53 protein-coding genes and 2 pseudogenes are annotated in these 52,921 nt (G+C 62.4%); 33 read left to right on the top strand and 22 right to left on the bottom strand.

The window, feature by feature from the left end; all coding sequences use genetic code 11:
• From PMI34_RS15360 to PMI34_RS15375, 4 genes are all read left to right on the top strand, one after another.
• Nucleotides 1-413: hypothetical protein (locus tag PMI34_RS15360; protein WP_008049670.1), on the top strand; the 413-nt coding region annotated here is incomplete at its 5' end.
• A complete protein-coding gene (locus tag PMI34_RS15365) occupies nucleotides 410-1,024 on the top strand; it encodes a hypothetical protein (protein ID WP_008049669.1) in 615 nt (204 codons plus the stop codon). The genes PMI34_RS15360 and PMI34_RS15365, both read left to right, overlap by 4 nt.
• Nucleotides 1,021-1,638, top strand: a complete 618-nt coding sequence (locus PMI34_RS15370) for a hypothetical protein (protein ID WP_008049668.1) — start codon at nucleotides 1,021-1,023, stop codon at nucleotides 1,636-1,638. Before PMI34_RS15365 ends, PMI34_RS15370 begins: the two co-directional genes overlap by 4 nt.
• Nucleotides 1,635-2,249, top strand: coding sequence for a hypothetical protein (locus PMI34_RS15375; protein ID WP_008049667.1), 615 nt, complete (start codon nucleotides 1,635-1,637; stop codon nucleotides 2,247-2,249). The genes PMI34_RS15370 and PMI34_RS15375 overlap by 4 nt, the downstream gene beginning before the upstream one ends.
• A 253-nt stretch (nucleotides 2,250-2,502) precedes the next feature.
• Here PMI34_RS15375 and PMI34_RS15380 read toward each other — a convergent pair whose 3' ends face one another.
• Entirely contained in the window at nucleotides 2,503-3,681 is a 1,179-nt protein-coding gene (locus PMI34_RS15380; RefSeq protein ID WP_008049666.1) for a trans-sulfuration enzyme family protein, read from the bottom strand.
• The gene (locus tag PMI34_RS15385) at nucleotides 3,678-5,054 is read right to left on the bottom strand and encodes a pyridoxal-phosphate dependent enzyme (protein ID WP_008049664.1); all 1,377 of its coding nucleotides are present in this window, start codon (nucleotides 5,052-5,054) and stop codon (nucleotides 3,678-3,680) included. The genes PMI34_RS15380 and PMI34_RS15385 overlap by 4 nt, the downstream gene beginning before the upstream one ends.
• Before the next feature lie 274 nt (nucleotides 5,055-5,328).
• Between PMI34_RS15385 and PMI34_RS15390 the strand changes: the two genes are divergently transcribed.
• From PMI34_RS15390 to PMI34_RS15420, 8 genes and pseudogenes are all read left to right on the top strand, one after another.
• Nucleotides 5,329-6,690: a flavin-containing monooxygenase gene (locus tag PMI34_RS15390; protein ID WP_008049663.1), complete on the top strand. Its 1,362-nt coding sequence runs from the start codon at nucleotides 5,329-5,331 to the stop codon at nucleotides 6,688-6,690.
• Complete coding sequence (locus PMI34_RS15395) at nucleotides 6,690-7,100, top strand: RidA family protein (RefSeq protein ID WP_003201555.1); 411 nt, start codon at nucleotides 6,690-6,692, stop codon at nucleotides 7,098-7,100. Before PMI34_RS15390 ends, PMI34_RS15395 begins: the two co-directional genes overlap by 1 nt.
• A gap of 10 nt (nucleotides 7,101-7,110) precedes the next feature.
• Nucleotides 7,111-7,785 (top strand): DUF1028 domain-containing protein, encoded by a 675-nt coding sequence (locus PMI34_RS15400; RefSeq protein ID WP_008049660.1) that lies wholly within the window; start codon nucleotides 7,111-7,113, stop codon nucleotides 7,783-7,785.
• The gene (argE, locus tag PMI34_RS15405; RefSeq protein ID WP_008049659.1) at nucleotides 7,778-8,947 is read left to right on the top strand and encodes an acetylornithine deacetylase; all 1,170 of its coding nucleotides are present in this window, start codon (nucleotides 7,778-7,780) and stop codon (nucleotides 8,945-8,947) included. The genes PMI34_RS15400 and argE overlap by 8 nt, the downstream gene beginning before the upstream one ends.
• A 35-nt stretch (nucleotides 8,948-8,982) precedes the next feature.
• A complete protein-coding gene (locus tag PMI34_RS15410; RefSeq protein WP_008049655.1) occupies nucleotides 8,983-10,023 on the top strand; it encodes an ABC transporter substrate-binding protein in 1,041 nt (346 codons plus the stop codon).
• A 222-nt stretch (nucleotides 10,024-10,245) separates the two neighbouring features.
• A pseudogene (locus tag PMI34_RS29720) lies at nucleotides 10,246-10,329 on the top strand (hypothetical protein); the annotation flags it as partial.
• Nucleotides 10,330-10,653: 324 nt separating this feature from the next.
• Entirely contained in the window at nucleotides 10,654-12,069 is a 1,416-nt protein-coding gene (locus tag PMI34_RS15415; RefSeq protein ID WP_008049652.1) for a purine-cytosine permease family protein, read from the top strand.
• Between the two features lie 122 nt (nucleotides 12,070-12,191).
• Nucleotides 12,192-13,259, top strand: a complete 1,068-nt coding sequence (locus tag PMI34_RS15420) for a GGDEF domain-containing protein (RefSeq protein ID WP_008049651.1) — start codon at nucleotides 12,192-12,194, stop codon at nucleotides 13,257-13,259.
• Here the strand turns inward: PMI34_RS15420 and PMI34_RS15425 are convergent.
• From PMI34_RS15425 to PMI34_RS15440, 4 genes are all read right to left on the bottom strand, one after another.
• A complete protein-coding gene (locus PMI34_RS15425; RefSeq protein WP_008049650.1) occupies nucleotides 13,256-13,615 on the bottom strand; it encodes a cupin domain-containing protein in 360 nt (119 codons plus the stop codon). The genes PMI34_RS15420 and PMI34_RS15425 overlap by 4 nt on opposite strands.
• A 13-nt stretch (nucleotides 13,616-13,628) precedes the next feature.
• Nucleotides 13,629-15,026, bottom strand: coding sequence for an NAD(P)/FAD-dependent oxidoreductase (locus PMI34_RS15430; protein WP_008049649.1), 1,398 nt, complete (start codon nucleotides 15,024-15,026; stop codon nucleotides 13,629-13,631).
• A gap of 69 nt (nucleotides 15,027-15,095) precedes the next feature.
• Nucleotides 15,096-16,370 (bottom strand): nucleotide disphospho-sugar-binding domain-containing protein, encoded by a 1,275-nt coding sequence (locus tag PMI34_RS15435; protein ID WP_008049648.1) that lies wholly within the window; start codon nucleotides 16,368-16,370, stop codon nucleotides 15,096-15,098.
• 100 nt (nucleotides 16,371-16,470) lie between these two features.
• Complete coding sequence (locus PMI34_RS15440; protein WP_008049647.1) at nucleotides 16,471-17,403, bottom strand: GntR family transcriptional regulator; 933 nt, start codon at nucleotides 17,401-17,403, stop codon at nucleotides 16,471-16,473.
• Between the two features lie 199 nt (nucleotides 17,404-17,602).
• Between PMI34_RS15440 and PMI34_RS15445 the strand changes: the two genes are divergently transcribed.
• From PMI34_RS15445 to PMI34_RS0127255, 11 genes and pseudogenes are all read left to right on the top strand, one after another.
• Nucleotides 17,603-18,658, top strand: a complete 1,056-nt coding sequence (locus PMI34_RS15445; RefSeq protein ID WP_008049640.1) for a polyamine ABC transporter substrate-binding protein — start codon at nucleotides 17,603-17,605, stop codon at nucleotides 18,656-18,658.
• A gap of 82 nt (nucleotides 18,659-18,740) precedes the next feature.
• Nucleotides 18,741-19,601, top strand: coding sequence for an ABC transporter permease (locus tag PMI34_RS15450; protein WP_007987087.1), 861 nt, complete (start codon nucleotides 18,741-18,743; stop codon nucleotides 19,599-19,601).
• A complete protein-coding gene (locus PMI34_RS15455) occupies nucleotides 19,598-20,404 on the top strand; it encodes an ABC transporter permease (RefSeq protein WP_008049639.1) in 807 nt (268 codons plus the stop codon). The genes PMI34_RS15450 and PMI34_RS15455 overlap by 4 nt, the downstream gene beginning before the upstream one ends.
• Nucleotides 20,397-21,476: an ABC transporter ATP-binding protein gene (locus tag PMI34_RS15460; protein WP_008049638.1), complete on the top strand. Its 1,080-nt coding sequence runs from the start codon at nucleotides 20,397-20,399 to the stop codon at nucleotides 21,474-21,476. The genes PMI34_RS15455 and PMI34_RS15460 overlap by 8 nt, the downstream gene beginning before the upstream one ends.
• 32 nt (nucleotides 21,477-21,508) lie before the next feature.
• Nucleotides 21,509-22,792 carry a nucleotide disphospho-sugar-binding domain-containing protein gene (locus PMI34_RS15465; RefSeq protein WP_008049637.1) on the top strand — a complete coding sequence of 428 codons (1,284 nt, stop codon included), beginning with the start codon at nucleotides 21,509-21,511 and terminating at the stop codon, nucleotides 22,790-22,792.
• Nucleotides 22,785-23,153: a cupin domain-containing protein gene (locus PMI34_RS15470; RefSeq protein WP_008049636.1), complete on the top strand. Its 369-nt coding sequence runs from the start codon at nucleotides 22,785-22,787 to the stop codon at nucleotides 23,151-23,153. The genes PMI34_RS15465 and PMI34_RS15470 overlap by 8 nt, the downstream gene beginning before the upstream one ends.
• Before the next feature lie 127 nt (nucleotides 23,154-23,280).
• Nucleotides 23,281-23,634, top strand: coding sequence for a cupin domain-containing protein (locus PMI34_RS15475; RefSeq protein ID WP_008049635.1), 354 nt, complete (start codon nucleotides 23,281-23,283; stop codon nucleotides 23,632-23,634).
• A 5-nt stretch (nucleotides 23,635-23,639) separates the two neighbouring features.
• Nucleotides 23,640-24,713 carry an aminoglycoside phosphotransferase family protein gene (locus tag PMI34_RS15480; RefSeq protein WP_008049630.1) on the top strand — a complete coding sequence of 358 codons (1,074 nt, stop codon included), beginning with the start codon at nucleotides 23,640-23,642 and terminating at the stop codon, nucleotides 24,711-24,713.
• Entirely contained in the window at nucleotides 24,694-26,202 is a 1,509-nt protein-coding gene (locus PMI34_RS15485) for an aldehyde dehydrogenase family protein (protein WP_008049628.1), read from the top strand. The genes PMI34_RS15480 and PMI34_RS15485 overlap by 20 nt, the downstream gene beginning before the upstream one ends.
• Nucleotides 26,203-26,229: 27 nt before the next feature.
• Nucleotides 26,230-26,712: pseudogene (locus PMI34_RS29300) on the top strand (NTP transferase domain-containing protein); the annotation flags it as partial.
• Between the two features lie 297 nt (nucleotides 26,713-27,009).
• Nucleotides 27,010-28,488 carry an aldehyde dehydrogenase family protein gene (locus PMI34_RS0127255; protein ID WP_032829622.1) on the top strand — a complete coding sequence of 493 codons (1,479 nt, stop codon included), beginning with the start codon at nucleotides 27,010-27,012 and terminating at the stop codon, nucleotides 28,486-28,488.
• A 63-nt stretch (nucleotides 28,489-28,551) separates the two neighbouring features.
• Here the strand turns inward: PMI34_RS0127255 and PMI34_RS15490 are convergent, their stop codons facing one another.
• Entirely contained in the window at nucleotides 28,552-29,511 is a 960-nt protein-coding gene (locus PMI34_RS15490; protein ID WP_008049625.1) for an efflux RND transporter periplasmic adaptor subunit, read from the bottom strand.
• A gap of 3 nt (nucleotides 29,512-29,514) precedes the next feature.
• Complete coding sequence (locus PMI34_RS15495) at nucleotides 29,515-29,886, bottom strand: DUF3302 domain-containing protein (protein ID WP_008049619.1); 372 nt, start codon at nucleotides 29,884-29,886, stop codon at nucleotides 29,515-29,517.
• 151 nt (nucleotides 29,887-30,037) lie between these two features.
• Here PMI34_RS15495 and PMI34_RS15500 point away from each other — a divergent pair, with 151 nt between their 5' ends.
• Both PMI34_RS15500 and PMI34_RS15505 read left to right on the top strand, forming a co-directional pair.
• The gene (locus tag PMI34_RS15500; protein ID WP_008049618.1) at nucleotides 30,038-30,700 is read left to right on the top strand and encodes a hypothetical protein; all 663 of its coding nucleotides are present in this window, start codon (nucleotides 30,038-30,040) and stop codon (nucleotides 30,698-30,700) included.
• Nucleotides 30,701-30,777: 77 nt separating this feature from the next.
• Nucleotides 30,778-31,860 (top strand): sterol desaturase family protein, encoded by a 1,083-nt coding sequence (locus tag PMI34_RS15505; RefSeq protein ID WP_008049617.1) that lies wholly within the window; start codon nucleotides 30,778-30,780, stop codon nucleotides 31,858-31,860.
• Nucleotides 31,861-32,108: 248 nt separating this feature from the next.
• Here the strand turns inward: PMI34_RS15505 and PMI34_RS15510 are convergent, their stop codons facing one another.
• On the bottom strand, nucleotides 32,109-32,867 hold the full coding sequence (locus PMI34_RS15510) for a DUF899 domain-containing protein (protein WP_008049616.1): 759 nt from the start codon (nucleotides 32,865-32,867) through the stop codon (nucleotides 32,109-32,111).
• 84 nt (nucleotides 32,868-32,951) lie between these two features.
• On the opposite strand from PMI34_RS15510, the gene PMI34_RS15515 reads away from it, so the two are divergent.
• Both PMI34_RS15515 and PMI34_RS15520 read left to right on the top strand, forming a co-directional pair.
• Nucleotides 32,952-34,172 carry a hypothetical protein gene (locus tag PMI34_RS15515; RefSeq protein ID WP_008049615.1) on the top strand — a complete coding sequence of 407 codons (1,221 nt, stop codon included), beginning with the start codon at nucleotides 32,952-32,954 and terminating at the stop codon, nucleotides 34,170-34,172.
• A gap of 35 nt (nucleotides 34,173-34,207) precedes the next feature.
• Nucleotides 34,208-34,840, top strand: coding sequence for a Vgb family protein (locus tag PMI34_RS15520; RefSeq protein WP_008049611.1), 633 nt, complete (start codon nucleotides 34,208-34,210; stop codon nucleotides 34,838-34,840).
• Between the two features lie 701 nt (nucleotides 34,841-35,541).
• Here PMI34_RS15520 and PMI34_RS15525 read toward each other — a convergent pair.
• The 4 genes from PMI34_RS15525 to PMI34_RS15540 form a co-directional block, all read right to left on the bottom strand.
• A complete protein-coding gene (locus PMI34_RS15525; protein ID WP_008049609.1) occupies nucleotides 35,542-36,402 on the bottom strand; it encodes a CAP domain-containing protein in 861 nt (286 codons plus the stop codon).
• Between the two features lie 256 nt (nucleotides 36,403-36,658).
• A complete protein-coding gene (locus PMI34_RS15530) occupies nucleotides 36,659-37,324 on the bottom strand; it encodes a helix-turn-helix transcriptional regulator (RefSeq protein ID WP_008049608.1) in 666 nt (221 codons plus the stop codon).
• Nucleotides 37,325-37,343: 19 nt separating this feature from the next.
• Nucleotides 37,344-37,973, bottom strand: a complete 630-nt coding sequence (locus PMI34_RS15535) for a hypothetical protein (protein ID WP_008049607.1) — start codon at nucleotides 37,971-37,973, stop codon at nucleotides 37,344-37,346.
• Nucleotides 37,974-38,137: 164 nt separating this feature from the next.
• The gene (locus PMI34_RS15540; RefSeq protein WP_008049606.1) at nucleotides 38,138-38,926 is read right to left on the bottom strand and encodes an alpha/beta hydrolase; all 789 of its coding nucleotides are present in this window, start codon (nucleotides 38,924-38,926) and stop codon (nucleotides 38,138-38,140) included.
• Nucleotides 38,927-39,056: 130 nt separating this feature from the next.
• Here PMI34_RS15540 and PMI34_RS15545 point away from each other — a divergent pair, with 130 nt between their 5' ends.
• Nucleotides 39,057-40,001: an aldo/keto reductase gene (locus PMI34_RS15545; protein WP_177318807.1), complete on the top strand. Its 945-nt coding sequence runs from the start codon at nucleotides 39,057-39,059 to the stop codon at nucleotides 39,999-40,001.
• Nucleotides 40,002-40,124: 123 nt separating this feature from the next.
• Nucleotides 40,125-40,778: a peroxiredoxin gene (locus tag PMI34_RS15550; protein ID WP_008049604.1), complete on the top strand. Its 654-nt coding sequence runs from the start codon at nucleotides 40,125-40,127 to the stop codon at nucleotides 40,776-40,778.
• Between the two features lie 139 nt (nucleotides 40,779-40,917).
• On the opposite strand, the gene yghX is transcribed toward PMI34_RS15550, so the two are convergent.
• From yghX to PMI34_RS15580, 6 genes are all read right to left on the bottom strand, one after another.
• Nucleotides 40,918-41,805: a YghX family hydrolase gene (yghX, locus tag PMI34_RS15555; RefSeq protein ID WP_008049603.1), complete on the bottom strand. Its 888-nt coding sequence runs from the start codon at nucleotides 41,803-41,805 to the stop codon at nucleotides 40,918-40,920.
• Between the two features lie 150 nt (nucleotides 41,806-41,955).
• A complete protein-coding gene (locus tag PMI34_RS15560; protein ID WP_008049601.1) occupies nucleotides 41,956-42,357 on the bottom strand; it encodes a heme-binding protein in 402 nt (133 codons plus the stop codon).
• A 19-nt stretch (nucleotides 42,358-42,376) separates the two neighbouring features.
• Nucleotides 42,377-43,594, bottom strand: a complete 1,218-nt coding sequence (glcF, locus tag PMI34_RS15565) for a glycolate oxidase subunit GlcF (RefSeq protein ID WP_008049600.1) — start codon at nucleotides 43,592-43,594, stop codon at nucleotides 42,377-42,379.
• Nucleotides 43,595-43,597: 3 nt separating this feature from the next.
• Nucleotides 43,598-44,662, bottom strand: a complete 1,065-nt coding sequence (gene glcE / locus PMI34_RS15570; RefSeq protein ID WP_008049599.1) for a glycolate oxidase subunit GlcE — start codon at nucleotides 44,660-44,662, stop codon at nucleotides 43,598-43,600.
• Nucleotides 44,662-46,161 carry a glycolate oxidase subunit GlcD gene (gene glcD / locus PMI34_RS15575; RefSeq protein ID WP_008049598.1) on the bottom strand — a complete coding sequence of 500 codons (1,500 nt, stop codon included), beginning with the start codon at nucleotides 46,159-46,161 and terminating at the stop codon, nucleotides 44,662-44,664. The genes glcE and glcD overlap by 1 nt, the downstream gene beginning before the upstream one ends.
• Nucleotides 46,162-46,394: 233 nt before the next feature.
• Nucleotides 46,395-48,158, bottom strand: a complete 1,764-nt coding sequence (locus tag PMI34_RS15580) for an L-lactate permease (RefSeq protein WP_008049597.1) — start codon at nucleotides 48,156-48,158, stop codon at nucleotides 46,395-46,397.
• Between the two features lie 180 nt (nucleotides 48,159-48,338).
• Here PMI34_RS15580 and PMI34_RS15585 point away from each other — a divergent pair, with 180 nt between their 5' ends.
• Entirely contained in the window at nucleotides 48,339-48,575 is a 237-nt protein-coding gene (locus PMI34_RS15585) for a hypothetical protein (RefSeq protein ID WP_008049596.1), read from the top strand.
• Between the two features lie 38 nt (nucleotides 48,576-48,613).
• Here PMI34_RS15585 and PMI34_RS15590 read toward each other — a convergent pair whose 3' ends face one another.
• Nucleotides 48,614-48,874: a hypothetical protein gene (locus PMI34_RS15590; protein WP_008049595.1), complete on the bottom strand. Its 261-nt coding sequence runs from the start codon at nucleotides 48,872-48,874 to the stop codon at nucleotides 48,614-48,616.
• 427 nt (nucleotides 48,875-49,301) lie between these two features.
• Between PMI34_RS15590 and PMI34_RS15595 the strand changes: the two genes are divergently transcribed.
• Both PMI34_RS15595 and PMI34_RS15600 read left to right on the top strand, forming a co-directional pair.
• Entirely contained in the window at nucleotides 49,302-50,366 is a 1,065-nt protein-coding gene (locus PMI34_RS15595; protein ID WP_008049593.1) for a hypothetical protein, read from the top strand.
• A 17-nt stretch (nucleotides 50,367-50,383) separates the two neighbouring features.
• Nucleotides 50,384-50,737, top strand: a complete 354-nt coding sequence (locus PMI34_RS15600) for a DUF1428 domain-containing protein (RefSeq protein ID WP_008049592.1) — start codon at nucleotides 50,384-50,386, stop codon at nucleotides 50,735-50,737.
• A 14-nt stretch (nucleotides 50,738-50,751) separates the two neighbouring features.
• Here PMI34_RS15600 and PMI34_RS15605 read toward each other — a convergent pair whose 3' ends face one another.
• A complete protein-coding gene (locus PMI34_RS15605) occupies nucleotides 50,752-50,946 on the bottom strand; it encodes a hypothetical protein (RefSeq protein WP_008049591.1) in 195 nt (64 codons plus the stop codon).
• Nucleotides 50,947-51,068: 122 nt separating this feature from the next.
• Between PMI34_RS15605 and thpR the strand changes: the two genes are divergently transcribed.
• The gene (gene thpR / locus PMI34_RS15610) at nucleotides 51,069-51,611 is read left to right on the top strand and encodes an RNA 2',3'-cyclic phosphodiesterase (RefSeq protein WP_008049590.1); all 543 of its coding nucleotides are present in this window, start codon (nucleotides 51,069-51,071) and stop codon (nucleotides 51,609-51,611) included.
• 141 nt (nucleotides 51,612-51,752) lie between these two features.
• Here the strand turns inward: thpR and PMI34_RS15615 are convergent, their stop codons facing one another.
• Nucleotides 51,753-52,850 (bottom strand): polyamine ABC transporter substrate-binding protein, encoded by a 1,098-nt coding sequence (locus PMI34_RS15615; protein WP_008049585.1) that lies wholly within the window; start codon nucleotides 52,848-52,850, stop codon nucleotides 51,753-51,755.
• Nucleotides 52,851-52,921: the final 71 nt, after the last annotated feature.

Genomic DNA, 52,921 nt, shown 5'->3' with positions numbered 1-52,921 from the left:
CCAAGTCTGATGCCCGCCTTCGTTTCATGGACCCTCAGTACGGCTTTGTAACCCCGCTGGCCCGCTTCTTTACCGTTGGTTTTACTGACGAGAAAGTAAGGGGTGTCCGCATGTCCCCACAAGTCGAGCCACTGTTGCTCGACGACACCCTTAAGGTCGTGCTGGATCTGCAAGACCAATGGCGTAACGCCGGTTGGGTACCCATCAGGGTCAAGGATTTCCCATCGTTAGCCGACACCCCGCAATGGCGAGCCCAACTACGCGATGTCAACAAAGGCGGTACAGTCTACTGGCGGGCAGGTGACAAGTACCAACTGATGCTGGTGGTCAGTCGCTTCAGGGACAACAAGCGTCCCACCGAGGAGCGCTACCTGATCACATTGGGAATCCACCGATCACGGGGCGTGCAATGAGTCTGTTGCAGTGCATTGGCTGGCGACGCGGCGTGCAGGCACTGGCGGTGGCGGCCCTCCTGACATTTGCAGCGACTCAAGTGCTATCGGATGAAGCGGAAATAGCGCTGGTGATTGGCGAGCCGTACGAGGCCATGCGTCAACGCTCCAGCGCAAGCATCGACCCCGCCATACCGGGCCACTCATGGTTCAACGTCCCCAAGTCTGATGCCCGCCTTCGCTTCGTAGACCCTCAGTACGGCTTTGTAACCCCACTGGCCCGCTTCTTTACCGTTGGTTTTACTGACGAGAAAGTGAGGGGTGTTCGCATGTCCCCTCAAGTCGAGCCGCTATTGCTCGACGACACCCTCAAGGTTGTGCTGGATCTGCAAGACCAATGGCGTAACGCTGGCTGGGTGCCCATCCGGGTCAAGGAATTCCCATCGTTCGCCGACACACCGCAATGGCGTGACCGATTGCGAGAGGCAAACAATGTTGAAAAAGCCTACTGGCGAGCAGGTGAAAAGTACCAACTGATGCTGGTGGTCAGTCGCTTCAGGGACAATAAGCGTCCCACCGAGGAGCGCTACCTCATCACATTGGGAATCCACCGATCAAGGGGCGTGCAATGAGTCTATTGCAGGGCATTGGCTGGCGACGCGGCGTGCAGGCACTGGCGGTGGCGGCCCCCCTGACATATGCAGCGACTCAAGTGCTATCGGATGAAGCGGAAATCGCGCTGGTGATTGGCGAGCCTTGGGAAACCATGAGAGAACGCTCCAGTGCGGCCATTGATCCAGCCATCCCTGGGCATTTCTGGGGTAGATTGCCAAAGGCGGATGCTCGCCTTCGTCTTGCTGACCCTCAATATGGCTTTATAACTCCACTAGCGCGCTACTTCACCATTAGCTTCAAAGGTGATGAGTCAGTCAATGTTGTCCATATGTCTCCGCAAGTCGAGCCCCTGCTGCTAGACGATACGCTCAAGGTCGTGCTGGACCTGCAGGAGCAATGGCGCAAGGGTGGCTGGACGCCGAATCGGGTCAGGGAGTTTCCATCGTTCGCCGATACGCCCCAATGGCGCGCCCAACTGCGGGACGTTAACAAAGGCGGCACTGCCTACTGGCTTGCAAGCGACAAGTACCAAGTGATGCTGGTGGTTAATCGCTTTAAGGATAAAAATCGCCCCACAGAAGAGCGTTATCTCATCACGCTGGAGCTTGGTAAGTCACGGGGCATGCGATGAGTTTGATGCATCGCGTGGGGTGGCGACGTGGTGTCGTGGTGCTTGCCGTCACGGTTCTCCTGACAGTGGTGGTGATTCAACTCCTGTCGGATGAACCGGAAATCGCCTTGGTGATTGGCGAACCGTACGAAGCCATGCGCCAGCGCTCCAGCGCAAGCATTGGCCCGGCTATTCCTGGTCACGCATGGTTCAGTATTCCAGAATCCGATGCTCGTCTGCGCTTCATTGATCCCAAGTACGGCTTTGTAACCCCACTGGCCCGCTTTTTCACGATTGGTTTCGATGATGAGTTGATCGATGGTGTCCGCATGTCCCCGCAAATCGAGCCACTACTGCTCGACGACACCCTCAAGGTCGTACTGAATTTGCAGGAACAATGGCGCAAAGCCGGCTGGACCCCCATCCGGGTCAATGAAGATCCTCCATTCGCCGACACGCCAGAATGGCGAGCCCGATTGCGTGACGTGAGCAAAGGCGGCACCTCCTATTGGCATGCGGAAGACAAGTATCAAGTGATGCTGGTGGTTCATCGCTTCAAGGACAACAAGCGCCCCACGGAAGAGCGCTACCTCATCACGCTGGCACTGGCCACGCCGTGGACGAACCCTTGACCCTGCGTCATGAATACGGACGCAGCAATCGCCGCGGGTGGAGGCGTGCGATGAGTCTGATGTATCGCCTGGGCTGGCGATGGCACTGACGGTGGTGGCCCTCCTGAAACACCACCACCCCTGCAAGCAAGCGTGCTTCGGGCGATGTTCCGACGATAGCGGAGTGTCAGTCTGCATCCTTACCGACTGACACACCGCTTTCGCGAGCAAGCCCGCTCCCACAGGTTTTGCGGTGTCCCACCATTCAGGTTGCTTACATCCTTGCCAACGACTGCGCCAGATCCGCGCGCAAGTCCTCGACGTCCTCAACCCCTACCGACAACCGCACCAACCCATCACCAATCCCCAACTCTGCCCGGGTATCGGGCGGGATGGTGGCGTGGGTCATGATCGCCGGGTGTTCGATCAGGCTTTCCACGCCGCCAAGGCTCTCGGCCAGGGCGAAGATCTGTACGTTCTCGAGGAAGCGTTTGGCGCCGGCCAGGTCGCTGTTTAGGTCGAGGGAGATCATCCCGCCGAATCCGCGCATTTGCCGCTGGGCCAGTTCGTGCTGTGGGTGCGAGGGCAGGCCGGGGTAGTAGACCCGGGAGACTTGCGGCTGACGCTCCAGCCACTGCGCCAGTTCCAGTGCGTTGCTGCAATGCCGCTCCATGCGCAGGGCCAGGGTCTTCACCCCGCGCAGGGTGAGGAAGGCGTCGAACGGGCCGGCGATGGCGCCGACGGCGTTTTGCAGGAAGCCCAAACGCTCGGCCAGTTCGGCGTTCTGCCCGACCACGGCGATGCCGCCGATCACGTCGGAGTGGCCGTTGAGGTATTTGGTGGTCGAGTGCAGCACGATGTCGAAACCCAGTTCCAGCGGGCGCTGGATCCACGGGCTGGCGAAGGTGTTGTCGGCCACGCAGATGATGCCGCGTGCGCGGCAGGTGCGGGCGATGGCGGCGAGGTCGGTGAGGCGCAGCAGTGGATTGCTCGGGGTCTCGACCATGACCATGCGGGTGTCGTCCTGCAGGGAGGCCTCGAACGCCGCCAGGTCGGTCAGGTCGACGAAGCTGAAGCGGTGCCCGGCGCTGCGCTGGCGCACCTTGTCGAACAGGCGGAAGGTGCCGCCGTACAGATCGTTGCCCGAGACGATGTGCGAGCCGGCGTCGAGCAGTTCCAGCACCGTGGAAATGGTCGCCAGGCCCGAGGCAAAGGCAAAGCCCCGGGTGCCGCCTTCGAGGTCGGCCACGCAACGCTCCAGGGCCCAGCGCGTCGGGTTGTGGGAACGTCCGTAGTCCAGGCCCTTGTGCACCCCGGGGCTCTGTTGCAGATAGGTGGAGTTGGCGTAGATCGGCGGCATCAAGGCCCCGGTCGATGGGTCCGGCGTTTGCCCGGCATGGATCACCCGGGTGGCGAAGCCCTGAGGCGGGGCGTTTTTGTCCTGTTGACTCATGGCAGGGATCTCCGCAAATGGTTGAGCATGTCGGTTCGGGTAATCAGGCCGTGGAAACCCGAAGCATCCTGGATGATCGCCACCAGCCCACGGCCCAGCTCTGCCTCCAGTTCCGCCAGGGTGGCAGCGGGGGACAGGGTCTGCAGTTTGTCGGTCATGGCGCTGGCCACGGTTTTACGGAAGTGCGCAACGTCCTCATGCACCCCCAGCAGGATGTCAGACTCGTCGATCACGCCGACCAGTTGTTTACCGTTCACCAGCACCGGCAATTGCGACACGTCCGCCAGGCGCATGCGCTGGAACGCGGTGAGCAGGGTGTCGTCGGGGCCGACGCTGATCACCCGGCCATCCTCGAAACGCCGCGCGATCAGGTCGCGCAGGTCGCCGTAGTGCTTGCGTTGCAGCAGGCCCTGATCGTTCATCCACTGGTCGTTGTAGACCTTCGACAGGTAACGCGTACCGGTATCGCAGACGAAGCTCACCACCCGTTTCGGCTGGGTCTGTTCGCGGCAGTAACGCAACGCCGCCGCCAGCAAGGTACCGGTCGACGAGCCGCCGAGAATGCCTTCGGCGCGCAGCAACTGGCGGGCGTGATCAAAGCTTTCTTCGTCGCTGATCGAATAGGCGTGGCGCACGCTGGACAGGTCGGCAATCGACGGGATGAAGTCTTCGCCGATGCCTTCCACCGCCCAGGAACCGGGGGTGGGGAGGGGGGCACCTCGGCTGTATTCAGCCATCACCGAACCGACCGGGTCGGCCAGGACCATTTCCAGGTCCGGCTGTACGCGTTTGAAGAAACGGGTCAGGCCGGTGAGGGTGCCGGCCGATCCGACGCCGACGACGATGGCATCCACATCATGCTGGGTTTGTGCCCAGATCTCCGGCGCGGTGCTGCATTCGTGGGCCAGAGGGTTGGCCGGGTTGTTGAACTGGTCGGCGAAGAACGCATCGGGAATTTCCGCCGCCAGCCGCGCGGCGACGTCCTGGTAGTACTCGGGATGGCCCTTGCCGACGTCGGAGCGGGTGATGTGCACCTCGGCGCCCATGGCCTTGAGGTGCAAGACCTTCTCGGTGGACATCTTGTCCGGCACCACCAGCACCACCCGGTAGCCCTTGGCGCGGCCGACCAGGGCCAGGCCCAGGCCAGTGTTGCCGGCGGTGGCTTCGACGATGGTGCCGCCGGGCCTGAGGCGGCCATCGCGTTCGGCGGTGTCGATCATGGCCAGACCGATGCGGTCCTTGATCGAACCACCGGGGTTCTGTGATTCGAGTTTGAGAAACAGCGTGCAGGGACCGGTATCGAACCGGCTGACGCGTACCAGCGGGGTATTGCCAATCAGTTCGAGTACGGCAGGACGGGAATTGTCGGGCATGTCATCACTCCTTGCGTGAATCCGCACTGGATGGACAGCAATCCGCGCCGGGTCTTCGCGCCGGTCGCGGGCAATGCATCGCTTGGACCATAGGCCGGGATCGGGTCGACCGCAACCTTGCGCGGCCAGCCGGTCACCTCGACGCTTTTTCCTCGCCAGCAACCACAAAAAACATAATTTCGCTATTTCCCGGCTCCGAACAGAATGCGGCCAACACCCTGATACCGATAGCCGCAGCAGAAGAACAACAGTGATCAGAATCGAGGCGGCAGCCATGACCGACCTGAATCAAACCACCTTTCAGAAGTGCACAGCCATGACAGTTGATAAAACCGAAATTGATACGCTTGTTGTTGGCGCCGGCCAGGCCGGCGTGGCCATGAGTGAACACCTGAGCAAACTCGGTGTGCCTCACCTCGTTGTGGAGCGCAATCGTATCGCCGAAGCCTGGCGCACCGGTCGCTGGGATTCGCTGGTGGCCAACGGTCCTGCCTGGCACGACCGCTTCCCGGGCCTGGAATTCGACGGCCTGGACCCGGACGCCTTCGCCGGCAAAGAGCAGGTGGCCGAGTACTTCGAAGCCTACGCCCGCAAGTTCAACGCGCCGATCCGCACCGGCGTGGACGTGAAGAAAGTCGAACGCAATTCCGACCGTCCCGGTTTCACCGTTGAAACCTCCGATGGCGTGATCGAGGCTCGGCATGTGGTGGTCGCCACCGGTCCGTTCCAGCGTCCGGCCATTCCACCGATTGCCCCCGAAATCGCCGGCATCACCCAGATTCACTCCGCCCAGTACTACAACCCGCAGCAACTGGCCGAAGGCGCGGTGCTGGTGGTGGGCGCCGGGTCGTCGGGCGTGCAGATCGCCGATGAACTGCAACGTTCCGGCAAGCAGGTCTACCTCTCGGTCGGCGCCCACGATCGTCCACCCCGTGCCTATCGCAACCGCGATTTCTGCTGGTGGCTGGGGGTGCTGGGCGAGTGGGATGCCGAGGCCATGCAACCGGGCAAGGAACACGTGACCATCGCCGTGAGCGGTGCCCGTGGCGGCCACACCGTGGACTTCCGTCGCCTGGCGCATCAGGGCATGACCCTGGTCGGCCTGACTCAATCGTTCAATGGCACCGTGGTCAGTTTTGAAGACAACCTCGCCGACAACATCCGCCGTGGCGATGAAAACTACCTCGCGCTGCTCGACAAGGCCGACGCCTATATCGAGCGCAACGGCCTGGACCTGCCGCTGGAACCCGAAGCCCGGGCCATGCTGGCGGACCCGGATTGCGTGACAAATCCAATCCTGGAACTGGACCTGCTCAAGGCCGGCGTCACCACGATCATCTGGGCCACCGGTTACTCCACCGACTACAGCTGGCTGAAGGTCGATGCCTTCAAGGAAAACGGCAAACCACAGCACCAGCGCGGCGTGTCGGCCGAGCCCGGTGTGTATTTCGTCGGGTTGCCGTGGCAGTCCCGTCGTGGCTCCGCGTTCATCTGGGGCGTTTGGCACGACGCCAAGCACATCGCCGATCACATCGTTAAACAGCACACCTATTTCAACTATCGGGATGCGACCCAGCGTCAAGCCGACGCCGTCCGCGCACCTGTTCAGAAAGCCAGCCTCATGGGAGTTCGTTAATGCCTACTCATACCCGCATCCGCATGTTCAATACCAAAGACACCTACCCGAACCAGACGCTGGACAACGATCTGTGCCAGGCCGTGCGCGCCGGCAATACCGTGTATGTCCGTGGCCAGGTCGGCACCGATTTCAACGGCCAACTGGTGGGCCTCGGTGATCCGCGCGCCCAGGCCGAACAGGCCATGCGCAACGTCAAGCAATTGCTTGAAGAGGCGGGCAGCGACCTGAGCCACATCGTCAAGACCACCACCTACCTGATCGACCCGCGCTATCGCGAGCCGGTGTACCAGGAAGTCGGCAAGTGGCTCAAGGGTGTGTTCCCGATTTCCACCGGGCTGGTGGTCAGTGCCCTCGGCCAGCCGCAGTGGCTGATGGAAATCGACGTGATCGCTGTCATCCCTGAATAAGGAATTCGCCATGACTTTTTCCATCGTGGGTCGCTGCGCCGAGACTGGCCAGTTGGGCATTGCCATCAGTTCTTCGAGCATCGCCGTCGGTGCGCGCTGCCCCTGGCTGCGTGCCGGGGTCGGCGCGGTGTCGAGCCAGAACATCACGCTGCCGGCCCTCGGCCCGCAGATCCTCGATGAACTGGCAGGCGGCTCGGCGCCGCCCCAGGCGCTGGACCACTCATTGACCCGCAATGGCTACAGCCAGTATCGGCAGGTGGCGGTCGTCGATGCCCACGGGCGTACGGCGGTGTTCAGCGGCAACCATGCCCTGGGCATCAATAACTCTGTGGCCGGTGACCAATGCGTGGCGGCCGGCAACCTGCTGGCCAACAGTGGGGTGATCGAGGCGATGGTCGCGGCCTTCGAAAACAGCGAAGGCTGCCTCGCCACCCGCCTGATGAACGCCTTGCAGGCCGGGCAGGACGCCGGCGGCGAAGCGGGCGCGGTGCACTCGGCTGCGTTGTCGGTGGTCGGTGACCTGACCTGGCCGATTGTCGACCTGCGGGTGGATTGGGCCGATGAAAACCCGATTGGCGAGCTGGGCAAACTGTGGACGGCCTACGAGCCGCAATTGCAGGACTACCTGACCCGCGCCCTCAATCCGACCCTGGCCCCCGCCTATGGAGTGCCCGGTGATGAGTGAGTTGCGCAGCCGCGCCATGCTCGCGCGGTTGATCGGGTTCGCCACGGTCAGCCGCGATTCGAACCTTGAGCTGATCGAGTTCGTGCGTGACTACCTGCACGGACTGGGCGTGGCGTGCGAACTGATCTACAACGCCGAGCGGACCAAGGCCAATCTGTTGGCCACGGTCGGCCCGAGCGTGGCCGGCGGCATCGTGCTGTCCGGTCACACCGACGTGGTGCCGGTGGACGGCCAGGCCTGGACGGTCGAACCGTTCAGCCTGAGCGAGGCGGGCGGCAAGCTTTACGGTCGCGGCACCGCGGACATGAAAGGCTATCTGGCCTCGGTGCTGGCGGCCGTGCCGGTGTTTCTCGCCAGCCCTTTGAAGCGCCCGGTGCATTTGGCGTTTTCCTATGACGAAGAGGTCGGCTGCCTTGGCGTGCGCGGCTTGCTGGAAGTACTGCCCCAACGCATCCCGGCACCGGTGTTGTGCCTGATCGGCGAGCCGACCGAACTCAAGCCGGTGCTCGGCCACAAGGGCAAACTGGCGATGCGTTGCCATGTACGTGGCGCCGCCTGTCATTCGGCCTACGCGCCTTATGGGGTCAATGCCATCGAGCAGGCCGCGCGCCTGATCGGTCGGCTGGGCGACATCGGCGCCACCCTGGCCCGGCCGCCATTGCACGACAAACGCTTCGATCCGGCGTTCTCGACCGTGCAGGTCGGCGTAATCCAGGGCGGTACGGCGCTGAACATCGTGCCAGCGGACTGCCGTTTCGATTTCGAGATCCGCGCCTTGCCCGACTTCGCCCCGCAAGTGGTCGTCGACGAACTGCAGGATTACGCCGAGCAGACGTTGCTGCCGGCCATGCAGGCCGTGGACACCGATACCGCCATCCGCTTTGAAAAAATCTCGGCCTATCCGGGCCTGGCGACACCCGCCGACAGCGCCGCAGCCCGGCTGATTGCCGAGCTGTGCGGCAGCGATGATTTCGGCACCGTGGCCTTTGGCACCGAAGGCGGGCTGTTCAATCAGGCCGGGATTGCGACCGTGGTCTGCGGTCCCGGCAGCATGGACCAGGGGCACAAGCCCGATGAATTTGTCAGCGTCGATCAGATGGCGGCCTGTGACCGCCTGATGGATCGCCTGGCGGCTTACTTGAGTGAATCCGAACACCCATAACAACAACGGGCCGACCAGCCCCGAGGAAGTGATCCATGTCCAGATCCTTGCGTTGCAGTGTTCCGTTTGCCCTGGCGTTGTTGAGTGCCAGTGTGTGGGCGGCCCCCCAGGACCTCACCGTGATTTCCTTCGGTGGTGCTACCAAACAGGCCCAGGATAAGGCCTATTTTCAGCCGTTCAACGCCAGCGGCGCGGGCAACATCATCGCCGGTGAGTACAACGGCGAGTTGTCGAAGATCAAGGCCATGGTCTCGGCCGGTCACACCAGCTGGGACGTGGTGGAAGTCGAAAGCCCCGAGTTGTTGCGCGGCTGCGAGGAGGGTCTGTTCGAGAAGCTCGACGCCGGGCGCTTCGGTGACTCGGCAAACTTTGTGCCCGGTGCGTTGACCGAGTGCGGGGTGGCCACTTACGTCTGGTCGATGGTCATGGCCTACGACCAGAGCAAACAGACCAAGGCGCCGCAGTCCTGGGCGGACTTCTGGAACGTCGCGGACTTCCCGGGCAAGCGCGGCCTGCGCAAGAGTGCCAAGTACACCCTGGAAATCGCGTTGCTCGCCGACGGTGTCAAGGCGGACGACGTGTACAAGGTCTTGAAAACCCCGCAAGGCGTGACGCGGGCCTTTGCCAAGCTCGACCAGATCAAGCCGAACATCCAGTGGTGGGAGGCGGGCGCGCAACCGGCGCAATGGCTGGTGGCCGGGGATGTGGTGATGAGCGCCGCCTACAACGGCCGGATTGCCTCGGCGCAGAAGGAAGGCATGAAGCTGAGCATCGTCTGGCCGCAAAGCCTGTACGACCCGGAATACTGGGCAGTGGTCAAAGGCACACCGAACAAGGCACTGGCGGAAAACTTCATCGCGTTTGCCAGCCAGCCGCAGACGCAAAAAGTCTTCTCGGAAAACATCCCCTACGGGCCGGTGCATCGCCAGACCTTGCCACTGCTGCCCAAGGACGTGCAGGAGCAACTCCCGACCGCCGAGGCCAACCTGGCCGGCGCACGGGCCGTGGACGCAGAGTTCTGGGTCGACCATGGCGAAGAGCTTGAACAGCGCTTCAACGCCTGGGCTGCGCGGTAATACAGAAACCGTGTGAAGACGCAAATCCCTGTGGGAGCGGCGGTGCGGCGATCCGACTTGCCCGCGAAGGCGGTGGGCCAGTCAACATTAATGTTGCTTGTGCCGGCCTCTTCGCGGGCAAGCCCGCTCCCACAGGAATCTTCATTGGCTAAAAATTTGCCGTTTACCCTTTCGAATGTCGGGAAAGGGTGGTGGTGTGTTGTGCTTTGTTTTTGTTTTTACGGTGCCCGGGCGGTTGATGCGGAGTTCTGGGTCGACCATGGCGAAGAGCTGGATCAGCGCTTCAATGCCTGGGCTGTGCGGTAATACAGAAACCGTGTGAAGACGCAAATCCATGTGGGAGCGGGCTTGCCCGCGATGAGGCCGGCACATGCGACATCAATGTTGCCTGATCCACCGCCATCGCGGGCAAGCCCGCTCCCACAGGGATTTCGTTGTTCGGATTTTTATTGGTTTTTCCTGCTGATAAATGGCCATTACTGCGCAATATTTTTTAAGGTTTAAAGGCACAAATTAACTAATTTTCCTCCCCGCGCTCTTTGTCCATGATCGCCTCCAACAAGAAATGCGCCGTCCCGTTTGCGCACACCGAAGTACGAACACGTACTCATCCTTGCCTTGGAGTTCGTCATGTCCACCACCGCTTCATCCGCCCCGCTCATCGAGAAACACACGATCGGGTACGTCCCTCCTGAGGATCGCCACGGAAAGGTCAAAGATCTGTTCACCCTGTGGTTCGGCGGCAATATCGCGCCGTTGCCCATCGTCACCGGCGCGCTCGGCGTGCAGTTGTTCCACCTGAACCTGGTCTGGGGCATTGTCGCGATCATCGTCGGCCACCTGGTTGGTGGTGTGCTGATGGCGCTGCACTCGGCGCAAGGCCCGCAGATGGGCATTCCGCAGATGATCCAGAGTCGCGCGCAGTTCGGTTCCCTGGGGGCGTTGCTGGTGGTGGTGATTGCCGGCGTGATGTACATCGGCTTCTTCGCCTCCAACATCGTCCTGGCCGGCAAGTCGCTGCATGGCGTGGTCGAGAGTGTGCCGGTTTCAGTCGGTATCGTCCTCGGCGGCCTCGGTTCGGGGATCATCGGCATCATTGGCTACCGTTTCATCCACGTGCTCAATCGCATCGGCACCTGGGTGCTGGGACTGGGCATCGTGCTGGGCTTCGGCTACATCCTGACCCACGTGCAGACCGATGACTTCCTCACCCGCGGCAGTTTCAACATTTCCGGCTGGCTGGCCACGGTGTCGCTGGCAGCGCTGTGGCAGATCGCGTTCGCGCCGTACGTGTCCGATTACTCGCGTTACCTGCCCAAGGACGTCAAGGTCAGCTCGACCTTCTGGGCGACCTACCTGGGTTCGTCGCTGGGCTCGATCCTGTCTTTCGTGTTCGGCGCGGTCGCCGTGCTGGCCACGCCCGTCGGCATGGACACCATGGACGCGGTGAAACTCGCCACCGGTGCCATCGGCCCGTTGATGCTGGTGCTGTTCCTGCTCAGCGTGATCAGCCATAACGCCCTGAACCTGTATGGCGCGGTGCTCTCGGTGATCACCTTGCTGCAAACCTTCGCCCACCGCTGGATTCCGACCGCGCAAAGCAGGGCGGTGCTGTCGCTGATCATCCTCGCCGGTTGCTGCGTGGCGGCCATCGGCGCCTCGGCGGATTTCATCGGGCACTTCGTCGACCTGGTGCTGGCGTTGTTGGTGGTGCTGGTGCCGTGGACCGCGATCAACCTCATCGACTTCTACGCGATCCACAAGGGTGACTACGACATCGCCTCGATCTTCCGCGTCGACGGCGGCATCTATGGCCGCTTCAATCCGCAGGCGCTGCTGGCCTACGCCATCGGCATTGTGGTGCAGATTCCGTTCATGAACACGCCGATCTACACCGGCCCCGTGGCGGTGCATATCGATGGCGCGGATCTGTCGTGGCTGGTGGGCTTGATCGTCACGACACCGCTGTACTACTGGCTGGCGAACCGCGATACCGCTTATCGTCGCCGGCAGAACGTGGCGGGCCTGATGTCGGGCAACCTATAAAGGATGCTGGAACCGGCGTGGCGGGTTGAAATGATTGTGTAATTCGGGATGGTCGTTTGCCGGGCGTATCGCTATGCTCAGCGAGTTTGCCAAACGCCAATGATAACAATCACAGTGAAACCATGAGCCAATCAGACACGCGAGCGACTGTTCTAGCGCTGTATCCGGAAGACTCCCGCGAGGCCGCGGCATTGCTCAAGCAGGCAGTGCCGCTGATGGTTCGTCACAACATTCCGCCCAACCCGGTGCACTACGCGCTCTGGTACACCTACAGCAAGGGCCAGGAGCCGGAGCTCAACCGGCACCTGGACCGGGTGGTCAACGACTTCGACTGTTTCCCGCCGGAGTCCGCCGCCAAACTGTTTCGCGAGTACATCATCCGCGATGAACTGGCGGATGCCCGCTCCGGGCAGCAGGACGCAATCAACCTGGTCGACGACATGGAGCGCGATGTGTCGCGCAGCGTGAAGGGCAACCAGAACTTCCAGGCCAGCCTCGGCCAATACCTGCAAATGCTCGAAGAGCCCACCGACGAGCGCTTGCCGAGCATCCTGGTCCAGCTGCAACAGAGTACCCGGCTGATGCAGGGGCAGCAGGAGCACTTCCTCGCCCAGTTGCAGTCGGCGCAGCATGAAATCAAAAGCCTGCGGGACAAACTCGAACGCGCCCAACTGGCCGCGACCCTCGATGGCCTGACCGAATTGCTCAACCGCAGCACCTTCAACCGCCAGCTTGAACAGGCCATGGGCAACGTGGCGACGGGCGTGGCGCTGGTGATGCTGGATATCGATCACTTCAAGCAATTCAACGATCAGTACGGCCATCCCTTGGGCGACCGCGTGCTTCAGCATGTCGCCCGGGTGTTGCGCGATTCGCTGTCCGGCGAAGCGTTCGCGGCGCGTTACGGCGGCGAGGAGTTCTGCGTGGTGCTCAAGGACTGCCAGGACCTGGCCACCGCGGCCGCTTTTGCCGAGCGCCTGCGCCTGAAAATCCAGTCGCTGCGGGTCAAGGCCCGGGGCACCGACACGGTGCTGGACACCATTACCGCGTCGTTCGGCGTGGCCCATGCACAACCTGGCGACACACCGGAAAGCCTGTTGACCCGCGCTGATGACGCGCTGTACCAGGCCAAGCGCAACGGGCGCAATCAGGTGCGTCAGCAGCCTGATGTAGCGGTCGGGGCCGTTTAGCCGAGGATGAAGTAAACCTTGCGCACCGTCGTGAGGTTTTCCCAAGTGCCGTTGAATCCGCTGGCGACCACGAAGCAATCACCGGGGCCGAACGTGCGCGCGACGCCTTCGGCATCGGTCAGGCGCACGGTGCCTTCAAGGATGTGACACAGCTCGTCGTAATCGCACTGGCAACGCTCCCGGTGCGGTCCCGCCTCCCAGATGCCGGCCACGGCGTTTTTCCCGGGCGCTACAAAGTGCCGCCAACTCTTGCTGCGATAAGGCGCGTCGACCACGGCCGGGTCGTTGATTTCGGTTTCACGGGGTGCAAGGTCGCTGGCGAAGTCGATGACGTGCCGGGGCAGGGCTGTGGACATGGTGGTCTCCGGATCAGGAATCGAAACCGATGCCAAAGGCATCGAAGGTCTTGAGCAGCAGGTCGCGGTGACCGTCGCGGTCTTCGCGCGCCAGTGAACGCTGGGCCAGTTTCACGCCGACATAACGCAAGGGTTCGGGCGGAAAGCGGAACGGCGCCTTGGAGGTCATCAGCAGTTCGGTGCGTTCGGTGCGCTCGCCGGCCAGCAGGTCGAGCATGTTCAATGCAGCGAAACGGCTGGCGGACACCCCTTGCCCGGTGAAGCCCAAGGCATAGGCGACGCGGCCCTGGTGCTCGCAACCGGTGAACATCGTGGTGCGCGCGGAGGTGTCGATGATGCCGCCCCAGGCATGGCTGAAACGCACACCGCACAGGGCCGGGAAGGTCTGCCGAAACTGTTCGGCCAGACGCTGAAAGCTCTGCGGGCGCTGGGTCAGGGCTTCGTCGCGGCGTGCGCCGAAATGGTAAACGGCATCGTAACCGGCCCATAGAATCCGGTTGTCGGCGGTCTTGCGCAGGTAGTGGAACTGGTTGCCGGAATCGGCGATGCCATAGCGTTCGATCCAGCCGATGGCTTGCAGCTGCGCATCTCTCAAGGGTTCGCTGACCAGGCTGTAGTCGTAGACCGGGATCACGCTCGATGCCAGATGGCCGAGCAGCGGCGGGGCGATGTTGGTGGCGAGGGCGATTTTGCCAGCGGTCACTTCGCCGCTTTCTGTGCGCAGGCGCAGGTTGTCTTTGTCCGCGCTCAGTTGCAGGACCGGGCTGTTTTCGAACAGTTGAATGCCTTGCTCAAGGCAAACACGGCGCAATTCAGCGGCCATTTTTGCCGGGTTGAGCAGGGCGTAGTTGGGTTCGAACAGGCCGGCCACATACGCCGGGGAGTCGAGTTTTTGTGCCAGCGCACTGTCTTCCAGCCATTCGCAGTCGATACCGAACTGCGCATAGTTACGCTGCATCGAGCGCAGCCCGTCGACCTGCCACGGCTGGCTGGCGACGTTGAGTTTGCCCTGGCGTTCGAACTCGACCTGCATGCCGAAACGATCCAGGTCGGCGGCCAGCTCATCGAGGTTCTGCCGGCCCAGGCGGATCAGTTGCTGCGCTTCATCCGGCCAGCGCTTGAGCGCGTTGGAGACGCCATGGGAGATGCTCGGCGCGCAGAAACCGCCGTTGCGCCCGCTGGCCTCACCGCCGCAGTGTCGCGCCTCGATGATCGCGATGCTCAGCCCGGGGTTGCGCTGGCGTGCCAGTAGCGCCGTCCACAATCCGGTAAAGCCGCCGCCGACCACCGCCAGGTCGCACTGCACTGTGCCGCTGACGGAAGGTGCGGCGGGCGGTGGGGTGACGGTGTCCTGCCAGAAGGGATGGGGCATGACGTGGTCGAGGGAATCGAGACGCGGTGGGGCATTCATGCTGAAACTCCGGCGTGTGTCGGGCAGCGACGATTGCGTTCGGTTGCCCGACGGTTTTTGTTGTTATGGCTAGAGGTCTAGGATCGCGCGTGCAGCAATGTCGGTGCCGCGGGTCGCCTGCATGCGCTCGCTGAATGATTTGAGGCGTTGTTTCATCGCTTGGTCGGCCAGCAACTGTTCGAGGGCGGCGGGCAGGGCGGCCAGGGGATCGGCGAAGCGCGGCAGGTAGCGGCCGACGCCGGTTTCCTCGGCGCGGGCGGCGTTGTCGTGACCGTCCCAGCAATAGGGAATGATCAGTGACGGCAGACCGAAGTACAGCGCTTCGCAGAAGCTGTTGTTGCCGCCGTGATGGATGAACACATCGCATTCCTTGAGCACCGCCGGCTGGGCAAACCAGCTGTCGAGGTACACGTTGTCCGGTACGGTGGTGTACATGTCGCGGTAGGCGCCGACGTTGACCAGGAAGCGGTAGGGCAAGGTTTCGATTGTGCTGATCAGGCGCTTCATCATCCCGGTGTCGGCGGCGCCGAGGCTGCCGAAGCTGAGGTAGATCAGCGGTGCGTCGTTGTGCCGTGGAAAGTCCGGGACGATGTACGGCGCTTCGCGGCGCACGCAGCCGTCGAGGTACACGTAGCGTTGCGGGTCCAGCGGTTGCTGGCGCTCATAGCGCACGGGCGTCGGTGACAGCAGCAGGTTCAGCCATGGCGAGTCGGTGAGGAACTGCCCCGCAGGGCACGGCGCGGTGCCGTTGCCGAGGAGAAATTGCGAAAAGCGTTCATGGGCCGGTGCGACAGCCTTCAGGTACTGCTCTGTGTAGCGCTCGCAGGCCTGGGTGTCGCTGGCCAGGCACCCGGACAGGTACGGCGGAACGGCCGCATCCGGCAGTTCGGTTTCGGCGCAGGACACCACTCGCACCCAAGGGCAACCGGCATTGGCGATGGCCGGGAACATCACTACGTTGTCGAGCACGATCACGTCGGGCTTGAGGCGGCCGAGCAGCTGCTGCAGGGGTTTTTCCGCTTCGATGGCGGTGTCGATGATGGCTTCCCAGGCCGGCGCCACGTAACTGTCGATCTGTGCCAGAGGGGTCTGGTCGAAGTAGGGAATGCTGCGCTCGATGAAACGTTCCCAGTAGTGCTGGTGTTCCGCAGCCGACAATGGGCTCGCTTGCGGAATCGGGTACTCGTCGAAACCGTATTCGGCGAACAGCCCCTGGAAATGTTCATGGCAGATGAACACCGGCCTGGCGCCCAGCTCACGCAGCGACTGAGCGATACCAATGCAGTTCAAGGCCGCGCCGAAACTGGCTTCCGGAAACAGGGCGATCAGTTTTTGTTTTTGCATGGCGAGGGACTGTCCATGGCGGGTCAGACCCGCCGTTCCTGAAGGTGTTTGTGATGCTGTCTTATTTTTAAAAAAAAATCATCATGTTTCTGCGAGCCGGTTAGCGACGCCCAAACAGATGACTTTGCGGGATGCCCCGGTTGGCGGTTTGCGGGCGTTGCGCGGCGCTCAGGCGCAGGTGCAGGCGCAGCAGGTCGGCGGCGATCTCCATCTGTCCGCGCTCGATCTGCGCGATGATTTGCAGGTGTTCGCGCAGTGCTTCCTGCAGGCGGTGCACGCTCACCGATGGCAGCAGGTTCGGCAGGCGTCGCAGACCCTGATGCTGGAGCAGGGCGTCGCTGATGAAGCGGTTGCCGCAGCTCTGGGCCAGCAGTTCGTGGAAGCTGATGTCCAGTTCGCGAAACTGTTGGATATCGAAGTCTTCCACGGGGCGGGCGAGCAGGCTTTGGGTGGCGCTGCGCAACAGCGCCAGGCGTTGCGGGTCGGCGTTGAAGCTGGGGCTGAGCAGGGCTTCGGGTTCGAGGATCAGGCGGAATTTCAGGCTTTCTTCGAGGGCGGCCAGGCTGTTCAGTGATGGGCGAAACAGCCAGGACTGGCCGGGGCCGCGTTCGATGGCCTGGTTTTCGCTCAATTGCTGCAGGGCTTTTTGTGCCGCCGGTCGGCCGATGTCGTAGCGGCGCATCAGCTCACTGATGCTGATGCTGTCGCCCAGGCGCCCGGCCATGCGGTCGCGCAGTACCGAGGCGGCCAGTTCTTCTTCTTCGGCCTGGGGCAGGGCGGCGTTGAGGGTCTGGCCGGCCGGGGGTGCCAGCAGGGTGTAACCCTTGCCCGCTTCGTGGCTCAGCAGATTTTCTTCCAGCAGTACTTTCAGGGCGCCGCGAATCAGCGTGCGCGAGACCTGGAAAGTCCGGGCCAAGGCCTGTTCGGCCACCGGGTCGCCGGTCACCAGGCCGCTTTCCTGGGTGTGCTCGAGGATGCGCCGGGCCAGTTCCAGGTGATTGGTGCGCGGTTTTTTTTCGGCTGTCGTGCTCAAACGTCTTTTCTCGTTGTGATCCGCTGTCGGACTCAGTTGCCCATCTTATGTCATGCGCTGGCCAATCGTCAGGCTGGAAAAAATGCGTTGACATCTTTTGATACTGGTCCTAATTTCTAAAAAAAAACACAAGCAATCGTTTCTCGTTTTGCCGTACTGCCTTCGAACACAACAATAAACAATCGTCGGGTGAGTATTTATGAGCAAGCTGAATGATCTTCTGTGCGTGGGATTGGCCGTTTCCCTGGCGATCGCTTCACAGGCTGCAAGTGCGAAAGACATGGTGATTTCCATCTGGGACGGCTACATGGCCCCGGATGCGCTGGACAAGTTCAAGGCTGCCAGCGGTGTGGACGTCGACAAGGCGCTGCACGCCACCAACGAAGAAATCATGGGCAAGCTGATGGCTTCCGGTGGTGAAGGGTACGACGTGGTGTTCGTCTCCTCGCCTTTCGCCGAAGTCTTGCACAAACAGGGGCTGCTGGCGGACATCGATCCGGACAAGGTCCCCAACCTGAAAAACCTCTACCCCGAAGCCACGCACCTGGAATATGACCAGGGCAACCGGTTTTCCGTGCCTTACACCTGGGGCACCACCGGCATCTGCTACCGCTCCGACAAGGTGACACCGGCGCCACAGAGCTGGAACGAGCTGCTCAACCCGAGCGATGCCCTCAAGGGCAAGGTGACGATGCTCGCCACCGACCGCTGGATGCTCGGCGCCGGTTTCCTCGCCAAGGGCTGGTCGGTCAACGACAGCGACCCCGCGCAAATCGCCGCGGTTCGCGATCAACTGATCGCCACCAAGAAACGCATTCTGTCCTTCGACGACACCACCTTCTATTCCAAGCTGGCCTCCGGCGAATCGCTGATGGCCCACGCCTGGGACGGCTGGTGCAACTACGGCACCCAGGCCAACGCGGCGATCAAGTTCGTAGTGCCCAAAGAAGGTTCCGACCTGTGGGTGGACACCATGGTGGTGCTCAAGAGTTCGAAGCACCAGGACCAGGCCTTCGAGTTCATCAACTTCATGCTGGCCAAGGAAAACCATGCCTGGGTCGCCGAAAACATCCTCTACAAAGTCCCCAACCAGGCGGCCATGGCCGGGTTGTCCGCGGACCTGCTCAAGCAATATCCCAACCTGACCATCGCCCCCGCCGAGTTGCTGAAAATGGAGCAATTGCGCGACCTGGGCGGCACCACGCAAAAGGCCTACACCCGCGCCGTCACCGAAATCATGGCAGCGCAGAACTAACGCCACGTCGATCCGAGGCATGCCCGGCATGCCTCACCACGCTCGCAAGCCGCCTCTGTCCTGAGGCGGGAGGATAGGGTTAATGAGTGCTTTGCATGCTGACAGGCGTCTGTCGGCCTGGCTTCTTGCGCCCGGCTTCGGCTGGCTGCTGATGTTCCTGGTGATTCCGTGCCTGCTGGTGCTGGTCTACAGCTTCGTCGAACGGGGTGCCTACGGTGGCATCGACTGGTTGTTCACCTGGGAAAACTACCAGCGCGCGTTCGATCCGCTGTACCTGGGCATCCTGCTCAAGTCGGCGAAGATCGCCGGGCTGGCCACGGTGTTCGCGGTGTTGATCGGCTACCCGGCGGCCTATGCGATTGCCCGTGCGCCACGGCGGCGTCAGGCGGTGTATCTGTTTCTGGTGATGCTGCCGTTCTGGAGCAACTACCTGATCCGCACCTACGCCTGGATCGTCCTGCTCAACCGCGAAGGCCTGATCAACCGCCTGCTGCAAGTGTTCGGCTACAGCGGCGAACCCATCAGCCTGCTGTACACCGAATCGTCCGTGGTGCTGGGGCTGGTCTACAACTACATCCCCTTTGTGATCCTGGCGATTTTCTCGTCGCTGTCGCGGATCAACAACGAATTGTGGGACGCCTCGAAAGACCTCGGCGCCTCGGGCTGGATGACCTTTCGCCGGATCATCCTGCCATTGAGCGTGCCGGGTATCGCCGCCGGAGCGGTGTTTGTCTTCGTGCTGAGCATCGGCAACTTCATCACCGCCGACCTGCTCGGTGGCAAGCAGGTGCAGATGGTCGGCAACCTGATCTATTCGCAATTCCTCACGGCGCGGGACTGGCCGTTCGGTGCGGCGCTGAGCTTCTTCCTGATCGCGATCATGTTGATCCTGTTGTTCATCCAGGCCCTGGTGGCCCGTCGTGCAGAAGGGGCGCGCTCATGAGTCAGCCACGTTCTGTCAGCGCCACCGTGCTGGGTTCGCACCTGGGGCTGGTGTATGCCTTCCTTTATATACCGATCCTGGTGCTGATCCTGCTGTCGTTCAACAAGTCCGGGTTGCCCACCGCCTGGGGCGGCGTGTCGCTGAAATGGTACGCGGCACTGGCGCACAACACGGCGATCCTGTCGGCGGCGCTCAACACCCTGATCGTCGCTTTGTCGGCGACCTTCATTGCCTGCGTGCTCGGCACGTTCCTGGCGCTGGGCATCGAGTTGCGCCGCAAGGACAACCACAAGGGCCAGGTGGTCGACACCTTGCTGATGGCGCCGATGATCATTCCCGACATCGTGCTGGCGATTGCGCTGCTGAGTTTTTTCAACCTGCTCAAGGTCGGCCTGGGGCTGCACTCGATCATCATCAGCCATGCGGTGTTCAACATCGCCTTCGTCTGCGCGGTGGTGCGCACGCGGCTCAAGCACTTCGACTATTCGATCCTCGAAGCCTCGATCGACCTGGGCGCGAGCTGGTTCACCACCTTCCGTCGGGTGCTTCTGCCGGTGATTTTCCCCGGTGTGCTGGCCGGTGGTTTGCTGTCGTTCACCCTGTCGGTGGACGAATTCATCATCGCCTTTTTCAACTCCGGTTCCGGCCAGGCCTCGACCACGTTGCCCATGCAGATCTACGCCATGATCCGCTTCGGCGTCACCCCGGAAATCAACGCTCTGGCGACGCTGGTGATGCTGGTCAGCATCACCGCGCTGCTGGCCTCGCAGCGTCTCAACAAGGCTCCTCGCACCCATGAATAATTCATCTGCGGTACTGATCCTGGATAAGGTCAGCAAGTCTTATGGCAACGGCCTGGCGGTCAACGAGGTGTCGCTGAGCATCCGCGAGAACGAGTTCTTCGCGCTGCTCGGTCCGTCGGGCTGCGGCAAGACCACGCTGCTGCGCATGCTCGCCGGTTTCGAGACCCCCAGCGGTGGCTGCATCTACCTGGACGGCAATGACATCTCGCCGCTGCCGGCCAACAAGCGTCCACTGAACCTCATGTTCCAGTCCTACGCGCTGTTTCCCAACATGACCGTGCGCAAGAACATTGCCTACGGCCTGGAAATGGAGCGCCTTCCGGAACGCGAAATCCGTCGTCGAGTCGATGAAGTGCTGAGCACCGCGCAGCTGGGTGAGCTGGCCGAGCGCAAGCCTGATCAACTCTCCGGCGGCCAGCGTCAGCGGGTGGCATTGGCCCGGGCGCTGGTCAAACGTCCGCGGGTGTTGCTGCTCGACGAGCCCTTGGGCGCCCTCGACAAAAAGCTGCGGGAAAAGATGCAGCTGGAACTCAAGCGCCTGCAACACGAGAGCGGCATCACTTTCATCATCGTCACCCACGACCAGGAAGAAGCCCTGGTGATGTCCGACCGCATGGCGGTGCTCGACGGCGGCAAGGTGTGCCAGTGCGGCAGCCCGACCGAGCTCTACGAAAACCCCAACAGCCGGTTTGTCGCCAACTTCATCGGCGTCAGCAACCTGCTCGAAGGCGTGCGCTCGGGCCAGCACTCGGTGCGGGTCAACGGCCAGGAACTGAACGTTGAAACCGACGCACCGTTGCTGAGCGGCCAATCCGTCGCCGTGGTGGTGCGCCCCGAACGCCTGCAAGTGCTGACGGAGCAGGGCGGCGATTGCGCCAATCAGGTCAGCGGCAAGATCGTTGAAGTGGCTTATCACGGCCTCGACACCAACCTGCACGTGCAGACAGCCCTCAGCGACAAACCGCTGATCGTGCGCGTGCCGTCTTCACAGTTCGAATTCGCCCATTTTGCAATCGACACGACCATCCGGCTGGGCTGGCAAGCCCGGCATGCCCGCGTATTGACACGCTGAACAATAAAAAGACCAGGCAGGAGCAGCACTCGATGAAACAGAAAGTGATCGCATTCTTCCCCGAAGCCGCCTACGGCCCGGCCCTGAACTCAGTGGGTATCGCCCAGGCCTGTGAAGCCCTGGGCCATAAAGCGGTGTTCCTCACCGACCCGGGCATGAGCGGTGTCTACGCCGGTTATGGTTTTGAAGAGCACATGGTCAACATGTCGGCACCGATGCCGGCCGAAGAGATGGCCCGCTACTGGGTGGACTTCATCAACGGCCACATTCCGAATTTCCGCAAGTCACCGCTGGAGCAGATCGACAACTACGTCAAGGAATGCTGGGCGGCCATCGTCGAAACCGCCAAGTGGGCGCAAAAGGACCTGCCGGCGGTGCTGGACAAGGTCAAGCCCGACCTGATCTGCGTCGACAACGTGATCCTGTTCCCGGCGATCAAGCAATACGGCAAGCCGTGGGTGCGGATCATTTCCTGCTCGGAAAACGAGATCGAAGACCCGGATATCCCGCCGCACCTGTCGGGCATGAGCATCGACGACAAGGCCGGCCACGCGCAATTCCGCCAGCGTTTCGAGGAAGTGGTCGGGCCGATCCACGAGGACTTCAACCAGTTCCTCCAGGCCCACGGTGAAGCGCCTTATCCGCTGGGCACCTTCTTTGAAGCCTCGCCCTTCATGAACCTGTTGCTGTACCCGGACGCGGTGAAGTTCGACCGCCGCCATCCGCTGCCGGCCGAGCGCTTCCATTACCTGCAAGGCTGCGTGCGCCATGACACGCCCTACGAGATTCCACAGTTCCGCGCCCACAACGACAAGCCGCTGCTGTACGCCAGCTTCGGCAGCCTCGGTTCCGGCGACGTCGAGTTGCTCAAGCGCCTGATCGAGGCGGTGGGCAAGCTGCCTTACCGGGCGTTGTTCAACGTCGGCGAGCACCTGGACGAATACACCGACCTGCCGGACAACGTGCAGATTTCCAACTGGTTCCCGCAGCCGTCGGTGATCGCCCAGGTCGACGCGGTGATCCACCACGGGGGCAACAACAGCTTCACCGAGTGCCTGTTCTTCGGCAAGCCGGCGATCGTCATGTCCTACGTCTGGGACGGCCACGACAACGCCATGCGCGCCGAAGAAAGCGGCCACGGCTTCAAGCTCGATCGCTACGAATGGAGCGAAGAACAGCTCGCACAAAAACTCCTCGCGTGCCTCAACGACGAGGCGATGCGCCAACGCCTGCAGCGCACCAGCGCGCAAATGCAATCGCGCAAGGGGCCGCAAGACGCGGCCGCGATTCTCGACAAGGTGCTCAACGATGCCTGATTCATCCACCACGGCGGGTATCACGCCGTACCTCGAAGCCGTCAGCAGCCGCACCGACCTGGTGGACTGGGGCGTGCAGAGCGACGCCGTCGAAGGCGTCTCGCATTCCAGCGGGCGCTTGCTGTTCAAGGGCCCGAACAACAGTCCGGAAACCGGGTTGTGGGTGTGCACCCCCGGGCGCTGGCGGTTGTCGATTCCCCGGGACGAGCTGTGCCATTTCATCGCCGGGCACGCCACTTACCGCAATGACAACGGCGAAGTGATCGAAGTGCGCCCCAACACCCTGGTGCTGTTCCCGGCCGGCTGGACGGGCGAATGCCACGTCCGGGAGACCCTGCGCAACGTTTACATGCTCGCTTGAGCGAGAGCTTTGAGCGGCAAGCTTCAAGCTGCAAGTTAGAAGCAGCGCGATGTGGGCTTTGAGCTTTGAGCTTTGAGCTTGGGGCTTGCAGCTTGCAGCTAAAAAACACTTTTTCTGGAGAGCAATAATGAATATGCCGACTACCCCGTTTCTGTACAACCCGCTGGACATCACCGACGTCAAGGATTGGGGCGTGATCCCGACCATGCTCGAGGGTGAATCCCGTGTTTCCGGCGTGGTGCTGCACAAAGGCCCCGAAGGCCAGTCCGAATGCGGTATCTGGATCTGCACCCCGGGCAAATGGTTTTGCCATGTCACCAGCGACGAGTTCTGCCACTTTCTCGAGGGCCGCTGCACTTACGTCCACGAGTCCGGCGAAGTGATCGAGATCAAGCCGGACACCGCCGCCTTCTTCGGCAAGGACTGGAAGGGTGTGTGCACCGTCCACGAGACCATCAAAAAGGTCTACATGATCCGGTGACTGCCATGACAGATGCATTGGCGTCATTGCCAACCCGTGAAGACCAGCGCGCCGCCTTTCTGACCCGCGCCGGTTTCGCCGGCGCCACGCTGGTCGCCTTGCCGGCGGATGCTTCGACCCGGCGTTATTTCCGCCTGGAGGGCGCGGGCCTGTTGCTGATGGATTCGCCCCCCGACAGTGAGCCCATCGGTCCGTTCGTGCGCATCGCCCGGCAGTTGCAGGGGTTGGGCCTGTCCGCGCCGGCCTTGCTGGCGGTGGACGAGGTGGCGGGGCTGGCGTTGATCGAGGATTTCGGTCACGACACCTACACCCGGCTGCTGCTGGCCGGGCATTTGGAGTCGGATTTGTATCACCTGGCGGTCGATACGCTGGTGGCGCTGCATCGCGCAGCGCCAGCCACGGAACTGGCGCCTTACGACGGTCAGCGACTGGCGGACGAGTACGCGCTGTTTATCGACTGGTACGTGCCGCTGCTGATCGGCAAGGACGCGGCGCGGAACGTGCGCGATGAGTATCTGGCGTTGTTCGCCGACGCCTGTCGCGACGTCGCAAAACGCCGCGAAGCCCTGGTGCTGCGCGACTTTCACGTCGACAACCTGATGCTGCTGCAAGGCCGTGAAGGCGTGGCGGCCTGCGGCTTGCTGGATTTCCAGGACGCCCTGGTCGGGGCGGCGGCCTATGACCTGATGTCGCTGCTCGAAGACGCCCGGCGCGATGTGCCCGAGGCGTTGCGTGAGGCACTGATCAGCCATTACCTGTTGCAGCGCCCGGAGCTGGACGCGCCGGGTTTTCTCGAAGACTACCGGCGCCTGGCCGCCCAGCGTCACGCCAAGGTGCTGGGGATTTTCGTACGCCTGGCCGGCCGTGACGGCAAGCACGGTTACCTGGCGCACCTGCCGCGCACCCTGGGTTTGTTTGTCCGCGCCCTGGACGCCGAGGCCTTTGCGCCCCTGCGCCAATGGCTCGACCGGCACGTGCCCGGCTGGCGTGAACAACTGCCCGCCGCGACCCTGGCGACGTTGCGTGAAACCCCTTATCGATCGGTTCAAGGATCATCCCATGGCCACGTTCAACACTGACACCGCATTGCGTTTCATCAATTCTGATTTCCTGCCGCTGACCGATGGCCGTGTACGCGAAGTGCTCGACCCGGCGACCCTGCAACCGGTCGGGCAAGTCGGCGTGTGTGGCGCAACCGATGTGCAAGCCGCCACCGATGCTGCCACCGCCGCGCAAAAACAATGGCGCGTCGTGGATGCCAAAAGCCGCGCCGCGCGCCTGCATCAACTGGCCAACGCCATCGAACAGAATGTGGCCTGCAACCGAGAAGTCGCACGCCTGATGACCCTGGAGATGGGCAAGCCGTTTCCCGAGGCCATGGGTGAGTTGGCCAACTGCGCGCCGATCTTTCGCTACTACGCGGAAATGGCCCGGGACGATGCCGGCAAGGTCGCCGGCACCACGCAGATCGGCTCGTTCCAGCATGTGCGTTACGAGCCGTATGGCGTCAGCGTACACATCATGCCGTTCAACTTTCCGATCCTGCTGATGTGCTGGACGGTCGCCGCGTCCCTGGCGGCGGGCAATGCCTGCATCATCAAGCCGGCGGAAGCGACGACCCTGTGCACCCTGAAGTTCATGGAACATTTCAGCGCGTTGTTGCCGGGGCTGGTGTCCTGTGTGCCGGGCGATGCGCTCACCGCGCAATTGCTGGTGCAGTCGGCGCAGACCCACGCGGTGGCGTTCACCGGTAGCGTGGCGGCAGGCAAGGCGGTGGCCGTGGCTTGTGCCGAACGGATGAAGCCTTGCGTGATCGAGGCTGGTGGCAGCGATCCGCTGATTATCTCCAGGCATGCGCCGTTGGAAGTGGCAGCGGCGGGGGCGGTGACGGCGGCGTTTCACCTCAGCGGGCAAATCTGCACCTCGGCGGAACGCTTCTACGTCGTCGACGAAATCCATGACGAGTTTGTCGCGAAATTCGCCGAACGCACCCGTGCCTTGCGCATTGGCCATGGCCTGGAACGCTCGGAGATCGGGCCGATGGTCAGCGAGGTGGCGCGCAACAAAGTCATGCACCTGGTCGATGACGCCGTGGCCAAGGGCGCGACAGTGGTGTGTGGCGGGCGGATTCCGCCCGGGCACAGCGTCGGCTGGTTCTATGAGCCGACAATCCTCACCGGCGTGACCGGTGACATGGCGATTCTTCAGGAAGAGTGCTTTGGCCCGGTGGCGGCGATCTGTCGGGTCAGCGATTTCGATGAGGCGGTGCGGCTGGCCAACGACTCGCCATTCGGCCTTGGCGCCTCGCTGTTTTCCACGGATCTGGCCGAGGCCATGGAAGCCGCCGAGCGTCTGGAGGCGGGGATGGTCTGGGTCAACAATCCGCTGATCGACAACGATGCGCTGCCGTTCGGCGGCTGGAAGATGTCCGGCCTTGGGCGCGAGCTCGGGCGTCAGGGGCTGGAAGCGTTCCGCCGCTCGAAAATGGTCATCATCGACCACCAGCCGAAAATCCAGGACTGGTGGTATCCCTACGCCGATGACGTGTTCTATCGCGATCCGGCCTGAAGCCGGGATGCACACAGGAGGATCGCGATGAACGACAACACAGGCTGGCCGACCCTGGCGGTGATTCTCGCGGCCGGGCAGGGCACGCGCATGCGTTCGCCGCTGCCCAAGGTCTTGCACCCGGTGGGCAACCAGCCGCTGCTTGGGCATGTGCTGGCGGCGGTGGCGGCGGCGGGCATCGAGCAACGGGCGGTGGTGGTGGGCGCTGGCGGCAAGCAGGTGACCGAGTACCTGCAACAGGTGGCACCGACGGCGCAGGTGTTCACCCAGCACGAACAACTGGGCACGGCCCACGGAGTGCTCGCGGCCCGACCGGCCTTGCAGGCGCACGAACAGCAACAGGGCTGTGTGCTGGTGCTGTTTGGCGACTCACCCCTGATCACCCCGCAGACCTTGAATCGCTTGCGCAGGGCGTTGATTGACGGCGCGGCGGTGGCGGTAGCGGGTTTCCACACCCGGCAGCCCGGACCTTACGGGCGACTGCTGGTGGAGCAGGGGCGTTTGCGGGCCATCCGCGAAGCCAGGGATGCCAGCCCGCACGAACTGGATATCAACTTCTGCAACGGCGGCGTCATGGGCTTGCGCGCCGACACCTGCCTGTGGTTGCTGGAGCGTATCGGCAACCGCAACGCCCAGGGTGAGTACTACCTTACCGACGCGGTGGCGGTGGCCAACGAAGCAGGGCTTGCGGTAACGGCTGTGGAAGTGGATGAAATCGATGTGCTCGGGGTCAATGACCGCGAGCAATTGCAGGTCGCCGAACAGCTGTACCAGCAGCGTCGGCAGCGCAGGATCAAGGAGTGTCCCATGGGTGACTATCAACGGTTGTACATCGGCGGTGAGTGGGTTGCCCCGGTTCAACGCGGTGTTTTCGATACGCTCGATCCGAGTGACGAGTCGGTGTTGGCGCAGGTCGCTTCTGCCACGTTCGAAGACGTCGACCGGGCGGTTGCGGCCGCGCGTTCGGCGTTTGATGAGGGGGACTGGCCACGCTGGTCCGGTGCGCAACGGGCCGAGGTCCTGCGCCGTATCGCCGAGGGCATTCGCCATCGTCAGGACGAACTGGCCGCCATCGAAGTGCGCGACAACGGCAAGCCATTGCCGGAAGCATTGTGGGACATCGCCGACACCGCCGGTTGCTTCGACTTCTATGCCGGGTTGGCAGAACAATCGGATCAACAGGGTGAACAGTCGATCGATGTGCCGGATGCGCGCTTCACGTCATCGGTGATCAAGGAACCGGTCGGTGTGGTCGCGGCGATCATCCCGTGGAATTTCCCGATGCTGATGGCCTCGTGGAAAGTTGCCCCGGCGCTGGCGACAGGTTGCACCGTAGTGCTCAAACCATCGGAAATGACTCCATTGACCGCCGTCGAACTGGCGGGTATCGCCGACAGGGCGGGCCTGCCGGCCGGGGTACTGAACGTGATCACGGGCCTGGGACGCGAGGCGGGAGCGCCGCTGGCCAAACACCCGTATGTCGACAAAGTCGCCTTCACCGGTAGCGTACCGACCGGGCGCAAGATCATGCAGGCGGCTGCCAACGATATCAAAAACATCAGCCTGGAACTGGGGGGCAAATCACCCTTCGTGATCTTCGCCGACAGCGACATCGAAGCCGCCGTGGAATGGATTCTGTTCGGGATCTTCTGGAACCAGGGCCAGGTCTGTTCAGCCACTTCGCGGGTGCTGGTGGAGCGCGGGTTGTACCCGGCGTTGCTCGAACGCCTGATTGCCGCGACCGAGCAGATTCAGATCGGCCAGGGTTTCGAGGAGGGGGTGAAACTCGGGCCGCTGGTCAGCCAGGGGCAACTGGACAAGGTGCTGGCGGCGATTGCAGCCGGTCAGCAAGAGGGCGCGCGGTTGGTGTCGGGCGGTGTGCGGCCGGGTCATCTGGAAAAAGGTTATTACCTGACGCCGGCGATTTTCGCCGATGTCCCCGAGGACAGCGCCGTGTGGCGCGAGGAGATTTTCGGCCCGGTGGTGTGCCTGCGCGCCTTCGACACGGAAGCCGAAGCGATCCGTCTGGCCAATGACTCGCCGTTCGGGTTGGCGGCGGCCGTCATGTCCCGGGATATCCCGCGCTGCGAGCGGGTCGCTCGCGGTTTTCGCGCGGGCATCGTGTGGGTCAACTGCTCGCAACCGACCTTCGTCGAGGCACCCTGGGGCGGCTACAAGCAGAGCGGCATTGGTCGCGAATTGGGTGAGTGGGGCTACAACAGCTACCTGGAAACCAAGCAGATCACCCGCTACAACGGCGAACCCTGGGGGTGGTATCTGAAGTGAAGCGAGCGCTGAACCGGCAACCGACCCAATTCAAGGATTGAGCCAGTTGCCGTCACTGCCGGGTTAGTGGAACGGGAAGATGTAGTTCATCCATGCAGCCATGCGCAGAAGGATTTTGCGCATCATCGCGATGTGATGGAAATGCTGGCTGTACAACGCGGCCTGGCCATAGGCCCCACCGGGCATCTGGCCGGCATACTGGGCATAGTCGGGATCGGTGATTTCAATGATCACCGGGACCCGGCCGGCCGGTGGTGAACCGGTGAAACCGATCAGCGTGCCCGATGGCTGGATCTGGCCTTCGGCGATGACCGACACGACGGTTTTCACCTTGCCTTCGAACACCTTGCCGGGAATGCCGTCGAAAGCGACTTCCGCCTCGTCGCCTTCGGTCAGGCGCAACAGGCTGTTCTGGCGCATCCACGCGGAGAAGTAGTGCCCTTCGGCGGGAATGAAGACCATCGAAGGGCGCAGCGGCAACTTGGTCGCCATCATGCCCGGGCGCAGCGAAACGTGGGTGACGAAGCCTTTGCTCGGCGCACGGACCGTGGTGTTGTCGAGTTCGTACTGCGCGCTGTCCAGTTGTGCCTTGAGGTCGTCACTGCGCGCGACCACCATGTCCAGTTCCCGTTGGGTGCTGAAATTACGCTTGATCAGCTCGGTGATCCGCGCGCGATCGGCCTGGGCGGCAATCAGCTGAGCCTTGAGGGATTTGAGCCGGTATTCGAACGGCGCCGGGTCGATGCGAAACAGCACATCGCCTTTTTCCAGGGGCTGGTTGGTCTTTACCGGTACATCGATCACCTGGCCGCTGACCACCGGAATCACCGGAACCGATACGAAATAGGAACGCGCCACCTCGGAGTAGGGATGGTTGTAGTTCATCGTGAAAATCAGCGCACCGATGATCACGATCCCGCCCAGCACCGCTGTGGGCACCGTCCATTTGTTCAGGGGGATGCGGAAGATCTTGAAGATGGCTACGCACAGAGCGGCATACGTCAGAATGAGTAAGAGATCCATGGCTCAAATGCCCTCGCCGAGATTGTCCGTCGGCACCCGGTTCTGTGCCGTGCCCGTCGCTGCCTCCAGGCGCTCGATCCGGCCTTGCAGCTCGGCGACCTGCTGTTCGAGGTGAACCACATGACTTTTGGGTGAGTGTCCGTCACTGAAACCCCAGCCCCGGTCCTCTCGATAGGCCATCGCCCAGATCCACAGGAACGGCCACAGCGCGTGCAAGGTGAAGAGGCTGACCCAGCCGGTGGCGTGGATCGCATCCTGGTGAGGGTGGTTGCGGTGGACGGCAATTTCATAGGGAATGTCGTGGAGCAGGATGACCCCGTAAAACAGAATAAGCCCGACAAAGACCAGCAGGCCCAGGGCGAAGTAATCAAGCATGAACCACTCCTCTTGAAGCAGGTAACGTGTGCGGATGAGTGTAGCCGTTCAATCTACACTTGACAGGGATGCGGATATCCCGCCGGAACAACCGGTGCCTGGCCCAAGCGTCGACCGATACCGTGCAAGCACACTGCGACGAGGTGAGTTCATGCCAACCAATGGTCAATTCGAGAGGGCGCCTGTACTTGACCCTGTCGAGCGCATTACCGAGGTGATCTTCGGCCTGCTGATGGCCATGACGTTCACCGGCACCATCAGCGTGGCAACGGCAGACCAGGCAGCCGAACGCACGATGATGATTGCCGCACTCGGCTGCAATCTCGCCTGGGGACTGGCCGATGCGGTCATGTACCTGTTGCGCGCACTGGTCGAGCGCACGCGCAGGATCAAGCTGTACATGGCCTTGCGCAACGGCACGGACGCCGCGACCGGCCAGGCGCTCGTTGCGCAGGTGTTGCCGTTGCAATTGGCGACGGCGGCCGGCAGCGAGGGGCTGGAGTTGTTGCGCCGTCGGCTGCTCGATCAGCCCTCCTTGCCGATCAGGGCCGGCCTGGGCTGGAGCGACTTCAGGGGCGCCCTCGGAGTTTTCCTGCTGGTCGTGGGCTCGACATTTCCGCTGGTGGTGCCGTTCATACTGCTCGATCAGACGGCACTCGCCATCCGCCTGTCCAACCTGATCGGGCTCGTGGTGCTGTTCCTCGCAGGCTGGATGCTCGCCAGATACGCTGGCGCCACGCAATGGCAGGGTGGGGTGATCATGGCTGCCACGGGGGGTGTGCTGATCCTTGCGATCATTGCACTCGGTGGCTGACAACCGGTCATAATTCAACACACTAAAGACTCATTCTCATTTACTATTGCCCTTCCATTTACGTCGGGCAGCCCGGTATGGATGTTCTTGCCACAATCCATCTTTATTTATCCCAATGGGTGATCGAGCCGGTCACCCGGCAGTTCCTGGGCATTTTCGACTTCAACGGCAGACTCGGTCTAGCCTTTCTCTGCATGTCTTACGGCGTCGCCTATTGCCTGTTCCGCCACCGAAAATCCAGGGGCCTGACCGACGCGCGCTCATTCGGGCAGTTCATCGGCGGCCGCCGGGTGTACCTGCATCGCTCGGCGCTGCTCGACTATCGCTACTACTTCGTACTCGCCATCCTCAAGGTTGCCCTGGTGCTGCCCATCGTCGGCCTGGTGGATCCGTACGTCTTGCGTTCAGCGGACTACATCGCATTCTTCACCCACCTGTGGGGCGCGCGTACGCAAGTGGAGGAGCACCTGGCGCTGACCCTGCTCTATGGGCTGGGCGTATTTCTGGTCAAGGATTTCAGCCATTACTGGGGCCATCGCGCTTTTCATTCGCGGTATCTGTGGGCCTTCCACAAGGTCCATCATTCGGCACCCGTGCTGGTACCGGCGACGGCCAGTCGCGTGCACTTTCTGGAAGAAGTGGTCGAAAAGCTCACGGACATCATCTGCGTCGGCGCGTTTGCCGGTGGCTTCTGGTATGTCTGTGGCGGGGAGATCAGCCGCTATACCTTGTTTGGCGTGACCTACATGGTGTTCATCTTCAATGCCCTGGCGGCCAACCTGCGTCACAGCCACGTCTGGTTGTCCTTCGGACCGGTACTGGAACGGGTACTGAGCAGCCCGGCGCAACACCAGATTCATCACAGCGATGCACCGCGACACTTCAACAAGAACTTCGGCATCAATCTGTCATTGTGGGACTGGATGTTCGGCACGCTCTACGTCACCCGGTCCACACCCGAGTCCATTCACTTCGGCACCGGTGAGAACGATCACGAGCGTTACCTGACGCTGCGGGGGCTGATCGTCACGCCTTTCGTGGATGTCGCCCGCAAATTCTTCCCTGGAAAACCCCGGAAAGCACAGCCTCAAAGCGGATCTGATCCGTATTTTTCAGCGCAATCTGCCTCTGTAACGGATACAGCCGCCAGCCCACAATAAATCTCCGGTACGGTAGCCCTCGGCGCCGCTGTACCGCCAATTCATAGTGTGGGAGGCCCCATGGCCAAGATGACGATTTTTCTCGGCGGTTTTCTGCTGTTGACCATTCTGATCGGTGTGCTGGCGACGATTCCTCCGGCGTGATCACTGCGGCCGGGCGACCCGACGCTGGGTCTCGCAAGACCAAACCTGCGCTGGTGGACAAGCTGGCGGACGTCTTCATCGGCGGTCAGTGACAGCGCCGGCGCTCACTGGTATTCATCATGCCGACGCCACCAGGGTCCCGTTTCATTGCGGCCCTTGGGCGCGCGGTCGAGCCATTGATACATGCTCCACAATCCATCCAGGCCCCGTGCGTAGGTGGAGTAGGTGTGATAGATCTCGCCGTCCTCCAATACGAACGTGCTCAACCCCGGCCGGTCGCGAGTATAGGTCGGCGCATCGGTGCCACAGGTCGCGGCGAACTGTTTCACCGGTTCCGGTATTTCACTGGCGTCCATGGCATGGCCGCCGCGCTGGTAGTTGTATTCGACCAAGCCTTCACGCTGCTGGGCTTCGGTGAAGTAGACATTGAAGTCGGCAGTGAAATCGCTGTCGGCGGCCGAGGCCCAGGGGAAGGTCCAGCCCATTCGGCGCTTGTAAGCCTGCAGTTTCGCCAACGGCGCGCGGGATATCGCCATCAGGGTCACGTCGTGGTTCGCCAGGTGGATGACGACGGGGTCGAAGCCATCGGCGATGGCGGAGCAGGACGGGCAGCCGGCTGTGTAGTCGGGGCCGAACATGAAGTGGTAGACCAGCAGTTGCGAGCGCCCTTGAAAGAGTTCGGCCAGGGTGGCGCTGCCGTTGTCGGTATCGAAGCGGTACGTCTTGTCGAGGCGAACCCATGGCAATGCCTGGCGTTGCCTGGCCACTTCATCGCTGCGTCGGGTCAGGGCCTTTTCCGCCTCGAGCAGTTGCAAGCGTGCCGCCATCCATTGTTCCCGGGTCACGGTTTTGTGCGTGTTCATCGTTGTACGCTCCTGGTGAAAGGTCGTGATTTAGACTAAACCCGGGTATCGAATGATGGGAGTGACAAGCGTGGCGGGATTTCGATGGACTCGATGATCACGGCAGCCGCACAGGCGCTGGCGGCGGGCAATCCGCTGGGTGCACTGGATCGTGTGGCCTTGCGCGACGACGCACCAGCGCTGGCCCTGCGCGGTATCGCCATGGCGCAACTGGGCGATCTGGTGCGGGCCAGGGCGCTGGTCAAGCGTGCGCAACGGGCCTTTGCACCCAGGGAAGTGCTGGCCCGGGCACGCTGTGTGGTGGCCGAGGCGGAAATCGCCCTGGCTACGCGGGAGCTCGGGTGGCCGGTCAAGGCGCTCGAAACGGCTCGGGTCACCCTTGAACACCACGGTGATCGGGTCAATGCCGCCCATGCGCGTTATCTGCAAATCCGCCGTTTGCTGTTGATCGGGCAGCTCGACGAGGCGCAGCAGTTATTGGCCGAACTCGACCCCGACCCATTGCCGCCGGCCTTGCGGGCAACCCATGAACTGGTGTTGGCGGGGATCGCCATTCGCCGTGTGCAAGCGCACGCGGCGCGGGAGGCGTTGAACAGGGCCTGGCAGGCAGCTGGTCAAACAGGGATTGCCGCGCTCATCGCTGAGGTCCGGCACGCTGCGTATCTGCTGGATGCCCCCGCCGCACGCCTGATTGCCCAGGGTGAAGTACGGCCGCTGTTGCTCGATGACGTTGAAGCGTTGTTCTGTTCAACGTCACTGGTGGTGGATGCCTGCCGGTACGTTGTGCACGGTTGTGGCATGTCGGTGCCGCTGGCGACGCGGCCGATCCTGTTCGTGCTCGCCCGTGCCTTGGCCGAGGCCTGGCCCGCCGACGTTGAGCGGGAAGTGCTGATCGCCCGGGCATTCCGTCTGAAGCTCTCGGATGAGTCCCATCGCGCCCGGCTTCGTGTGGAAATCGGCAGGCTGCGCAAGGCACTCAAGCCGTTGGCCGACGTCATCGCGACGACCCGCGGTTATGCCCTGCAATCGTCGGTGTGTACGCAGGTGGTGGCGCTGGCGCAACCGATCGAGGAAAAGTTTGCCGCGGTATTTGCCTGCCTCGCCGATGGCGAGTCGTGGTCGAGTTCCGCCCTGGCACTGGCGCTGGGTACCAGCCAGCGCACGGTGCAACGGGCGCTCGATACACTGGCGGAGCAGGGCAAGGTGCAGTGGTTTGGCCGTGGCCGTGCACGGCGCTGGATGACGCCACCGGTGCCGGGATTCGCGACGACCTTGTTACTCCCGGCACCGCTGCCCGGTGGCTAGGATGAACGCCACCAACCCCCATCGAGGAATGCCAGATGAAAAACGCAACTGCTGAAATCATTCGTGAATATGGCCCGTTCGCCGATGTCGACCATGTGTGCGGCGTCACCTGGGACGGCGAAAAGGTCTGGTTCGCCAGCAACAGCAAAATCAACGCCCTGGACCCGGAGAGCGGCAAGGTGCTGAGCTCGATCGATGTCGCTGCCCATGCGGGCACCGCGTTTGACGGGGAGCACCTGTTCCAGATCGCCGAAGACCGCATCCACAAGATAGACCCCCGCAGCGGCCGCATCCTCTCGACGATTCCTGCCCCCGGCGCAGGTACCGATTCGGGGCTGACCTGGGCCGAAGGGACGTTGTGGGTGGGCCAGTACCGCGAACGCAAGATCCATCAGATCGACCCCGAGACCGGCAAGATCCTGCGCACCCTCGAATCCAACCGTTTCGTCACCGGCGTGACCTGGGTGCAAGGTTCGCTGTGGCATGGCACCTGGGAGGGCGACGAGAGTGAACTGCGGCGCATCGACTCGCAAACCGGTGAAGTATTGGAGAGCCTCAAGATGCCGGAAGGCGTGGGCGTGTCGGGGCTGGAGTCCGATGGCGGCGAGCGGTTGTTCTGCGGTGGCGGCGATAGCGGCAAGGTGAGGGTGGTGCGTCGGCCCTCGTGATGCACGGATCTGTGTACACCCACTTACCCTGTGGGAGCGGGCTTGCTCCGGGCGGCGTTCCGACGAAGGCGGCGTGTCAGACGACATTGATGCTGAATGCTCCGGCCCCTTCGCTGGCAAGCCAGCCCACCGCTGATCTGTGTCGGCCACGAAATCGGCGTACACCCATTTACCCTGTGGGAGCGGGCTTGCTCCGGGCGGCGTTCCGACGAAGGCGGCGTGTCAGACGACATTGATGTTGAATGCTCCTGCCCCTTCGCTGGCAAGCCAGCTCCCACTTTGATCTGTGTCGGCCATAGGTGCTGGCTGTCCTTACGCAGACCGATTCGAGGCTTAGTTTTTTTCCGTTCTGCCATGTTTTCTGCTGGTCGAAATCGGTCTAAAAGCCCGGTTGGCAACTGTGCCTGTTTTGCTATCCTCAACCTTGTAGGTGAAGACGCAGACTGATGCGCAAAAGGATAGCAAGGAGACGTGGGGCGCGTTCCGAAGGGTACACGGTTAGAAAGATCCCCGCGCTGGGATCCAGCCCTTATGCCGTGTGAAGCAGAAGAGTTCCATTACAGTTTCACGACTCTTTTGTGGGAGGCCTGATAAACCTTGTAAGCCGGAGACCAGCACCGGCCACCTACTTGTTACATTCACCCACAAAGCCCGCCCGGTGCGGGCTTTTTAATGCCCGCAAGATGGGGCCGGCCAGCGGCTCAAGGCGCGCCAAACAGCATGGTCCAGTAAACACCGTTGTCGCTGCGCGCGTTGGCGGCGTAAGCGGCACCGACCTGGGTGAACATCGGGTTCATCAGGTTGGCGCAGTGCCCAGGGCTGGCGAGCCAGCCGGCCATGGCCTTGCTGGGTGAACCCTGTCCGGCGGCGATGTTTTCACCGATCTGCCGACCACGGTAACCGGCGGCTCTGGCACGGTCGGAGGGCATGTCACCGTCGCGGTCCTGGTGGGCAAAATAGTTGCCGTAGGCCATATCCTTGCTGTGGCTTTGTGCCGCGGAACCCAAGGCTGCACTCCAGGATAGCGGCCGCGCGGCGGCGAAACGCTGGCGACCGCACAGGCGCGGTTTGGCCCGGGCTGCATTGACCTGCGCCAGCAACGCCTGTGCGGCGCTGCGTGGATCGCCGGTTTTTCCGTCGAGCACCGGCCGTGCCAGCACCACTTGCCATTCACTCCCGGCGCGGCTGACGCCGATGTCGGCGTATTGGTTGTCGAGCAGTGCGGCGCAGTGCTCGTCCTGGAACAGATCGAAGGCTTCTTCGGCATCCCGTGCACCCACCACGCGGATGGACCGCACCATGGTTGCCTGATAGCCGGAGGCCTTTAACCGGTCCCGCAATCCACCGCCATAGCCGACGGGCAGGGCCAGGTTCGACTTGAGCGTCAGGGGAGATAAACGTTGCGTCGGCCGCCGGTCACAGCGTTGCGGATGGGCGCGATAGTCGTTGATGGCGTCCACCAGTTGCCGTTGCCCGTCGGCGTGGGCGGGGCTGGCAAAAATGGGGAGCAGGGGAAACAGGCACAGCGAAGAAAAGCGCAAGGCAACGACAGTTTGGCGCATGGACGGACAACTCTGATGAGATGACTACGAAGAAAGGGGGAAAAGCGCTGGGCTATGACTGGTGCCTTGAAACAAGGTTCACGGCGGGCACCTGTCTATTTGCGGGCGTAGCCATGAGTCCGACGAAGGGTGTCGGCAGGCCTGTATGTTGAGATTCTTTCGCCCGGGCAAGGATCCCCCATGGGCTTTTCGACTCCGAAGAAACCTGCCGGCGAGACAACGCCGGAAACTGGCAGCAACGACTGTCACGCAGGCGCTAGGCAGGCTGATCGGTATCGGCTGGAGCAGCTTCTGTCGCAACGTCCGGGGTTTCGCTCGGTCGCAGCCTGAAGCGACAGACATGCCCGCCACGTACCATGCACTCGCTGTGTTCGACTTCACCGCCACCTAACGCGCCGATCAAGGCCAGGTCCAGTTCGCAGACCACCGGGTGCTCGGCGGCCAGGCGATGGAACACGCAGTTATGGGCGACGATTTCCGGGGTGCCGCCTGAACGAAAAAACACCTCGGCCTCGTAGCCCGTCTGGTTCATGTGCTGCACGATCCTGGCTTCATCCACGACCTGTTGTTCCAGGTCCGAAGCCAGCTTGCGGCCCATGCTGCGCATCAGCGAGGCCAGGGCATCGGGTCCGATGATGGCGGCGACTTCGTCAATCAATAGGCTGGCCAGTAGCTGATAGTTGCGAGGGAACTGCTCCCGCGCGTGGTCGGTGAGCCGATACAGCTGCTCGGGGCGACGGCCCGTCGGACGGGTGTCGCCGCGCAGCACCAGACCGTCACGCTCCAGCGCCGCCAGGTGTTGGCGGATCGCCGTGCGCGTGACGGCCAGATGTTCAGCCAACTCGTCAATGCTCATGCCGCTCCCATGGTGCAGCAGTGCATTGAGCAGGTCCTGCTGTGTTCGGCCCAGTCCTTCCAGCATGGGATGTCCTCGCGCGGTATCAGAACTTGTCCGGGAATTGCTTGACCAGTGCGCCGGTCAAGGCGTCGGCCAGGGCCAGGATGTGCGTGCGCATCATCGCCCAGGTGCGGGCTTCGCCAGCGTAGTCCTGTGCGGCAAACTCATCGATCTGTGCGACGTGGTGACCGCCATGGGCTGACAACATGTTGACCAGTGTGGCTTCAGGCAGATTGGGGTTGGCGGTGGCCAGAAACGCCGCAATCGCCTTGGCATTGCTGGTCAATTCGGTGACGGCGGCCTGCTTGCCCTTGGCGTCCTTGGCCACAGTGGCATCACTGTAGTGTTTCACCGCGCCCCAGTGACCGGCAAGCAGCTTGAGCAGTTGATCCGCCGCCGGCTGGCCGTAGAGCGGGGCGATGCTGTTGGCGATTTTGGTGGCGTTGTCGACCACCTGGTCCGCCGCGACTTTGGCTTGCTTTTTGTTGGCGGATTGATTGGCCAGCGCGTAGTTTCTGATCCAGAAAATGTGTTCGACCCAAAGGTCACGCTCGGCCAGGCGCGTGGTCAGCGCGGGGCTGTCGACAGTGGTAGGCGAGGCGGCAGGCGTCTGGCTCCAGACCGGTTGCACACACAAAGCCAGCAGGAGCAAAGCCAGGGTTTTGATATTCATGACGGCACCCTCTGAGAGTGGGAACGTTCGACAATATCAATATAGGCATAAAAATATGTTTTTATTAGATGTTGGCGAATTCCCGGATGAACGGCCATGGTCTGTCGCCGACAACGACTGGGGCGTTCCGACAAGTCTCCTCGCCACAAAGTCCGGTGTTGCCGTTACAACCCATCCCCCAGCGCCTTGAGGTATTCAGGACTTTCGCCGATCGAGTTATGTCCCGTCCCCGGTATCACCCGCAGTGACGCCACGCCTTTGGCGAAGTGTGTGTACAAACGCTCGGTGCTTGAGCGCGGAATCACTTCATCATGCTCGGCGACAATCAGGCGAGTCGGCACCGTGATGCGGGCGGCGTACTGCCAGGACGGGTATTTGTCCTTCAACAACCAGCGCACCGGAAACCAGCGGAACTGGCGGGCGGCGAGCCCTTCGAGGCTGTTGTAGGGCGTGATCAGCACCAGTCGCGCGGCCGGGCGTTCGCTGGCAAGGCGCACGGCCACCCCGGAACCCAGGCTGCGGCCGACCACCGCCACATGCGGATGGGTGGCATGCACCTGGTCGAACAAGGTGATGGCATCGCGGGCAATGGCCTCTTCCGAAGGCGAGCCGGAACTGCCGCCAAAGCCACGGTAATGCAGCAGATACAGCGCGTAGTCAGGGAACGCCTGGGCGAACCCGGGCAGGTTGCGCGAGACGTCTTCGGCATTGCCGCCGAAATAGATCAGCGCGTTCGGGCCATCGTGAGGACGGACGGAGACCAGCACCTGTGCGTCGGCGACCGGCAGGGTGAGCAGCGTCCCGGCTGCCCCGACGGCGCGTGGTTGCGGGTAATAAATCAGCGCCCGTTGAAACACGAACAGCGTGACGCACAGCACCAGGTACAGGGCAGCGACGATGACGACGAGTAACACCAGGGTGCGTGACATTCGACTAATGTTAGTGGGCGGCATTGACGGCTCGGGGTTTGAAAGTGGCTGGCGCCGCAAGGCTTTCTGAGTGTAGTCAATCGGCCCTTGGCGCGGGTAATCCGGGTTGTCGGCGCAACAGGCCGGCCCCCCTGCGACTGGTGAGAAACGTTTTATGAGCCATCCTGAGGGTTACACCCGTAGAGAAGTACTCACGCTGGCTGCCGGTGCTTCGGCGGTCTTCACCTTCGGTCCGGTGGGTGCACAACCCGAGCCGTCGACGGGAACAGGAGGCAAGACCATGCAGACCCGCGTCATTCCTTCCAGCAACGAGTCCTTGCCGATCGTAGGGTTGGGCACATACCGCGGCTTCGATTTCGAGCCTTCGCAACCGGCTTACAAAGACTTGCCCGCAGTGCTCGATGCGTTGTTCGACAAGGGTGGCAAGCTGATCGACAGCTCGCCGATGTACGGTCGCGCCGAACAGACCATCGGCGAGCTGCTGTCGATCCATGAGCCGCGCTCGCCGGCGTTCCTGGCCACCAAGGTGTGGACCCGGGGCCGCGAAGAGGGCATCGCGCAGATGGAACAATCCTTCGCCCTGTTGCAGACCGACCGGATCGACCTGATGCAGATCCATAACCTGCTGGACTGGCAGACGCACCTGCCGACCCTGCGCCACTGGAAGGAAGCAGGGCGCATCCGCTACATCGGCATCACCCATTACACGGCGTCGGCCTATGAAGAAGTGGAAGCGGTACTCAAGGCCGAGCCAGTGGATTTCTTGCAGATCAACTACGCCCTGGATGATCGCGGCGCGGAGAAACGCCTGCTGCCGTTGTGCCGCGAGCGGGGGGTGGCGGTGATCTGCAACCGGCCGTTTGGCGGTGGCGGCTTGTTGGCCAGACTCAAGGATAAGCCGCTGCCAGGCTGGGCGGCGCAAGTCGGGGTCAAGGGCTGGCCGCAACTGGCGCTTAAGTTCCTGCTGTCGCATTCGGCGGTGACCTGCGTGATTCCCGGCACCGGCAACCCGCGCTACATGGCGGAAAATGCCCGGGCCGGTTTCGGCCCGATGCTGACCGATGCCCAGCGTCAGCAACTGATAGCGCTGGTGGGCTAGCGACTTGTTCAAAGCGTAGCGGCGAGTCGCCGAGCCTCTCCTATACTGATTCGCGTCCATGCCGCGGGAAGTGCATTCACAGCCCTGACGGCGTCCCTGTCCATCACTGCAAGGAGATCGAACATGGCTATCCGAATTGGCGACGAAGCACCGGATTTCACCGCCGACACCACCGAAGGCACCCTCAATTTTCACCAATGGATCGGCGATGGCTGGGCCATCCTGTTTTCCCATCCCAAGGACTTCACCCCGGTTTGCACCACTGAACTGGGTTACCTGGCCAAACTCAAGCCGGAATTCGACAAGCGCAACACCAAGGTCCTGGGCCTCAGCGTCGATCCGGTCAGTGACCACAACCGCTGGGTCGGCGACATCGCCGAGACTCAGGGCACAGCGGTCAACTATCCGCTGATCGGTGACGAAAACCTGGTGGTGGCCAAGCTCTACGACATGATCCACCCCAATGCCAGCGGCGGCGCGCGTACGGCAGTGGACAATGCCACGGTACGTTCGGTGTTCATCGTCGGCCCGGACAAGAAGGTCAAGGCCATGCTGATCTACCCGATGAGCGCCGGTCGCAATTTCGATGAAGTGCTGCGCCTGCTCGATTCCCTGCAACTGAATGCCAGGCACACCGTCGCCACGCCAGTGAACTGGCGGCCGGGTGAAGACGTGATCATCCCGACCTCGGTGTCTGACGAAGACGCGAAGAAGAAATACCCGGATGGATTCAAGACCCTGAAGCCGTATCTGCGGACGGTGGCTCAGCCGAAGTAACCTCGGCAGCCCTGAAGCCGCCTTCGCGGGCAAGCCCGCTCCCACAGGGATCTCCGGTGAACACAAGATCTGTGTACGACAGAGATCCCTGTGGGAGCGGGCTTGCCCGCGAAGGGGCCGCCCCTGCTGGCCGAGTACTTCAAACCAGATACTTTTTAAACCACCCCAACGTCCGCTCCCACGCCAGCTTGGCCGCCGCCTCGTCATAACGCGGCGTCGAATCGTTGTGGAAACCATGATTGCAGCCCGGGTAGATATAGGCCTCATAGGTCTTGCCCCCGGCCTTCAAGGCTTTCTCATAGGCGGGCCAGCCTTCGTTGATCCGCGTATCCAGTTCGCCGTAGTGCAGCATCACCGGGGCCTTGATCCGGGGCACTTCCTCGGCCGCAGGCTGACGGCCATAGAACGACACGGCGGCCCCCAGTTCCGGATAGGCCACGGCGGCGGCGTTGGTCACGCCACCGCCGTAGCAGAACCCGGTGATGCCGACCTTTCCAGTGGCGGCGGGGTGTTTCATCATCCACTCGACGGCAGCGAAAAAGTCGTTCATCAGCTTTTCCGGGTCGACCTTCGCCTGAAGCTCGCGGCCCTTGTCGTCATTGCCGGGATAACCGCCGACCGAGGTCAGGCCGTCGGGGGCCAGGGCGATGAAACCGGCCTTGGCCACACGACGGGCCACGTCTTCGATGTAGGGGTTGAGTCCGCGGTTTTCGTGCACGACCACCACCGCCGGCACCTTGCCGGTGGCTTTGGCCGGACGCACCAGATAACCGCGAACCTGGCCGTGGCCCTTGGGCGACGGGTAGGTGACGTACTCGGCAATGATGTCCGGATCGGTGAACTCGACTTGCTCGGCCAGCGCATAGTTGGGGCTGAGCGCGGCGAGCAGGGCACCGGCGGTCATGCTGCCGAAGGTGAACAATGCTGCGCGGTCGAGAAACTCCCGGCGATTGATCTTGCCGTGGGCGTAGTAGTCGTAGAGTTCCAGCAGTTCCGGGGAAAAGTCTTTGGCAGTTAGACGGGGCATCGGTGCAACTCCTCACAGAAGGTTGAACACGGACCCTGTGGGAGCGGGCTTGCCCGCGATGAGGCCATTACATTCAACATCTATGTTGAATGTTCCTCTGCCATCGCGGGCAAGCCCGCTCCCACAGGGATCTAGGGTGATGCCAAAATCTCATTTCAGGCACTGCGCCCCAGCCTTCGCTACCTGCGCATCCTGCTCTGGCTTGACGCCCGACACCCCGACAGCGCCTATCACCTGGCCATCGACAATGATCGGTACGCCGCCTTCCAGCGAAGTCAGCAGCGGTGCTGACAGGAAAGCGTAGCGCCCGGCGTTGACCATGTCCTCATAACCTTTCGATTCGCGCCGGCCGAGGGCCGAGGTGCGCGCCTTTTCGGTGGCGATGTAGGCACTGCTCGGCGCGCAGCCGTCGAGGCGTTCGAGGGCCAGGGGGTGGCCGCCGTCATCGACTACCACTATGGTCACGGCCCATTGATTGGCTTGTGCTTCGGCGTGGGCGGCGGCAAGGATCAGGCCGACTTCGGCCTGGCTCAAGACGGCTTTGCTGTTCATGGGTATCTCCAGGGATTGGTTAAGGCAGGGCGGCTTCGACCAGTTCGATCCAGTGCCGCACCGGGGTTCGCCCCGCGCCATCGAGGTGCGACTGGCAGCCGATGTTGGCCGTGACAATGATCTCGGGATGGCCGCTTTCCAGGGCGTTGAGCTTGTTGTCGCGCAGTTGTCGCGACAGTTCGGGCTGGGTCAGCGAATAGGTGCCCGCCGAACCGCAGCACAGGTGTCCGTCGGGGACGGACGTCAGGGTGAAACCGAGTCCGGTCAGCAGCGCTTCCACGGCACCGCCGAGTTTCTGCCCGTGCTGCAAGGTGCAGGGGCAATGGAAGGCCAGGCGTTGAGAGGCGTGGATGCCGAGCTTTTCCAGCGGTTCGTCGCGCAACACCTCCACCAGGTCCCGGGCCAGCTCACTGACCTTTTTTGCCTTGTCGGCATAGGCCGGGTCGCTGGCGAGCAGATGGCCGTAATCCTTGATGAAAGCGCCGCAACCGCTGGCCGTCTGCACAATCGCCTCGGCGCCTTTTTCGATGCCCGGCCACCACGCGTCGATGTTGCGCCGGGCACGGTCGAGGCCAGCGGCCTGGGCGTCCAGGTGGTAGTCCACGGCGCCGCAGCAACCGGCTTCGCGGGTCGCGATGACGCTGATCCCCAGCCGGTCCAGCACCCGCGCCGCCGCGGCATTGGTGTTGGGTGACAGGCTGGGCTGCACGCAACCTTCGAGCATCAGCACCTGACGCTCGCGCAGGGTCATGGGCCGCGGCTTGGCCGGGTAGACATTGCGCGGCAACTTGCTTTGCAGGGTGCCGGGCAGCAGCGCGCGGAACACCTGACCGCTATTGACCAGGCTCTTGAACAGCTCTGGATGGGGCACGGTCTGCCGTAACCCCTCGCGCAACAGGCGCTGGCCGAGGGGGCGCGGCACCGCCGCATCGACCACCGCGCGCCCGATGTCCAGCAGGTTGTGGTAGTCGACGCCCGACGGGCAGGTGGTTTCACAGTTGCGGCACGACAGGCAGCGGTCCAGGTGCTGTTGGGTCTTTTGCGTGACGTCGTTGCCTTCCAGCACCTGCTTGATCAGGTAGATACGGCCCCGTGGTCCGTCCAGTTCATCGCCGAGCAATTGATAGGTCGGGCAGGTGGCATTGCAGAAGCCGCAGTGCACGCAGGTACGCAGGATGCTTTCGGCTTCCGCGGCGCGGGGCAGATGGCTGGCGCTTTCACTCAAGGTTGTCTGCATGGTTCAAAGCTCCGCGTACAGGCGTCCGGGGTTGAAGATGCCCCGTGGATCGAGCTGTTGTTTCAGGTTGCGGTGATAACGCATCAGCGCCGGGGGCAGCGGATGGAAGGGGCTGTCGGTCAGACCATGGCTGAAACAGGTGACATGGCCGCCGACCTCGTCGACGACCTGGCGGATGTACGCTGCTTCGGCATCGGATTTCAGCCAACGCTGGGCGCCGCCCCAGTCGATCAACTGGCGCCCCGGCAGCGCCAGGAGCGGCGTGTTGTTTGGCAGTGACAGGCGCCAAAGCGGTTGGTCTTCATCGAAGAAGCTCAAGCGTTGTTCGTTGAGATCGTCCCACCAACAAGCCTCCAGCCGTTCACCCCCGAGGCGCTCATGGGCCGCCGCCACCGAACCCTCACCGCCTTCTAGCCGCAGGTGCAGGCGTGAACCGTCGTGACAGGCCGCGCTGATCGGCAATGGCTGCTGGCCCCATTCCGCCAGGCGCAGCAAGGCCCGTTCGGCGTCCATTTCCAGGCTGATGCTTAAGGCTTGCCGGGGTTTTGGCAGCACTTTGAGGGAAACCTCGGTGATCAGCCCGAGGCTGCCGTAACTGCCGGCCATCAGGCGCGACAGGTCGTAGCCGGCGACGTTTTTCATCACCTCGCCACCAAAGCGCAATAGTTTGCCCTGACCGGTGATGACCCGCGTGCCAAGAATGAAGTCCCGCACCGAACCGACCCACGGGCGCCGTGGCCCGGAAAGCCCGCAGGCGATCATGCCGCCGACGGTGGCGCCGTCGCCGAAGGACGGCGGTTCGCAGGGCAGCATCTGTTGTGCGGCGTCCAGCACCTGCGCCAGTTGCGACAACGGCGTGCCGCAACGGGCGGTGATCACAAGTTCAGTTGGGTCGTAACTGACGATGCCCCGGTGCGAGCGGGTGTCGAGAATTTCCCCGGCCGTGGTGCGCCCGAGAAAGGCTTTGCTGTTGGAACCCTGGATGCGCAACGGCGTGGCGTTTTCCAGCGCCTGATTGACCTGTTCCAGCAGTGACTGGCTGTCATCGAAATCTTCAGGGCCGTGCATCAGTAACGCTCCAGCTCGGGGAAGGGCAATTGACCGCCGTGTATGTGCATGGCACCGAATTCGGCGCAGCGGTGCAGGGTCGGAATGTTCTTGCCAGGGTTGAGCAGGCCACCGGGGTCGAAGGCGGCCTTGATGGCATGGAACAGGGTGAGCTCATCGCTGTTGAACTGCGCGCACATCTGGTTGATCTTCTCGCGGCCCACGCCGTGTTCACCGGTGATGCTGCCGCCGACTTTCACGCACAACTCCAGGATCTTGCCGCCCAGGGCTTCGGCTCGATCAAGCTCACCGGGTTGATTGGCATCGAACAGGATCAGCGGATGCATGTTGCCGTCACCGGCATGGAACACGTTGGCCACCCGCAGGCCGTATTCGTTCGAGAGTTCGGCGATGGCGTGCAGCACGCCGGGCAGTTCGCGGCGGGGGATGGTGCCGTCCATGCAGTAGTAGTCCGGCGAGAGGCGGCCCACCGCCGGGAAGGCATTCTTGCGCCCGGCCCAGAAACGCACGCGTTCGGCTTCGTCTTTGGCCTGGCGCAACTCGATGGCGCCGGCCTGTTGCAGCACTTGGCGCACCCGGTCGCAGTCATCTGAGACATCGGCTTCAACGCCGTCGAGCTCGCATAGCAGAATGGCCTGGGCATCCACCGGATAACCGGCGTGGATGAAGTCCTCGGCGGCGCGGATCGCCAGGTTGTCCATCATCTCCAGGCCACCGGGGATGATGCCGGCGGCAATGATGTCGCCGACCGCGCGCCCGGCTTTTTCCACGCAATCGAACGCCGCCAGCAGCACTTTGGCGGTCTGGGGTTTGGGCAGCAACTTGACCGTGACCTCGGTGATCACCCCGAGCAGGCCTTCGGACCCGGTGAACAACGCCAGCAGGTCGAAACCGGGGGCGTCGAGGGCGTTGGACCCCAGGCTCAGGTGCTCGCCATCGACGGTGAGGATGTCGACCTTGAGCACGTTGTGCACGGTCAGGCCGTACTTGAGGCAGTGCACGCCACCGGCATTTTCCGCGACGTTGCCGCCAATTGAGCAGGCGATTTGCGAGGATGGATCCGGCGCGTAATACAGGCCGAAGGGGGCCGCTGCCTGGGAGATCGCCAGATTGCGCACGCCGGGCTGAACCCGCGCAGTACGGGCGGCAGGATCGATGTGCAGGATGTTGTTGAAGCGCGCCATCACCAGCAGCACGCCTTTCTCCAGGGGCAGTGCACCGCCGGACAAACCGGTGCCGGCACCACGGGCCACGACGGGGACGCGCAGCTCATGGCAGACCCGCAGCACCCCCTGGACTTCGTCGATGGATCGGGGCAGCACCACCAGCATTGGCGTGGTGCGATAGGCCGACAGTCCGTCGCATTCGTAGGGCTTGAGTTCCTCCTGCTGATGCAGGATTTCCAGGCCCGGCAAGCGGCTCTGCAGGGCCTGCAACAGTGCCTGTTTGTCGACGTCGGGCAAGGCGCCGTCAACGCGTTCATCGTAGAGAATGTTCATGGGATCACGATTCTCGCTGGAGGCCACTGACCTTCATCATTAGCCCGTCAGGCTCAGCTGTCCATGGGATCGTTGTCTGCTCGACGTACCACCATCCACTGTGGGAGCGGCGGTGCGGCGATCCGACTTGCTCGCGAAAGCGGTGTGTCAGACGGCAATGTCCTCGACTGACACTCCCTCTTCGCGAGCAAGCCCGCTCCCACAGGGAACAGGCTCATGCAGAATGACGCGATTCAATGCCCGCCCACCACCATATGGCTGAACGGTGCGACGTAGGCCTGCAGCGTCACCAGGCCACCGACCAGGATCGCCAGCACAATGGAGTGGAAGAACACGTAGCGCAGGATTTCCCCTTCATGGCCGTACCAGCGGGTGGCGGTAGAGGCGACCACGATCGACTGGGCGTCGACCATCTTGCCCATGACCCCGCCGGAACTGTTGGCGGCGGCCATCAACACCGGGCTGATGCCCAACTGCTCGGACGTCACCCGTTGCAAGCCGCCGAACAGCACGTTGGACGCGGTGTCCGAGCCGGTCAGCGCTACGCCGAGCCAGCCTAGCAGGGTGCCGAACATCGGGTAGAAAATGCCCGTCGCGGCGAAGGCCAGGCCCATGGTCGCATCCAGCCCCGAGTAGCGCGTGAGGAAGCCCAGTGCGAGCATCGCCGCAATGGTGGTCAGCGAATAACGCACCACCCAGAGGGTGCGCAGGTACTGGTGAATCAGTTGCGGGATCGAGTAGCCCATCAGCAAACCGCCGACAATCGCCGCCAGCAGAATGCCGCTGCCGGTGGCGGTGAACCAGGTGAACTTGTACACCGCTTCTTCGGTTTTCGGCGCGGCCACCACGGGCGGGACTTTCTCGACCTGCAAGTGCAGGGTGGTGAAGGTCACGACCGGCGCAAACACGGGGTTCGCCTCACGCATCGGCTTGCCCTGGGGATCGAGCTTGGCGGCACTGGTTTGCGGGTCGATGGCGGGGCGGGTGTCGAAGGTGTTCTTGAAACCCTGGGTGCCCCAGATGAACACGAAGACCGTCAGGATCAGCCACGGCATCCACGCCCGCATCACTGCCGGTTTTGCCTCGTTGGCAAAGGTTGCAGTGGGTACAGGCTTTTCGTCGTGCTCGGCGTCGATCTTCGAGTTGTCCACCCGGCCGGTCAGGGCGGCGGACGTGTGTACGGTGGCCGGTTTCCACACCTTGAGGAAACCGGTCAGGCAGGCCATGGAAATCAGCGCGGCGATCACATCCACCAGCATGGGTCCGTGATAGTTCGACACGAGGAACTGCGGAATGGCAAAGCTGACCCCGGCCACCAGGATCGCCGGCCAGATTTCCACCATCTTGCGCCAGCCGGCAAAGGCCCAGATCAACCAGAACGGCACCAGCACCGAGAAGAAGGGCAACTGCCGGCCGACCATCATCGACAGCTCCATTTCATCCAGCCCGGTGACCTTGGCCAGGGTGATGATCGGCGTGCCGAGGGCGCCGAACGCCACGGGGGCGGTATTGGCGATCAGCGCCAGCCCTGAAGCGGCGAGGGGCGAAAACCCCAGACCGATCAGAATCGCCCCGGTCACTGCCACCGGCGTACCGAAACCGGCCGCGCCTTCGAAAAACGCCCCGAAGCAGAAGGCGATCAGCAGCAATTGCAGGCGCCGGTCATCGGTGATGCGCGCCAGGGAGTCTTGCAACACCTTGAACGAGCCGTTCTCGGTGGTCAGGCGGTGCAGGAAGATGATGTTCAACACGATCCAGCCAATCGGCAGCAGGCCGTTGGCCGCACCGAACAACGCCGCCGAACCTGCCATGCCTGCCGGCATGCCGAAGGCGAAGATCGATATCAGCAAGGCCGAGGCCAGGGCGAGCAACGCCGCCAGGTGCGCCTTGACATGGAAAAACGCGAGGGACGCCAGCATCACCACCACTGGCACAGCCGCCATGAGCGTTGAAAGCACCGGGTTACCGAACGGATCGTAGACTTGCTGCCAGACCATGTTCCACCTCTGCTTTTTATTGTTGAACGTGCAGATCCCCCTGGGGGGAGGTGGTTTTCAGTATAGGTGGCATTGCGCCGCTGTCAGACCAGGCCTCCGGTCCTGCCAATCGGCGCATTCCGGAGGGCTGAGCTAGCATGGCCAGTAGGGTTTGAATTCAGTCAGGGGAGGAGTGCAGTCATGACCGAGCGCCATATGGAGCACAAGGAAACGCTATCGAACGGATGCAGCATCAAGGTCAAGGCCGAGATATTGAAAGACGGTTCGTTGGGCATGTTCATCGGTGTCTATCGGCCGGACGGATCGGCCATCGATGAAAACCACGACCCACGGCCGCACATGCTGGACATGGAAGCGGCGTTGGATTGGGGGATCGATATTGCCAAGGGGATCGGCAACAGCCAGCGAACCTTGTGAGCGGTTGCCATCCGTGCCCGGGCGACCGGCGGTCGCTTTCAGAACCCGAACGAACGGGCCGAGCCTTTTGCCAACTCGACATCCAGCAGATGCTCGACCAGCACGTCATTCAAAAACCGGAACTGATCATTGAGCCCGACCACTTCGTTGCTGAAGTGATGATCGGCTGCCGGGATCAGCAACGCCTCGAAATTTTTGTCGAACATCAGAGTCAACTCTTTACGTGACTCGAATTTCTGAGCGTAGAAATTGTTGCCGAACAGCGGAAAACGTACGGCGAGGGTGACCGTGTGGATCATGATGTTTGCTCCTCGCTCAGGACGTACCAGGCAAACACACTCAATGTGAACGCCGTCAGGGCCAGGCAGGTCAGCAGATGGATCAGCATGAGGTTCCCCTCCGATTCGGGGTTTCGTGTTGGCTTGGGACCGATCCTACGCTGACGGCGTTCAAGCGGAAGGCAATCGCGGCGATGGTGAATATCGACGCCAGTGATGGTGGTTTTTGTGCTGTCTGCTCTGGCCCCTTCGCGGGCAAGTCGGATCGCCGCACCGCCGCTCCCACAGAAAGCGGTTGGCCACGTACCTGTGGGAGCGGGCTTGCCCGCGAAGAGGGCCTCAAAAGTGCCGCCGACTGTCGGCCAGGCACATGCCGCAACCTATACTTGAATCATGGTTTTCGAGTGCTGGACATCCCGCCCGGTGCACACTTCAGGAAGCCGCCATCTTGAACCTGCGTTCGCTGATCATTGCCGTGCTGGTGGTGCTGGCAGGGTGCGCCACGCCGCCGCGTGCGCCGGTGGAAGTGGCGCCGGTCATCGTTCCTGCCAGCACCTGGCAACAGGTGGACCGGGAGATCGTCGCCGCGTCGCAGTCGGCCACCGAGCAGACCCGAATCTACTCCCGCGGTGCCATGGATTACTGGCGCACACGGGTCTATGAATTGACCGAACAGAATTTCATTCCGTGGTTCAGCAGTTACTGGACCCAGGAATGGCTGTCGATGAAGGTCAGCTGGTACACCCTCAGCGCCAAGGGCGAGCAGGGCGCATCGGAAAAACGCCTGGCGGCCTACCTGCTCGAAGCCTATCAGGAGAAGGTCCTGGCCCCGGTGGCAGTGGAAGTCGATCCCGATTCGATTCTCGGCCTGTCAGTGGCGTTCTACGTCGACATCCTCAAGGAAGAACTGCAGAAGATCTCCACCCGCCACGGCGTGCCCATGGCCCAGCTTAACGGGCGCATCCAGAAAATCCCGGCCATCGCCCTCGGGCCACCCCCGGCGCGGAACGCCTCGTTGTACCAGATCGTGCACACCGAACCGCTGAACACCTTGCCGGCCTACGCCGCGCTGATCGACAAAATCCACAAGGCCGGCGGCGACAGGGGCGTGGGTTCGACCGACACCGCGATGGCACCGGTGGCCAGGCGCGCCAGCCGGCGGATGGAAGCCGAAATGGCCCCGCGCGGAGCCGCCAGCGCCGTGGCCGCGGCAGCCGGGAAACTCGCCGGTGGCTTGATCACGGTAGGGGTGGCGGGCATTCGCGCACTGATTCAGGCCAATGACCGGCCCGACAGTGAGGCGCTGATCCGCAGCAGCCTGGGCAATACCTTCGACAAGGCCTGGCTCAAGCTGGTGCAGAACCCGACCAGTGGAGTCATGGCCGGCACGCTTTACATGGCGGGGCAGATCGAAGGCAGCCTGGCGGACCGCACTGCACCGCCGGTCGGTTTGAGCGCAGGGACTGTCGATTTGACGCCAGCGCAACCGACTACCCAGCAGAACACCCCATGACCCAAGGAGAAATACCCATGTCTTATGTCGATGGTTTTATCGCTGCCGTACCCACCGCCAACCGTGAGCAATACCTCAAGCACGCCAAAATCGCCGCCTCGGTCTTCAAGGAAAACGGTGCCTTGAGCGTGGTCGAATGCTGGGGCGAAGACGTGCCGGAAGGCAAGGTCACCTCGTTTCCAATGTCGGTGAAGCTCAAGGAAGGCGAAACCGTTGCCTTTGGCTGGATCATCTGGCCGGACAAGCCCACCCGCAATGCCGGAATGGACAGGATGATGCAGGACCCGCGCATGAAGCCGGACGTCAATCCGATGCCCTTCGATGGCCAGCGCATGGTCTACGGCGGGTTCGAAGTACTGCTCCAGGCCTGACGCCGCACGCGGGATCACTCCGGCGTCGGGGTGATCCTGCAACTCTTGCGCTGGCGGATCTCGTCGTCCGTCGGCCGCTCGCGGATGAACTCGAAGCGCGGCTCGCCTTCGCTGTAGTGCACCAGCCAGCCCCATTCCAGTTTGAGTTCATCCTGGCCGGGCTCGTGCGGTCTGGCCCACCATGGCTCTTTGCTGATGATCTGTCGCATGGCCCCCTCCAGTATCTCGGGATGCTAGAACTATAACGCGCATGCCCCACAGCGCCATAAATACGCTGGCCGGTACGCGAGGGTTGAGTACACTCAGGCGGTCTTCCCAGGAGGTGCCCGGCATGAACGACGAATCCCGCGAGCCGTTCAAGCGTCTGTTCTTTGCGCTGAACTGCGCCCCGGTCCAGCGCCGGGAGATAGCGCAGTGGCGCAGTGCGCTGCAACTGCGCAACGGACGGCCGGTGCCAGCGGAAAACTTTCACCTGACGCTGAAGTTTTTGGGGGCGGTGGGCGTGGCGCAGATTGCCGACATCTGCACCGCTGCCGCGTCCATCCGCACACCGGGCGAGCGCCTGACGGTGGTGCTGGATCGCGTGGACGTGTGGCGCAGGGCAGGGGCGCTGGTGCTCGCGCCGCAGCAGGCGCCCCCGGCATTGCTGCGCCTGGTGTATGACCTGGAACAGGCGATGTTGCCGTTCGGCCTGGAGCAAGCGCCAAGGGAATACCGTCCGCACCTGACCCTGGCGCGGGACTATCGGGCGCCGGTGCCGGAGTCCGCGACACCCCCCGAATTCTTCCTGCGGGCTGATCGATTCACCCTGTTCGAATCCCACAAGGGACGTTATCGGGCACTGGCCGAATGGCCTTTGATTGATCCCCAATAAAAAAGGCGCCCGAGGGCGCCAAACTTCACCTGCGCCGAGGGAGCCAGGTGAGGCCGTTCTACTGCAGGAGAGGCAGCGGTGGTAAGGCGCTGCGTGAACGGAAAATGTTGAACCCCCACCGATTAAGTGTGGGGGTCTGGATTATTGGCCCAACTTCACCTTGGTCCAGCCACGGGTCATGACTCGCTGGACGGCAATCGGCTGGTCCGGCACGGCATAGAGCGTGGCCATCACCGCTTCCGGCGGGTAGGAGCCCGGATCGTTGCGGATCGCTTCATCGACCAGTGGCGTGGCCGCGGCGTTCGCGTTGCTGTAGCCGATATTGTTGGTGATGTCGGCAATCACGTCGGGGCGCATCAGGAACTTCATGAACAGGTACGCGTTCTCGACGTTGGCGGCATCGCGGGGAATGGCGAGCATGTCGTAGAAACTGGCGGCGCCTTCTTTCGGGATGCTGTAGTCGATCTTCACCTTGTCCCCGGCTTCCTGGGCGCGGGCCTTGGCCTGCAGCACGTCGCCGGAGTAACCGACGGCCACGCAGATGTTGCCGTTGGCCAGGTCCGAGATGTATTTCGACGAATGGAAGTACGCCACGTTCGGGCGAATCCTCATGAACAGCGCCTGTGCTTCGGCGATGTGCTGTTTGTTCTGATCGTTCACCGGGTAGCCCAGGTAGTGCAGGGCGGTCGGGATCATTTCAGTCGGCGAATCGAGGAAACTGATGCCGCAGGCTTTGAGCTTCTCGGCGTTTTCCGGTTTGAACAGCAGGTCCCAGGAGTTGGTCGGGGCGTTGGCGCCGAGCACTTCCTTGACCTTGGCCGGGTTGAAGCCGATGCCGATCGAGCCCCACATGTACGGGATGGCATGGGCGTTTTCGGGATCGCTCGCGGAGGCATTTTTCAGCAGTACCGGGTTGAGGTTTTTCCAGTTCGACAGCTTCGACTTGTCCAGTTCCTGATAGACGCCGGCCTTGATCTGCTTGGCCAGGAAACTGTTGGACGGCACCACGATGTCGTAGCCGGATTTGCCCGCCAGCAGGCGTGCCTCAAGGGTCTCGTTGCTGTCGAAGACATCGTAGGTCACCTGGATGCCGGTCTCGTCCTCGAACTTCTTGACGGTGTCCGGGCCAATGTAATCGGACCAGTTATAGACGCGCAGAACCTTGTCATTGGCCTGGGCGCCGGTGGCGATTGCGCCCAATAAGGACAGTGTCAGCAGAGTCCTGCCAAACATTTTCATCGGTACAACTCCATTTCTTTTTTATTCAAAAACACAAAACAATTGCAGTCCTGGCACACCCTTTGTAGCAG

This window comes from Pseudomonas sp. GM74 (assembly GCF_000282455.1).
In the GTDB taxonomy this organism is placed as follows: Bacteria; Pseudomonadota; Gammaproteobacteria; order Pseudomonadales; family Pseudomonadaceae; genus Aquipseudomonas.
The sequence above is the reverse complement of the archived record's forward strand: the minus strand, read 5'-3'. Positions and strand labels throughout refer to the sequence as shown.

What these genes read in the sequence shown, in the direction of transcription:
- PMI34_RS15365 (WP_008049669.1), top strand. Translation starts at nt 410, where the DNA reads ATGAGTCTGTTGCAGTGCATTGGCTGGCGACGCGGCGTGCAGGCACTG.
- PMI34_RS15370 (WP_008049668.1), top strand. Translation starts at nt 1,021, where the DNA reads ATGAGTCTATTGCAGGGCATTGGCTGGCGACGCGGCGTGCAGGCACTG.
- PMI34_RS15375 (WP_008049667.1), top strand. Translation starts at nt 1,635, where the DNA reads ATGAGTTTGATGCATCGCGTGGGGTGGCGACGTGGTGTCGTGGTGCTT.
- PMI34_RS15380 (WP_008049666.1), bottom strand. Translation starts at nt 3,681, where the DNA reads ATGAGTCAACAGGACAAAAACGCCCCGCCTCAGGGCTTCGCCACCCGG.
- PMI34_RS15385 (WP_008049664.1), bottom strand. Translation starts at nt 5,054, where the DNA reads ATGCCCGACAATTCCCGTCCTGCCGTACTCGAACTGATTGGCAATACC.
- PMI34_RS15390 (WP_008049663.1), top strand. Translation starts at nt 5,329, where the DNA reads ATGACCGACCTGAATCAAACCACCTTTCAGAAGTGCACAGCCATGACA.
- PMI34_RS15395 (WP_003201555.1), top strand. Translation starts at nt 6,690, where the DNA reads ATGCCTACTCATACCCGCATCCGCATGTTCAATACCAAAGACACCTAC.
- PMI34_RS15400 (WP_008049660.1), top strand. Translation starts at nt 7,111, where the DNA reads ATGACTTTTTCCATCGTGGGTCGCTGCGCCGAGACTGGCCAGTTGGGC.
- argE (WP_008049659.1), top strand. Translation starts at nt 7,778, where the DNA reads ATGAGTGAGTTGCGCAGCCGCGCCATGCTCGCGCGGTTGATCGGGTTC.
- PMI34_RS15410 (WP_008049655.1), top strand. Translation starts at nt 8,983, where the DNA reads ATGTCCAGATCCTTGCGTTGCAGTGTTCCGTTTGCCCTGGCGTTGTTG.
- PMI34_RS15415 (WP_008049652.1), top strand. Translation starts at nt 10,654, where the DNA reads ATGTCCACCACCGCTTCATCCGCCCCGCTCATCGAGAAACACACGATC.
- PMI34_RS15420 (WP_008049651.1), top strand. Translation starts at nt 12,192, where the DNA reads ATGAGCCAATCAGACACGCGAGCGACTGTTCTAGCGCTGTATCCGGAA.
- PMI34_RS15425 (WP_008049650.1), bottom strand. Translation starts at nt 13,615, where the DNA reads ATGTCCACAGCCCTGCCCCGGCACGTCATCGACTTCGCCAGCGACCTT.
- PMI34_RS15430 (WP_008049649.1), bottom strand. Translation starts at nt 15,026, where the DNA reads ATGAATGCCCCACCGCGTCTCGATTCCCTCGACCACGTCATGCCCCAT.
- PMI34_RS15435 (WP_008049648.1), bottom strand. Translation starts at nt 16,370, where the DNA reads ATGCAAAAACAAAAACTGATCGCCCTGTTTCCGGAAGCCAGTTTCGGC.
- PMI34_RS15445 (WP_008049640.1), top strand. Translation starts at nt 17,603, where the DNA reads ATGAGCAAGCTGAATGATCTTCTGTGCGTGGGATTGGCCGTTTCCCTG.
- PMI34_RS15450 (WP_007987087.1), top strand. Translation starts at nt 18,741, where the DNA reads ATGAGTGCTTTGCATGCTGACAGGCGTCTGTCGGCCTGGCTTCTTGCG.
- PMI34_RS15455 (WP_008049639.1), top strand. Translation starts at nt 19,598, where the DNA reads ATGAGTCAGCCACGTTCTGTCAGCGCCACCGTGCTGGGTTCGCACCTG.
- PMI34_RS15460 (WP_008049638.1), top strand. Translation starts at nt 20,397, where the DNA reads ATGAATAATTCATCTGCGGTACTGATCCTGGATAAGGTCAGCAAGTCT.
- PMI34_RS15465 (WP_008049637.1), top strand. Translation starts at nt 21,509, where the DNA reads ATGAAACAGAAAGTGATCGCATTCTTCCCCGAAGCCGCCTACGGCCCG.
- PMI34_RS15470 (WP_008049636.1), top strand. Translation starts at nt 22,785, where the DNA reads ATGCCTGATTCATCCACCACGGCGGGTATCACGCCGTACCTCGAAGCC.
- PMI34_RS15475 (WP_008049635.1), top strand. Translation starts at nt 23,281, where the DNA reads ATGAATATGCCGACTACCCCGTTTCTGTACAACCCGCTGGACATCACC.
- PMI34_RS15480 (WP_008049630.1), top strand. Translation starts at nt 23,640, where the DNA reads ATGACAGATGCATTGGCGTCATTGCCAACCCGTGAAGACCAGCGCGCC.
- PMI34_RS15485 (WP_008049628.1), top strand. Translation starts at nt 24,694, where the DNA reads ATGGCCACGTTCAACACTGACACCGCATTGCGTTTCATCAATTCTGAT.
- PMI34_RS0127255 (WP_032829622.1), top strand. Translation starts at nt 27,010, where the DNA reads ATGGGTGACTATCAACGGTTGTACATCGGCGGTGAGTGGGTTGCCCCG.
- PMI34_RS15490 (WP_008049625.1), bottom strand. Translation starts at nt 29,511, where the DNA reads ATGGATCTCTTACTCATTCTGACGTATGCCGCTCTGTGCGTAGCCATC.
- PMI34_RS15495 (WP_008049619.1), bottom strand. Translation starts at nt 29,886, where the DNA reads ATGCTTGATTACTTCGCCCTGGGCCTGCTGGTCTTTGTCGGGCTTATT.
- PMI34_RS15500 (WP_008049618.1), top strand. Translation starts at nt 30,038, where the DNA reads ATGCCAACCAATGGTCAATTCGAGAGGGCGCCTGTACTTGACCCTGTC.
- PMI34_RS15505 (WP_008049617.1), top strand. Translation starts at nt 30,778, where the DNA reads ATGGATGTTCTTGCCACAATCCATCTTTATTTATCCCAATGGGTGATC.
- PMI34_RS15510 (WP_008049616.1), bottom strand. Translation starts at nt 32,867, where the DNA reads ATGAACACGCACAAAACCGTGACCCGGGAACAATGGATGGCGGCACGC.
- PMI34_RS15515 (WP_008049615.1), top strand. Translation starts at nt 32,952, where the DNA reads ATGGACTCGATGATCACGGCAGCCGCACAGGCGCTGGCGGCGGGCAAT.
- PMI34_RS15520 (WP_008049611.1), top strand. Translation starts at nt 34,208, where the DNA reads ATGAAAAACGCAACTGCTGAAATCATTCGTGAATATGGCCCGTTCGCC.
- PMI34_RS15525 (WP_008049609.1), bottom strand. Translation starts at nt 36,402, where the DNA reads ATGCGCCAAACTGTCGTTGCCTTGCGCTTTTCTTCGCTGTGCCTGTTT.
- PMI34_RS15530 (WP_008049608.1), bottom strand. Translation starts at nt 37,324, where the DNA reads ATGCTGGAAGGACTGGGCCGAACACAGCAGGACCTGCTCAATGCACTG.
- PMI34_RS15535 (WP_008049607.1), bottom strand. Translation starts at nt 37,973, where the DNA reads ATGAATATCAAAACCCTGGCTTTGCTCCTGCTGGCTTTGTGTGTGCAA.
- PMI34_RS15540 (WP_008049606.1), bottom strand. Translation starts at nt 38,926, where the DNA reads ATGCCGCCCACTAACATTAGTCGAATGTCACGCACCCTGGTGTTACTC.
- PMI34_RS15545 (WP_177318807.1), top strand. Translation starts at nt 39,057, where the DNA reads ATGAGCCATCCTGAGGGTTACACCCGTAGAGAAGTACTCACGCTGGCT.
- PMI34_RS15550 (WP_008049604.1), top strand. Translation starts at nt 40,125, where the DNA reads ATGGCTATCCGAATTGGCGACGAAGCACCGGATTTCACCGCCGACACC.
- yghX (WP_008049603.1), bottom strand. Translation starts at nt 41,805, where the DNA reads ATGCCCCGTCTAACTGCCAAAGACTTTTCCCCGGAACTGCTGGAACTC.
- PMI34_RS15560 (WP_008049601.1), bottom strand. Translation starts at nt 42,357, where the DNA reads ATGAACAGCAAAGCCGTCTTGAGCCAGGCCGAAGTCGGCCTGATCCTT.
- glcF (WP_008049600.1), bottom strand. Translation starts at nt 43,594, where the DNA reads ATGCAGACAACCTTGAGTGAAAGCGCCAGCCATCTGCCCCGCGCCGCG.
- glcE (WP_008049599.1), bottom strand. Translation starts at nt 44,662, where the DNA reads ATGCACGGCCCTGAAGATTTCGATGACAGCCAGTCACTGCTGGAACAG.
- glcD (WP_008049598.1), bottom strand. Translation starts at nt 46,161, where the DNA reads ATGAACATTCTCTACGATGAACGCGTTGACGGCGCCTTGCCCGACGTC.
- PMI34_RS15580 (WP_008049597.1), bottom strand. Translation starts at nt 48,158, where the DNA reads ATGGTCTGGCAGCAAGTCTACGATCCGTTCGGTAACCCGGTGCTTTCA.
- PMI34_RS15585 (WP_008049596.1), top strand. Translation starts at nt 48,339, where the DNA reads ATGACCGAGCGCCATATGGAGCACAAGGAAACGCTATCGAACGGATGC.
- PMI34_RS15590 (WP_008049595.1), bottom strand. Translation starts at nt 48,874, where the DNA reads ATGATCCACACGGTCACCCTCGCCGTACGTTTTCCGCTGTTCGGCAAC.
- PMI34_RS15600 (WP_008049592.1), top strand. Translation starts at nt 50,384, where the DNA reads ATGTCTTATGTCGATGGTTTTATCGCTGCCGTACCCACCGCCAACCGT.
- PMI34_RS15605 (WP_008049591.1), bottom strand. Translation starts at nt 50,946, where the DNA reads ATGCGACAGATCATCAGCAAAGAGCCATGGTGGGCCAGACCGCACGAG.
- thpR (WP_008049590.1), top strand. Translation starts at nt 51,069, where the DNA reads ATGAACGACGAATCCCGCGAGCCGTTCAAGCGTCTGTTCTTTGCGCTG.
- PMI34_RS15615 (WP_008049585.1), bottom strand. Translation starts at nt 52,850, where the DNA reads ATGAAAATGTTTGGCAGGACTCTGCTGACACTGTCCTTATTGGGCGCA.